Here is a 43,738-nt window from a genome sequence, read left to right as displayed (position 1 = left end):
GGTGGTGATGGCAACGGTGGTAACGGCAGCAACGGTGGTAATGGCGGCAATGGTGGTGCGGGTTCGTCGATCCTGGGTCTTGGCGGCAACGGTGGTGCTGGGGGTGCGGCCGGCAACGGTGGCGACGGCGCGACCGGCACCGCTGCCAATGTCAACGGCGGCGCGGGCGGCAATGGCGCGGCTCCGGGCACCGGCGGCAAGGGCGGCGTGGGTGCGAGCTTGTTCGGGGGCAGTGGCAGCGATGGCGCCCGCGGTGGCGGCGGCAACGGCGGCAACGGCGGAGCCGGTTATGACGCGGCCGCCGATGCCAATGCGTTGGCCGGTGCCAACGGCGGCAACGGTGGTCTAGGTGGCAACGGTGGGGCCTACGGCAACGGCGGCAACGGCGGTGCCGGCGGCAACGGCGTAACCGGCGCCAACGGCGTGAACGGTGCGCCTGGGGCCGCGTTGAACACCGATGCCGGTGCTGGTGGTCGCGGTGGCGACGGCGGTGCCGGCGGCAACGGCGGAACCCAGGCGGGTAACGGCGGGGCTGGTGGCGCCGGCGGTAACGGAGCTGGCGGCGGGACCGGTGGTAACGGCTACATCGCCAGTTACGGTGAGAACATCGCGGAAGACCTTGCCCGAGGTGGCAACGGTGGTGCGGGCGGTGCGGCGGGCAACGGTGGTGCCGGCGGCGACGCCTTGTCCAGCGCTGGGCACGGCGGAGACGGCGGGAGCGCAGGCACCGCAGGTAACGGCGGCAATGGCGGTATCGGTGGAGTCAAGAACAACGGCCTGACCAATATCGACAACTACGGATCGGCCGGTAGAGGCGGCGACGGTGGCGCCGGGGGTAACGGCGGCGCTGCCGGAGCCGGCGCCGGTGGCAACGGGGTGCTCGGTGAGGCAAGTGACGGCGGCAACGGCGGCGACGGCGGTGCGGCGTCTCCCTACATCGACAGGATTGATAACCCGCTGACCGATGACGAACATGTCCCCACGCCGGACGGGGTTCCGCATGGCGGCGGCCGCGGCGGTGACGGCGGTACCGGCGGCAGCGGCCTGCATGCCGGCAATGGTGGCGCCGGCGGTAACGGCGGGGCGGGCTTCAGCGGCGACGAGAGCTCGGCCGGCGCGGGCGGGGCCGGCGGTAACGGCGGCGCCGGTGGCGACGCTGTCTCGGTGGCCGACGGCGGCGATGGTATCGGCGGTAATGGCGGAGCTGGCGGCCACGGTGGTGCTGGCGGACAGGGCAACCTCGATGCCGGCGCAAACTTCGGGAAGGGAATCGTCTCTGGCGGCGCTGGCGGTAACGGTGGTACCGGGGGCGCCGGGGGCGCCGGAGCAGGAGCTGGCGGGCGCGACGGCAACGGCGGGGCCGGCGGTAACGGTGGTGCCGGTGGCGCCGGTATCGATGGCGGGACCACCTACAGCGACGGTTCGCTGAATTACCACGGCGGCGATGCCGGCAACGGCGGCAATGGCGGCGCCGGCGGCGATGGCTACAACTCCGGCAACGGGGGCAATGCCGGCGTAGGTGGTGCAGGGGGTAGCGGCGCCGACGGTTCCAACGCAGCCGGTGGCATCGCAGATGGTGGCCACGGCGGCAAGGGCGGTAACGGCGGCGACGCCGGCGTCGCCGGCACCGCGAACGGGGGCAGCACCGGCAGCGACGGTGCCGTGGCCGACGGCGGAGCAGGCGGTAACGGCGGCAACGGTGCCGGCAATGTCACCGGTGTGACCGGCGGCGGCGCCGGAGGTAACGGTGGCGCCGGCGGTATCGGTGGCGGCGGCACCCACACCGCCGGCAACGGAGGCGCTGGTGGCGTCGGCGGTGAGGGCGGCTCCGGACGGATCGGTGCTGACCCGAGCACCGGTTTGAGCGCCACCGGTACCGGCGGCGGTTACGGCGGCATCGGCGGGGCCGGTGGCGCCGGCGGTACCGCTAGGGCCGACGACGGCATCGGCGGCAACGGTGGTGCCGGCGGCACGGGCGGCAACGGTGGCGTCGCCGGTGCGGCGCAGCACACCGACGCCGGCCATGCCTATTCGCAGCATGCTCAGTTCGGGGGTGCCGGTGGCGCGGGTGGCGCCGGTGGTGCCGGGGGTGCTGGTGGGGTGAACGGCCACGTCGGCAATGGTGCTGACGGTGGCGCTGGCGGCAACGGTGGTGACGCCTTCACCGCGACGCCGACCGACTACAACGGCGGACTGGTCGACGTCGCCGGCGGTGCCGGCAACGGCGGCAACGGTGGCGCCGGTGGGGCCGGCTTCACCCCGGGTGATGGTGGTGCCGGTGGTAACGGTGGCAACGGCAACACCGTGACGGTCAATGCGCCGGGCGGTACCGGTGCTACCGGGATCACTGGTAGCGGTGCGATCGCGGGCGCCGGCGGTGATGGCGGTGCCGGTGGTGCCGCGATCGGTGGTGGCACCGGTGGCGCCGGTGGTGCGGGTGGCAACGGTGGTATCGCCGGCGGCGACAACGCCAACGTGGTGGCCGCGACCGGTGGTGCCGGTGGTGCTGGCGGTGCTGGGGGCGCCAGTGACAGCGGCACCGGCGGTGTCGGTGGTAACGGTGGCGCCGGCGGCGACAGTGAGACCACGGGCGGTGGTGCCGGTGGTGTCGGCGGTAGTGGCGGTACCGGTGGTGCGTCCGGGGCCACTTCCGGCGACAGTGGTGCTGTCGGTGGTGCGGCGAGTGGTGCCACGGGCGGTGCCGGCGGCACCGGCGGGGCCGGGGCCACTCCCTAGGAGCGGCGCCATATGACGAGTCGGTCAGGCCCCGCGCGAAGCGTGCGGGGCCTGACCGCGAATTAGCCGGGCAAGCTAGGACGTCACTGAGACATCGTGGGTACGCCCAGAGCTAGCACGACTGCCGGTGGTGCGGTGCCCGGCCCACTTGGTAGGAGTCGATCGGTGAAGCTCCGCGCCCGACCGGATCAGGCGCGGAGCTTCACCGTCCGCTGATGAGAGCCCTGAGACCGTCCGCCGCGACATTCGCACAACTCAGGCCAGCGGCATAGGTGGGGCTACTTCTACTCGCGCCAAGAACTGGCGTGCTGATTCGCCCACCGCCCAGAGAAAAAATACCAAACGAATGAAACCAGCGCAGTTACTGAACTTTCGGTAGACAATTGACGCGCGCGCAAGTACTGTGCTCTTCCTGAGGGCCCTATTAACAACGGCCTTCCACCGTTTCGGATTTATTGGAAGGTCAGGGTTTCGACATGGTCGTTCGGCGCGGCGTCACGGGCAGCGGCACTGTAGGCAGGGGCGGTTCGAGTCGGCGGAGCCGGCGGATCGTGGGTGCGTCCTCGGCTGTCGGAGCGTTTCTGGCTTTCGGGATGGCGCCGCTGGCGTCGGCGCCGGCAGCCAACGCCGACTTCGACGACTTCATTTCTGATCTGTTCGAGCCGAGTGCCTGGGGCAATTTGTCGAACGATTTCAACGGCTTGTTCACCGGTTCGGACTGGGGTGTCGGCGCGGCAGACGCCTCGGGCCTGGATCTGGCCGAGATGTGGGACGCCTACTTCTATATGCCGCTGCACGACAGTCTGCAGGACTGGATCAACTCTGACTTCGGCTCACAGGTCCCCGCCATGGCCACCGTTGCCACCGTCGGCACCAAGGCCGCCGGCACCACCGTCACCGCCGTTGCCGATACCCCCGGCATGACCGCCGTTACCGCCGGCAACGGTGGCAACGGTGGTAGCTCGGGTCAGGCGCAGGACTTCTTCGGCATGGGCGCCGTGGGCAACGGCGGCGACGGTGGTATCGGCGGTGCTGGCTGGACCGGCACCAACGGGGCGACCGGCAGTACGCCTGGGGCCAATGGTGGCAATGGGGTGGCCGGCACCAACGGTGGAAACGGTGGTGCCGGTGGTGCCGGTTCATCGATCCTGGGGATCGGCGGCAACGGTGGAGCCGGCGGTGTCGGTGGCAATGGCGGCAATGGCGGTGCCGGGGCGACGGGCGCCGCCGGCACGTTCGACAACAACGGTGACGGCAACGGCGGCGGCGGCGGTAACGGTGGTGACGGGGCGCTTGGTGGTAACGGCGGCAAGGGCGGGGCGGCCGGCGTGGGTGCGTCGTTGTTCGGTGGTAGCGGTACCGCGGGTGTCGGCGGTAACGCGGGCAATGGCGGGGCGGCCGGGCTGGCCGGTGACGGTGGGGCCGGCGCGGCCGGGACCGCTGCACATCTCGATGGCGGCAACGGCGGCCAGGGTGGCGACGCGGGCACCGGTGGCGCGGCGGGCAGCGCTGGCACCGGCTCGACCAACGGCCAGGCTGGCACGGCGGGCAGCTTGCCGACGGTTCCAACCGGCAACGGCGGCGCCGGTGGCAACGGCTACGACGCGTCGAGCGATGTCAATGCGGTGGCAGGCGCCTCTGGAGGCAACGGCGGTAACGGCGGCCACGGCGGGTCCTACGGCAACGGTGGCCATGGCGGGAACGGCGGTACCGGCGCGGCCGGAGCTGGCGGTGCCGACGGAGCTTTGAGCGGCAACACCGTCACGCAGAGCCCGACCGCCGGGCAGGCCGGCGGCAACGGCGGCAACGGCGGCGCCGGCGGCAACAGCGGTACCAATGCCGGCAACGCCGGCGCCGGCGGGGATGCCGGCAACGGCGCCGACGGCGGCACCGGCGGCCACGGCGTCCAGATCCCCATCAACCAGAACTTCGGGAACGTCAGTGGGCCGAATTCCAACGGCGCGCTCGGTGGGGCTGGCGGATCCGGCGGCAACGGTGGGGCCGGCGGCAAGGCACTGTGGGACGGCGGGAACGGCGGCAACGGCGGCAACGCCGGCACGGGCGGTAACGGCGGTACGGGCGGCCAAGCCGGCGACCACGACAACAACTTCGCGACTGTCGACGGGAGCGGTAACGGCGGCGCCGGTGGTGCCGGTGGCGACGGCGGCAACGGCGGTGTTGGAGGCACCGGCGGAGCCAACGCCGTAGACGGCACCCTGGGCAACGGCGGCAACGGCGGCAACGGCGGCGACGGCGGCAAGGTGTTCGACGGCGCCACCACCGGTCAAGACGCAAACCCGGTTAAGCCGCCGGCGCACGGCATCGGCGGTGACGGCGGTGTCGGTGGCAACGGCGGTACCGGCCATCACGCGGGTACCGGCGGCAACGGCGGCAACGGCGGTGGCGGCGGATCCGTTCCGCTCGATGAGGACGGCAACCCGATCGGCGGCGTCAACGGTGACGCCGGCGGAAACGGTGGCAACGGCGGTGCCGGTGGCGCCGGCACGTCAGTGCCCAACGGTGGTGACGGCAACGGCGGCGCCGGTGGCAACGGTGGCAACGGCGGACGCGGCCAGGACGGCGCCTCCTATGAGGCTTTGAGCGGCCTCAACCGAGCTACCGCGGCCCCCTTCGGTCCCCGCGACGCCAACGCCGGCGGCGCCGGCGGCAATGGTGGTGATGGCGGTGCCGGCGGTGCGGCCGCCGGTGGCGCGGCCGGGCAGCAGGGCAACGGCGGCAACGGTGGCGACGGCGGCACTGGTGGCGCCGGCGGCGACGGCGGTGTCACGTTCGGCAATGGCACAACGCTGACCAACGGCACCGACGGCGGCGCGGGCGGGGCCGGCGGTCTGGGCGGTTCCGGTCACAACGCGGGCAACGGCGGCAACGGTGGTGTGGGTGGCAACGGCGGCAACGGCGCTGACGGCACCGCCGCGCACCCGGACGGCTACAGCGGTGGCGACGGCGGCGACAACGGTGTCGGCGGAGCGGCTGGTACCGCGCACGGGGGTGCGGACGGTACCGCTGGTGACAGCAGCCCGGGCAGCGGCGGTAACGGTGGTAACGGCGGTAACGGTTACGACCCGTCCACCGATCCCAACGCGGTCGCCGGTGCCAACGGCGGAAACGGCGGCAACGCCGGCAACGGTGGCGATTACGGCAACGGCGGCAACGGCGGCAACGGCGGAAGCGGTAGCGCCGGCGCCAACGCCACGGCCCTCGGTGCCGACGGCCAGGCCGGTGGGGCCGGGGGCAACGGCGGCGCCGGCGGGTCCGGTGGGGCCCACGCAGGCAACGGCGGCAACGGCGGCAATGCGGGCAGCGGCGCCACCGGCGGCACCGGCGGCCGCGCCGCGGTGACCACGGGCGCATCCGGCCCCACCGTCGGCGGTGCCGGCGGTGCGGGCGGTGACGGCGGTACTGGTGGAGCGGCAGGGACCGCTACCGCCGGAACAGCGGGTCAGCTGGGTAATGGCGGTAATGGCGGTAACGGTGGTACCGGCGGCCAGTCCGATGACGGCATCCCGGCGTTCCCGAACAGCTTCAGCAGCGCGGGCGGCGTCGGCGGTGCTGGCGGCCAGGGCGGCACCGGCTATCAGGCCGGCGACGGTGGTGCGGGCGGTGCCGGCGGCGCGGCGTCGTCCACACCTGCCCTCAATGGCAACGGTGGACCCGTCCTTGGAGGCGCCGGCGGTCACGGCGGCAGCGGTGCGGACGCCATCGCCGGCGGGAACGGTCACGGCGGCGACGGCGGTGCCGGCGGTAACGGCGGTGCCCCGAACTACAACGCGGCCCCCGGCGGGTCGAGCACGGGCGGTGCCGGTGGTACCGGCGGCAATGGCGGCAGCGGTCTGGGCGCCTCCGGCGTCGGCGGCAATGGCGGGGCCGGAGGCAACGGCGGAGCACTGACGACCAGCACCGGATACAACACCCACGGCGGCGTCGGCGGCCAGGGCGGCGACGGCGGCGCGGGCGATCCCAGCGGCACCCTCGGCACCGGCGGCAGCGGGGGAGCCGGCGGCAACGGCGGAGATGGTGGCAACGGCGCGAACCTGGCGACGTCAGTCAACGTCATCCAATTGGGCAATGTCGTCAACGGTGGCAACGGTGGCGCCGCCGGTGCCGGCGGCACGGGCGGTGACGGCTTCAACGCCGGCGCCGGCGGCGATGCCGGAACGGCTGGGAACGGTGGAAACGGCGGCAATGTGGGCACCGCTTTCGAGAACCACGACGGCGGTAACGGCGGTAACGGCGGCCACGGCGGCAGCGGCGGCCTCGCCGGAACAAGCCACGGCGGTACCACCGGGACCGACGGCGCCGACTCGGACGGCGGTGACGGTGGTGACGGTGGCAACGGCTTCGGCGGCTCCGCCGGCGGCGACGGCGGTGATGGCGGCAACGCCACGGGCGAGGGCACGACTGGTGGTCACGGCGGCAACGGCGGCCACGGCAGTGTCGGCACAGGTAGTAGGTCCGGCGCCGGCGGTAACGGTGGTGCGGGCGGTGCCACCTCGGGTGTCGGCAGTACCGGCGGTGCCGGTGGTGACGGCGGTGCGGGCGGCGATGCCGGTCGGAGCGCACAACTCGGCGGTGCCGGCGGTAATGGAGGTGCTGGCGGTGCCGCCACTGGTACCGGTAGCACCGGCGGTGCGGGCGGTGCCGGCGGGCACGGGGGCAACCCGTTGGTCAATGTGACCATCGGCGGTAGAGGTGGCGCCGGTGGTGTCGGGGGCAGCGGCGACACCGGCGGCAACGGCGGCGAAGGCGGTGCCGGTGGCACCACTACTGATGACACCATCACCACCGACTTTGCCGGAGCCGGTGGTGCCGGCGGGGCCGGCGGTGCCGGTGACGCCGGGGATGGCGGCCACGGCGGTAACGGCGGCGATGGCGGCGACACTCGCGACAGCGCCGACTTCAAAGTCAGCGGTGCAGGTGGAGCCGGTGGTGCGGGCGGCAGCAGCAACTCCGGTGCCGGCGGCGACGGCGGTAACGGCGGTGCCGGCGGAACCGGACAGATCGGTGGTAAGGGCGGCGCCGGCGGCAGTGGTGGCACGGGAGGCACAAGCCAGACCGGTGCCGGCGGTAACGGCGGCAGCGGGGGCGACGGGGGTAACGGCAGCATCGGACCCAACGCGATCCAGCAGCCTGGTGGTTCCGGCGGCAACGGCGCTAACGGCGGGGCATCCGGGTCGACGGCCGGTGAAGCAGGCACATCCGGCAGCCCGCAGAACAACGGTGGCGGCGGCGCCGGTGGCGCCGGTGGCGCCGGCGCCCAGCCCACGCCATAGGAGTCGCTCGGTAACAAGGAGCGCAGCAGCCCCGCGCGGCATAGCCGTGCGGGGCTGCTGCATCGGCGCCAGGCGTCGCGGCTTGTGGGCAACATGGCCAGTACCGAACGGCTCCGCTTTGGAGTGCAGCCACGTTGGCGCGTATACGAACGTGGACGTGACTTCGACGCCCAGCCGTGCCTGGCAGAAATCCAACGCGCGCACCCACTAACGTGGACGCGGTGGATTACCAGAAGAAACTGATGCCCGTTTTCGGCGCCGTGCTGCTCGGCGCGCTGTTCACCGGCGGTTGCAGCAGCACGCCGGTACACACCGAACAGGCACCGGACGCCGCCGCGGCCACCGAGTTCGCCAAGACGCTTAGTGACAAGGTCACCATCGACGCGATGATGGCGCACCTGCAGAAGCTGCAGGACATCGCCAACGCCAACAACGACACCCGCGCCGTCGGCACTCCCGGCTACGACGCCAGCGTCGACTACGTGGCCAACACCTTGCGCGAGCACGGTTTCGACGTCGAGACCCCGGAATTCATCGCCCGGGTGTTCAAGGCCGAAAAGGGCTCGGTGCAGCTCGGCGACAAGACCGTGGAAGCTCGCGCCCTGCAGTACAGCCTCGGAACCCCGCCCGAGGGTGTGACCGGACCGCTGGTCGCCGCGCCGGCCGATGACAGCCCGGGCTGTAGCGCAGAGGATTACGAGGGCCTGGCCGTCAAGGACGCCGTCGTGCTGGTCGACCGCGGAACCTGCCCGTTCAAGGAGAAGATGGCCGTCGCCGTCGAGAAGGGCGCGGTGGCGATGGTGGTCGCCGACAGCATCGACGAGGAGAAGATGGGCGGCACGCTGGGCGAGGCCACCGAGGTCAAGATCCCGGTGGTGAGCGTGACCAAGGCCGACGGTGCGATGCTGCGCGCTGGGCACGGCACCATGACCGTCAAGCTCGACGCGCACACCGACGAGATCCCGGCGCGTAACGTGATCGCCCAGACCAAGACCGGATCGACCGAGAACGTGGTCATGCTCGGCGCCCACCTGGACAGCGTCCCCGAGGGGCCTGGCATCAACGACAACGGATCCGGGGTCGCCGCGGTGCTGGAAACTGCTCTGCAACTTGGTGACTCGCCGCAGGTGAACAATGCGGTGCGGTTCGGGTTCTGGGGCGCCGAAGAGCTCGGCCTGATCGGTTCGCGCAAATACGTCGAGTCGCTCGACATCGAGCAGCTCAAGAACATCGCGCTGTATCTGAACTTCGACATGCTCGGCTCGCCGAACCCCGGTTACTTCACCTACGACGGCGACCAGTCGCTGGACGCCGATAAGCGCGGACAGCCGGTGGTGCCGGAAGGCTCGGCCGGCATCGAGCGCACCCTGGTGGCCTATCTCAAGTCCGCCGGCAAGGAGGCGCGCGACACATCGTTCGACGGTCGTTCCGACTACGACGGATTCACGCAGGCCGGCATCCCGTCCGGCGGATTGTTCTCCGGTGCCGAGGTGAAGAAGTCGGCCGAGGAGGCCAAGCTGTGGGGCGGTGCCGCCGATGAGCCGTTCGACCCGAATTACCACCAAAAGGGCGACACCATCGACAACATCGACCGCGACGAATTGGCCGTCAACGGCCGAGGCGTCCCCTACGCCGTCGGGCTGTACTCCCAGGACCTCAGCGGCCGCAACGGTGTTCCGGTCCGGGACGACCGCACCCGCCACCTCGTCACCACCCCGTGATCCGTCCGGCGGGCGCCCTACTGCTGGCAACCGCCCTGTTGGCCGGCTGCTCGCCGGAGCCCGCCGGGCCGCCGCTGTCGAATCGGCTTGCCGGTCAGGTCACGCTCGACGCGATGCTGGTGCACCTGCAACGGTTGCAGGAGATCGCCGACGCGCACCAACATCACCGGGCCGATGGCACGCCGGGCTTCGACGCCAGCGTGGACTACGTGGTCAACGCGTTGCGGGACAAAGGTTTTGATGTCGAAACCCCCGAGCTCACCCGGCTGGACACCACGTCGCCGGGCAAACCGACGTTGACCGTCGGCGGTATCGGCTACCCCGTCGACCAGGCGTCGCTGCTGGTGCGCACCCCGGCTGGGGGAGTGAACGGGCCGGTGGTCCGCCCGACCCGGTCGACCGGTTGTGCGGCGGCCGACTATCCGGCCACGGCGCCCCGCGGCGGTATCGCCGTGGTCAGCGACGCCGGCTGCTCGGTGGTGGTCAAGCAGAACGTGGCCGCGCAGCGCGGTGCCGCCGCCCTGATCGTGGTCAGCCTGCCCAGCCGCAACGGCGCGCCAGCCGGCCTGTTCCCGCCGGACTACTACGACCAGCTGAGCCTGCCGGTGGCGGTGACCGGCCGCGACGGGGACCGCGCGCTGCGCGGCGCCACCGGCACGGTGCGGCTGGTGTTAGACGCCACCACCGTCAAAGTCACCTCCCGAAACATCCTGGCGCAGACCAAAACCGGCTCTCAGCATGACGTCGTGATGGTTGGTGCGCACTTGGATGGCGTGGCGGATGGGCCGGGGATCAACGACAACGGCACCGGGGTGGCCGCGGTGCTCGAGACCGCGCTACAGCTGGGACCGTCGCCCGCGGTGACCAACGCGGTGCGGTTCGCGTTCTGGGCGGGAGAAGAACAACAGCTCGGTGGCTCCACCGATTACGTCTTCCGGCTCGACCGCGAGGCACTCAACGACATCGCGGTCTATCTCGACTTCGACATGCTCGGCTCCTCGAATGCCGGCTTCTTCACCTACGACGGTGACCAGTCGGCGCTGCCGAGCCGCGACATCGCCCCGGCCGACGTGCCCGCCGGATCCGCCGGTGTGGAACGCACCCTGGCCGGCTACCTCAACCTGGCAGGTGTGCGGCCCGCCGACATGCCGTTGAGCAGCGACCACGACTACAGCCCGTTCGTGGTGGCCGGAGTTCCGATCGGCGGGATCACGACCGGGGCGTCCCAGCTCAAGACCACCGCCCAGGCCCGGCTGTGGGGCGGTACACCCGGGACCGCGTTCGATCCGAATTATCACCGTCCCGGCGACACCATCGACAACATCGATCGGCATGCGCTGGCGCTCACCGGATCCGCGGTCGCGTTCGCGGTGGCCACCTACGCGGAGTCCGCCGGGGGGCCCAACGGGGTTCCGCCCCGCGACGCGCGCCACCGGGTACCGTTGGCCCCGTAGCCGTTGCGGCCAGCCAAGTCCGGAGCGCAGCACCTTGCGCTGCGTTATTCACCCGGGTGTGTTAATAATGCTCTGAAAGTGACAGGCCCGGCCGGGAGTTGATTAAGGGGTGGTTATCACGCTTGGTGCCACGAACGACCCGGCCGGACGTACGGGTGCCCACATCAGGCGGCGCCCCAAAGACCGCAAAGCACAGATCACCCGTGCGGCGGCGGAAGCGTTCAGTGCGCAGGGCTACCACGCGACCAGCATGGAGGCGATCGCCTCACGAGTGGGGATCTCCGCGCCCGCGCTGTACCGGCACTACCCCAGCAAGTACGACATGTTCGCCGTCGTCGTCGGTGCGCTCGGCCAGCAGTTGCTTGACTGCACGGCCTTCCTCGACGACCTCTCCGACGCCGCGTTAGAGCAGGATCCGGCGGCGGTCATCGACCAGATCGTCGAGGGGCTGCTGGCTACGGCAATCCGCAACCGGGAGGCCGGCGGGTTGTACCGGTGGCAGGGCCGTTACCTGCAGCCCGACGACCAGGCCAAGCTGATGGCGCAGATGCGCACGGTCATTCGGCGCATCGAACGTCCGATCGGCGCGCTGCGCCCGGAGCTGAACTCCGCGGAACGCTGGACCTTGGCGTCGAGTCTGCTCAGTGTCGCCGGCAGCATCCTCGGCCACCGGCTGCGTCTGCCCGACGAAGAAGTCCAGCCCTTGCTTGTCGAGACCGCGCGGGCGGTGGTGGCCACCCGGCTGCCGCAACCGGAAGAGGTCGGGGTCAATCGCCTGGCGGTGTGGCGCCTCTTCACACCGGACGCCGGACCCTATGAGGCTCTGCTGCACGCGGCGATCCTGCTGTTCGGCAAGCAAGGCTACGCCGAGACCAGCGTCACCGAGATCGCCGAGGCCGTCGGCGTCCCGGCCTCCGGGGTGTACCGGTATTTCTCCAGCAAAGCCGATATCTTGACGACGGGTCTGCAGCGCGCCATGGACCGGATCGCCGGGGAGATGTCGGCGATCGCGAGTGTCTTCGCCGACCCGCGGGAGGCGCTGACCCGCCTGGTGGAGGCCTATGTGGCGACGGTGTTCGCCAATCCCGAGCTGGCGGCCGTGTACGACACCGAGCGGGTGAACCTCGCATCGCCCGAGCGGGAGCTGCTCCGGGACTCCGAGCGCGGTTTCATGGACACCTGGGCCAAGCCACTGATCATGGTGCGGCCGGGACTGGACAGCGACCACGCGCGGTTCCTGGTGCATGTGCTGGCGGTACTGCTGGATGACATGGGCCGGGTGGTCCGTGAACATGCGGCGAAGTACGGCGAGGACGCCGCCCCCGGCGGGCCGGGCTATGCCCAGGCCTGCCTGCGCAAACTGATGGAATCCATTTTGCTGGGGCCGGCTGACGGCTGAGGCCTATCACCGAGTCGTCGCGCGGCTCAAGCGATTTGGTAGTCCTCCAACGGAAACCGGGAGCCCTCGCGCACCGCGTTACGCACCGAGGTGGGCCGCAGCAGTGATGCTTCGCCGCTGTGGTTGAAGTAGTAGGAGCGTGAGGTGGCACAGTCGCCGGCGTAGAACACCGAGCGGTCCAGCCGCTTGGTCATCTCGTCGAGGAAGCGGGCGTTGGCGGCCTCGGTGACCTCGAAGGTCGTCGCGCCGCGGCGCTGCACTTCGCCGAACAGCCGGCCCATGTGGCGCATCTGGTATTCCATCGTGTTGAAGAACGACAGGCCGCAGAACGCATACGGGCTGGCCAGGCTCAAGAAATTCGGGAAGGCCGGAATCGACACCCCCTGGTAGGCCTGGAACCGGTTCTCCCGCCACCACTTACCCAGATTCCGCCCGTCGCGTCCGACGATCTCGATCGCCGGGAAGTTGGCCTCCCACAGATCGAATCCGGTGGCCAGCACCAGCGTGTCGATGTGGCTCTTGCGCCCGTCGACGGTGACGATCCCGTCCGGTTCGACCCGCTCGATCCCAGCCGTCTCCAGGTGCACGTGCGGCTTGGTGAAGGTGCGGTAGTAGTCGTTGGACCAGCTGGGCCGTTTACAACCGATGTCGTAGCTCGGGGTGAGTTTGGCGCGCAGCTCCTTGTCGCGGATCGAGATGAACCGGTGGATCTTGCACAGGTCCATCGCGGCGACCGAAAGCCGCCGGAAGTACGGGAAATTGAGCACCCCGACGAACGTCATGAATTCCAGCAGATTGTCGGTCACCCACCGCAGCGCCCGCTGAGCGAGCGGGACGCGCGCGAACAGCCGCTGCACGGCGGGGGAGAACCCGAAGTCCAGCTTGGGGGCCACCCAGATCGGCGTGCGCTGATACACCGTGAGGTCACCGACCGTCTTGGCCAGCTCCGGGATCAGCTGCACCGCGGTGGCGCCGGTGCCGATCAGCCCGACCCGGCGGCCGGCGAAGTCGTGCTGAGCGTCCCAGGCGGTGGTGTGCACCACCTTGCCGGCGAACCCGGCGATTCCAGGGATGTCCGGGGTGTGCGGCTGGGACAGGAACCCGGTCGCGGTGATCAGGTAACGAGCGCTCAGGGTTGCACCGTCGGCCAGGCTCACCTGCCAGCACTGGGCCTCCTCGTCCCAGCGGGCGCCCTCGACGGTGGTGTTGAATCGCATGTGGCGGCGCACGTCGTACTTGTCGGCGACGTGCTCGGCGTAGCGTTTGAGCTCCGCGCCGGTGGCGAACAGGCGCGACCAGTGCGGGTTGGGCTCGAACCAGTAGGAGTAGGTGGTCGACGGGATGTCGACGGCCAGGCCGGGATAGCGGTTGACGTGCCAGGTCCCGCCCAGATCGTCTTCGCGCTCCAGCAGGACGATGTTGTCATATCCGAGCTTCTTGAGCTCGATCGCCGCGCCCATCCCACCGAAGCCCGCACCCACGATGACGACGTCGAAGCGCTCCGTACTCATGAAAATCTACGGTACCTGACTCGCCAGTAACCAGCGAAGTTCACCGGAGGGTGTTCAGCCCAGTAGTCGCAGTGCGGCGTCGACCGCCAGGGCCGGCACGTCCAGGGTTTTGGAGGCGAGGTCGTGGCGGGCACCGGTGATCTCCACGACCTGGTGCGGCGCCGGGATCAACGCGGCGGCGGTGCGCAGCTCAGCGGGCGTGCCGAAGGGATCCGAGGTGCCGTGGGTGAACACCGTGGGCACGCCGATGTCGGGCAGGTGGTCGGTGCGGGTGCGCTCCGGCTTGCCGGGCGGATGCAGCGGGTAGGAGAACAACGCCAGCAGGTCGACCGGGGCGCCGCCGGCGGCCACCACCATCGAGGTCTGCCGGCCGCCGTAGGAGTGCCCGCCGGCGATCAGCGGACCATCGGCCAGCCCGCGGGCATACCCGATCGCCGAGGTGATGCCGTCCCGGTCGCCGGCCCCCGACCCCGACGGTGGTCCCTTCGGGCGCCGTCGGCGAAACGGCAGGTCGTAGCGGATCGCCAGAAAACCGCGCCGCGCCCACTCGTCGCACAGCCGGTGCAGCATCGGTGAATCCCGGTTGCCGCCGGCGCCGTGGGTAAGTAGCACGATGCCCTTCGGGGTGCCGGCGGGGTGGTGGCTGATTCCGGCGATGTCCTGGAGAGTCATCGCGTCAACCGGAACAGCGGCGAGACCGGACCGTGCCCGTGGCCCAGCGGGTACGCGGCGCGCAGGCACTCGGTCACCCAGCGTTTGGCGAAGGCCACCGCGTCGGGCACGGAGTACCCGTGCGCCAGCGCGCATGCGGTCGCTGCGGCCAGCGTGTCTCCCGCGCCGTGGTCGTCGGCGGTGGCCACGCGTGGCGCCGGAAACTCCCGAAAGCCGGTGCCGTCGTAGAGCAGATCGGGACTGTGCTGCGCCGACGGCAAGTGCCCGCCTTTGACCAGCACCCATCGTGGCCCCAGGGCATGCAGTGCCCGGGCGGCCGCCCGCTGCGATTCGGCATCGACGACCTCGACGCCGACCAGCAGCCGTACCTCGTGCAGGTTAGGAGTCACCAGGGTAGCCAGCGGAAACAGCTTGTCGCGCAGCGCGTCTAGAGCCGAATCGGCCAGCAGTGCATCACCGTGCATGGACGCTGACACCGGATCGACCACGAGTGGAACCGACAGATGGAGTGCTCGCCACGTCGCGGCCACGCCCGTGATGATCTGCGCCGAGGCCAGCATCCCGGTCTTGGCGGCCTGAATCCCGATGTCGGGCACCACCGCTTCGACCTGCGCGGCGACGATGTCAGGAGGCACCTCGTGAAAGCTCTTGACGCCCACCGTGTTCTGCACCGTCACCGCCGTGACCGCGACGCAGGCATGCACGCCGAGCAGCGCGCAGGTGCGCATGTCGGCCTGAATGCCCGCGCCGCCGCCGGAATCCGACCCCGCGATGGTCAGCACCCGCGCCGGTGTCGACCCGGGCGGGGTCAGCGGCAGGAACTCCACTAGGAGGAGATGGGCAGGTATACCCGGTTGCCGTGTTCGGCGAACTCGGCCGACTTCTCGTCCATGCCCTTGGCGATGGCGGCGTCGATCTCCTCCTGGGTTTGCAGCCCGTGCTCACTGGCGTAGTCGCGCACGTCCTGGCTGATCCGCATCGAGCAGAACTTCGGCCCGCACATCGAGCAGAAGTGCGCGGACTTGGCCGGCTCGGCCGGCAGGGTCTCGTCGTGGTATTCGCGTGCAGTGTCGGGATCCAGCGACAGCGCGAACTGGTCATACCAGCGAAACTCAAAGCGCGCCTTGGACAGTGCGTTGTCGCGGTCCTGGGCGTGGGGGTGCCCTTTGGCCAGGTCGGCGGCGTGTGCGGCGATCTTGTAGGCGATCACCCCGTCCTTGACGTCCTTGCGGTCCGGCAACCCCAGGTGCTCCTTGGGGGTCACGTAGCACAGCATGGCGGTGCCGGCCTGCGCGATGATCGCCGCGCCGATCGCCGAGGTGATGTGGTCGTAGGCCGGCGCGATGTCAGTGGCCAGCGGCCCGAGGGTGTAGAACGGCGCCTCGTCGCACAGCTCCTCCTCCAATCGCACGTTCTCGACGATCTTGTGCATCGGAACATGCCCCGGACCCTCGATCATCACTTGGGCGCCACGGGATTTGGCGATCTTGGTCAGCTCGCCCAGGGTGCGCAGCTCGGCGAACTGAGCCTCGTCATTGGCGTCGGCGATGGACCCGGGCCGCAGTCCGTCGCCGAGGGAGAACGTGACGTCATAGCTGGCCAGGATGTCGGCGAGCTCTTCGAAGTTCGTGTAGAGAAAGGATTCCTGATGCCGCGACAGGCACCACGCCGCCATGATCGAGCCGCCGCGGGACACGATGCCGGTGACCCGCTTGGCGGTCAGCGGCACATACCGCAGCAGCACCCCGGCGTGCACGGTCATGTAGTCCACACCCTGCTCGCACTGCTCGATCACGGTGTCGCGGTACAGCTCCCAGGTCAGCTTCGTCGGATCGCCGTTGACCTTCTCCAGTGCCTGGTAGATCGGCACCGTGCCGACCGGCACCGGGGAGTTGCGCAGGATCCACTCCCGGGTTTCGTGGATGTCCTTACCGGTGGACAGGTCCATGATGTTGTCGGCGCCCCAGCGGGTGGCCCACACCATCTTGTCGACCTCTTCGCCGATCGAGCTCGTCACCGCGGAGTTGCCGATGTTGGCGTTGATCTTCACCTTGAACGCCTTGCCGATGATCATCGGCTCCAGTTCCGGGTGGTTGTGGTTGGCCGGGATCACCGCGCGGCCGCGGGCGACCTCGTCGCGCACCAGCTCGGCGGGGAAACCTTCGCGGGCGGCGATGAACGCCATCTCGGCGGTGATCTCCCCGGCGCGGGCGCGCTGCAGCTGGGTGCCGCGGTCGCGCACCACGCCCGGGCGGGCCGGCAGGCCCCGGTGCAGGTCGATCACCGCGTTGGCATCGGTGTAGGGACCGGAGGTGTCGTAGAGGTCGAAGTGCTCGCCGTTGGTCAGATTGACCCGGCGGAACGGCACCTTCATCGCCACGCCGCCGGGGGCCTCGATCTCGCGATAGACCTTCTCGCTGTAGGGGATGGGCCCGGTGGTCACCTGCGGCTCGACGGCTACATCGGTCATGTTCTTCCTCTCCCTTGCCGGCATTACCCGGTCAGGTTCGTACGGTCGACGGCCCCGGCCGTCCTCTCAGCGCACTGGTTGCGCTCCCGCGGTGTGGATTTCTGCCCTGCAACTACTGCACTGCCACGCTATCGCAGCACGGCAGCCGATGTAAGGCGCTGACCTGGCTGCGCGCGGCGCAGATTAGGCATCCGATCCTTTGCATAGCTAATATATGTGCCTTGGCTTAGTGAAAGATGCGGGTGAGCTATGACAGCGCAGATCGAGAGGACGAATGTCGATCCCGGCGCGCTAGCCACCTCCCGTCGCCGGCTGCGCTACGACCGCGACCACCCGCGCTACAAGTGGATCGCGCTGTCCAACACCACCCTGGGCGTGCTGCTGGCCACCATCAACGGCTCGATCGTGCTGATCTCGTTGCCGGCGATCTTCCGCGGCATCGGCCTGAACCCGCTGGACCCGGCGAACGTCAGCTACCTGTTGTGGATGCTGATGGGCTACCTGCTGGTCTCGGCGGTGCTCGTGGTCTTCTTCGGCCGGCTCGGCGACATGTTCGGGCGGGTGCGCATCTACAACGCCGGTTTCGTGGTGTTCACGGTCGCGGCGATCGCGCTGTCGATCGACCCGTTCGACCTGGGGCCCGGCGCGCAGTGGCTGATCGGCTGGCGAGTGGTGCAAGGGGTCGGCGGGGCGATGCTGTTCGCCTCGTCGTCGGCGATCCTCACCGATGCCTTCCCGGCCAATCAGCGCGGCATGGCGCTGGGCGTCAACCAGGTGGCGGCGGTCGCCGGGTCCTTCGTCGGCCTGCTGCTCGGCGGGCTGCTCTCGGAATGGGACTGGCGGGCGGTGTTCTGGGCGGGGGTGCCGATCGGCGTGCTGGGCACCATCTGGTCGGTGCGCTCACTGCACGAACTCGGTGAACGGGCACCGGCCAAGTTGGACTGGGCAGGCACCGTGACGCTGGGACTCGGCCTGACCGTGCTGCTGACCGCGATCACCTACAGCATTCAGCCGCACGGGAATTCGCCGACCAGCTGGACCAGCCCTGCCGTTCTAGGCGCGTTGGGCCTCGGGGTAGCGCTGCTGGTGCTGTTCTGCGTCATCGAACTGCGAGTGGCCGCCCCACTGCTCGATGTGCGGTTGTTCCTGATCCCGGCATTCGGCATGGCCAACGTGGCGGGGCTGATGTCGGCGATCGGGCGCGGCGGGCTGCAGTTCATGCTGATCATCTGGCTGCAAGGCATCTGGTTGCCGTTGCACGGGTACAGCTTCGAATCCACCCCGCTGTGGTCGGGGATCTATCTGCTGCCGATGACGGCCGGGTTCCTGCTGGCCGGACCGGTGGCCGGGTCGCTGTCGGACCGCCATGGCGCCCGGCCGTTCGCCGTGGGCGGCATGGTGCTGATGGCGGCGACATTCGTGGCGTTGGTGCTGCTCCCGGTGGACTTCGACTACCGGGTGTTCGCGGCGCTGGTGTTCCTCAACGGGCTCGGCGGCGGCATCTTCACCGCCCCCAATAGCGCCGTGGTCATGTCGAGCGTGCCGGCCGATCAGCGCGGAGCCGCGTCGGGCGTGCGGGCCACGTTCTTCAACGCCGGCACCTCGCTGTCGATCGGGGTCTTCTTCTCACTGATGGTGATCGGCCTGGCCAACACGCTGCCCGCGGCGATGGGCGCCGGGCTGCAACAGCAGGGCGTGTCGGCCGCGGTGGCCGATGAGGTGGCCGGGACGCCGCCGGTGGGCAGCCTGTTCGCGGCATTTCTGGGCTACAACCCGATCGCCGAGCTGCTGGGGCCCTCCGGAGCGCTGGATCAGCCCGGCGTCAATGCCCAGGCGCTGACCGGGCACACCTTTTTCCCGCAGCTGATCTCCGGGCCGTTCCACACCGGGCTGGCGGTGGTGTTCGCCGCCGCGGCGGTGATGATGGTGCTCGGTGCGCTGAGCTCCTGGGTGGCTCCGGGGCGCTACGCGGCCGAGCCGGTGAACCTGTCCGACACCAGCCTGGGCAGCAACGTCGCGGAGCCCGATTCGGGCGCATCCGCGCACGTCAAGCCGGTCCGACACGCCCGGGAATCACAGAGTTGACCGCGGCTTGACCGTCATGCACTATGGAGCACGCAAGCACCTCGTTAGGTGAGGCGTCTGCACGGACACAGGCCACTGACCCCGAACGTCGAAAGACGCCCCGGGTCAGGACAGCTCCTCCCGGCTTAAGGGTTGAGCCCAAGTGGCTTCCGAAATATGGACACGCCGTGTAGTGCCGAAGCTCTGACGAGAGGGGTGCGGTCTCCCGACAGTCGTCGGAGCTGCCTCCCGAGCATGCGGTGGAACCGGTACGCCCAAGCGTGCCCGCGACCGAGAGGAGGTGAGGGACGAATGAGTTCCGGTGATAGTCCGAGCCGATATCTGACGTCTGTTCCGTCCCCATCCGAACGGTCGCATACCGCCTCCAGCTGAGCCCCAACCCCGGACTCCTCGCTGGGCGCGTAGCGCCGTTACGCGACTAGGAGGCCATCATGGTTGCAATCGCTTACAACGACATCCCGGCGCCGGCCCCGCGTGCCGCGAGCACGGCGAAGAAGCTGGACCCCCGACGGGCTGCGCCCGCCGCGCCTGCCTCGGACCCGGTCGTCGACATGACCACCCGGCTGCTCAGCGGCCCCCTGCACCAGATGTATGCCCTCCTGTGGCGGGTCGGGGTGCTCAGCGTCGACCACTGAGGTCTAGACGTCTTCGAGGGCTTCGCCGAGTTGCTCGAGTACCTCGCTGCGGTGGTTGTTGGCCAGAATGTGGCCGGCAGCCACCGCAACGGCAACCGGCCAGTCGATGATCTCGAAGGCCGCCAGCAGCGCCAGCCCCCCGTAGTAGGCCAGCTGCTCGGGACGGGGCACCGTCACCTTGCCGACCAGCGGCAACTCGACCGCGAAGGTCTCCGCTTCGCGGATATGGGCCACCGCTTCCCGTTGCGACGCGCCACGCCGCGGCTTGTCCGCCATCATGAGCCTCCTGGTGGCGACGGGTCGCCGGATGATCGGGTCGCGGCCGTTCCGCGACGAGAGCCGGTGTCCCCATTGTGCACAAGCCGCAGTCGCGGCGCGGGGTGGCCGTTGGACCTTGGGGTGCCGTCCGGCTGGCGCGGCCCCGGCACCATGAACTCGGTGGGCTTGTCCGCGATGTCCTGCCAACTGGACAGCAGCCGGGGCACCACCGCCGCACCGACGGTGGCCACCGTCGCCGTACCCAGCGCCTGGGCCCAGCCCACCGGGCCCAACGGGGTGCAGCCCAACAGCTGACTGACACCGGGAATGGAGATCAACGTCCCCATCACGCCGAGCGAGCCGACCGCGGTCAGCACCACCAGCGCGTCGTGGGAGTCCAGCAGTGTCTGGCCCAGCTGGGCGGCCACCAAGGACACCAGGGCGACGGTCGACGCCCGCTGCTGGCGGCCGGTGAACGACGCCAACGCCCATGCGCCGACCGCCGACGACGCGGTGGTCACCCCGCGCACCGCGACCGCGCGCCACAGCGCGTCCGGGTCCGGCCCGCGAGCGGCCGACGCTGCGGACTCGCTCAGCTCGCTGACCGCCAGCGCAGTGGCCGGCAGCGCATCGGTGAGCATGTTCACCAGCAGCAGCTGGCGGGCGTTCAACGGTGAGCGGCCGGTGATCGCACTGCCGATGATCGCGAACGCCACCTCACCGGCGTTGCCGCCCAACAGCACCGCCACCGCGGCCTGCACCCGCTGCCACAGTTCGCGGCCCTCGTCGAGTGCGTCCAGCAGCGCATGCACCCGACCGCCGACCAGCACCACATCCGCAGCGGTGCTTGCCGATTCGCTGCCGTGCGCCACGACGGCGAGGCCCACGGTGGCCGCCCGGATCGCGGCCGCGTCGTTGGCGCCGTCGCCGACCATCGCCGACACCTTGCCGGTGCGCTCCAGGGTCTGGACGACCTGAACCTTGTTCTCCGGCGACATCCGGGCGAATACCACCTTCTCGTTCACCGCTTGCTCTTGGCCCTTGCGGGACAACGCATCCCAGTCCGTGCCGCTGATCACCTGATCGGCGCTGACGGCCAGTCCCATCTCCCGGGCGATCGCGGTAGCGGTGACCGGGTGGTCACCGGTGATCAGCCGCACCGGGATCTTGCGGCGGTCCAGTTCGGCCAACAGATCGGCGGCTTCCGGGCGCGGTGTGTCGGCGATCCCCAGCAGGCCGACGAAAGTCAGTCCGGCACCGCAGAATTCGGCGATGTCCTCCGGATCCGGATCATCGCCGAGGACGGCGACCTGTTCGCGGGACAGCTCGCGCCGGGCGACGGCGATCACCCGCAGGCCCTGGCCGGCCATGTCGAGCACCGTTCGGCGGATCGCCGGGTCACCGCCGCAGGCGGGCACTACCACCTCCGGGGCACCCTTGACGCACAGCTCGGCGCCGTCGACCGACGCCGAATAACTGCGGCCAGAGCGGAATGGCAGGTGGGCGACCTCGCCGCGATCAGGGTCCACCACTTCGGCGGCCACCGCGGCCTCGACGATCGCGGCATCGGTAGCGTGCACCTGCCGCCCGTTGGTCGCCGGCGCGGCGTGCGCTGCGGACGTCAAAACCTGGTCGGCCGAGTAACCCGGTGCGGGTTTGACCTGGGTCACCCGCAGCCGGTTCTGGCTCAGCGTCCCGGTCTTGTCGAAGCACACCACGTCGACGCGACCGAGCGCCTCCACCGAACGGGGAACACGTACCAGCACACCGGATTTGGTCAATCGGCGAGCGGATGCCTGCTGGGCGAGCGTCGCCACCAGCGGCAGCCCCTCCGGGATCGCCGCGACGGCGATCGCGATGCCGGACGCCACCGACTGGCGCAGCCCGATCCGCCGGAGCATGCCCAGCCCGGTCACCAGCGTCCCGCCGGCCAGGCTGATCCGCCACGCCTTGCTGGTCAGCAGGCTCAACTGGTGTTGCAAGCCGACCGCGGACTGCTCACCGGCGACCAGGTCGGCGGCCCGGCGACTGTAGGTGTCGCCCCCGGCGGCGGTCACCAGCGCCAACGCCGTTCCGGTGATGACCGTGGTGCCGGCGTAGACCATGCACTCGCGTTCCGGCAGTTCCGCCCCCGGGGTGGCCTCGACCTGCTTGACCACAGACAGGGATTCGCCGGTCAGTGAGGACTCGTCGACCTCGAGGTCGTCGGCGTCGATCAGTCGCCCGTCGGCGGGCACCACCTCATGCGAGCGGACCTCGATCAGTTCACCGGGCCGCAGATCTTCGGCGTTCACGTCGCAGTAGGTGCGGTCGTCGGTTGTGGCGCCCAGGATCACCTTGCGGGCGGGTGCCACCTGCTCGTTGAGCAGGACATTGAGCCGTCGCTCGGCCACCAGTCGCTGGGCGGCCGCCAGGACGGCGTTGCCGCCGAGCACCGAACCCACCAGGACGGCGTCGACCGGCGAGCCCAGCACCGCGCTGGCCGCTGCCCCCAACGCCAGCACCGGCGTGATCGGGTCGGATAGTTCACTGCGCACGGCCTGGGCGAACTGCCACAACAGCCGGGGCGGTGCGGTGCGCTGCGCGCCGCGGCGGGCCAGATCGACGGCGGCCAGCGCGGCCGCCGCCGCCGGAGCGCGGCGGGTCTCGGCCGGGACCTCCAGGTCCGGCGGCGGAAGTACCGCCTGTACCTGCTCGACCGACATCGCGTGCCATTCGTGCACCGCCGCCGGCCGCGGCGTCGCGGCATCCACCGCACGCCGGGCCAGCCAGTAGCCGGACAGCGCGCCGGCCGCCGCGCCGGTGGTCACCGGGCCGGGCCCGCGACCTCGCACCCCGGGCAGCATCAGCAGCGCACCCAACGTCGAAGCGCCGGTGGCGATCTCGACACCGCGGCGGGCGGCGGAGCGAGCCGCCGGCAGCGCGTGCAGCACTCGCCACGCGGCAGCCAGGTCGGTCAGCAACACGTCGGCACACCACGGCGGGCGATCCCGTCCCGGCAGGATGCCCAGCGCCACGTCGGCGGCCGCCAATGCTTCGACCGCGGCCGTCGACAGCACCGCGACATCGTGACCATCGGCCTGATAGGCGCTGACCGCGGCGACCAGCGCCTCGTCCACCGAGGCCCCGTCCAGTGGTCGGATGTCGTCGAAGATCGGGCGCAGCTCGCCGAGCGCCTCGGTCTCGACCGAGACCACTTCCACGTCGGCATGCCGGGCCTCGGTCACCACCGCGGCGGCCAACGGCAGCAGCGCGGGCTGGAACGACGCCTCGACGCCGGCGCGCGGACCGATCCGATGCCAGCCCGGTGTGAGGCCAGGGTCGCTCAGCCGGGCTTGGGCCTGCGCCCACACGGCGCGCAGCTCGTCGTCGTCGGCGCCGCGCACCTGCATCACCCGCAGGTCGTCGCCGCACAGCACCCGCGGATCGATGATCACGGTGTCGATCCGGTCGAGCTCACGCAGGCTGCCCGGCCGCAGCACCACGGCGCCGTGCTGGTCGGCCAGACCGCGGCCCAGGGTCGCGGCGAAGGACTCGCGCGCGGCGCGGGTGCCCTTCGGCGCGGCCACCGCCGCGGCGGTACCGGCCAGGTCGGGGCTGCGGGTGGCGGCGCCGATCACCCCGGCCCCGACGGCCTGCGCCCAGGCGCTACGGGTCAGATGCCGTTCGACCGGACCCGGCGGACGCGGCGCCGGCCGGGGCGGGACGGTCACCGCAGGGTGGTCGGCGTAGTCGGCGAGCTCGGGTTCGCAGCGGCGCCAGGCCCGCGCCGCGGCGCGTTCCTCCCCGGCGCGCATCGCCTCCATCGACAGGTCCACCGCCAGCGCGGTGGGTGCCTGGTTGAGGGTGTGCACGCCGGCACCGGCCAGCGATAGCAGGGCGTCGGTGGCCTGCTTGCCGATGCTCTCCTCGAGCAGGCGGCGCAGCCGCGGCTGGTAGTCGACGACGATGACGCCGGCTTCCAGGCCCAGCGGCAGCCCCGGCAACCGCAGCAGCCGGCCGAGGGTCGCCAAGCCCAGACCGGCGACGTTGGCGCCGACCGTCAACGCGCGTAACGCCTGCGTCATGCCGTCCCCGGGCAGGCTCGCCGGCGGGCGGCCACGGTGCGCCAGCCGACGGTACCGGTTCTCGGTGTCGGCGACGACGCGGCACAGCTCGCGCAACGAGACCACGTCGGCGGCGGACGAGTCCAGGCCGACCACCAGGCGCGACAACGGGTGGTTCAACCGGACGGAGGTGACCCCGGGTAGCGCCCGCGCCGCACCGAGCACGGCGGTTGCCAGCTCGGCTCCGGTCGGTCCGTCCAGCCCGCGCACCTCCACCCAGGCCCGCTGCTCGCCGCGGAAGCACCGCCGGGACAGCGACCACCCGGTCTCGGCATTGGGCAAGACCGCGCCGGCTAACCCGGCCGCAGTCTGCACCGATGTGTCTACCAGCGCGGAGGTGAGTTGGACACCGAAGTTCGCTGCGCGCAGCGGAAGAGAGTGCCTGACGGCACGGCCTAAATCCACTCGGGCCCGATCAGTGGCGCGCGCGAGCGCTGCTGCCGCTGCGCGACTGCCGTGCGGTGGTCTTCTTCGGCTGCGGGCTGCGCCGCGGGGAACCCGCCGGCTTCCCGGACTTCACCGACTTCAACGGCCGTGCGGCCGCGGTCGGAGCCTTCGCCGGGGTTTTCGCCGGGGCCGCCGTCGGCGCTTTGCCGTCCTCGGACCGGCCGTTGAGTTGCTTGAGCACCAGCGCGGTGCCGCCCACCGCCACCAGCACCGGCCACTCGACCAACCCGGAGACGCCCAGGGCGCCCAGGGTCAGTGCGGCCGCGGGGGTGGAGTGGCTGCCGGTGCTCAGGCCGCGTTGCGCACCGCTGGCCGCACCCTTCAATCCGCCGATCACCCCGTTGAGCGCGGCCCCGCCGATCGCGCCGGCCGCCTCGGTGGTCATGGTCGCCGCGCGGGTTGCCGCCCCGGCCACCTTCCGTACCGTCCCTGCGACGGCGTTCATGGGTATTCCCTGCCCTTCAAATGAGCAAATTGGTTAACCCGATCCATCCTATGCGCTAATCGGCGAACACCGGGAAATCCACACAGAATTCATATAACCGCGGCCCGTCAGACCCGTTGAATGTCCACCAGCACCGGCGCGTGGTCGCTGGGCGCCTTGCCCTTGCGCTCTTCACGGACGATCTCGGCGTGCGTGACCCGAGTCGCCAGCGCGGGGGAGCCCAGGATGAAGTCGATGCGCATGCCCTGCTTCTTGGGGAACCGCAGCTGCGTGTAGTCCCAATAGGTATAGACGCCGGGGCCGGGGGTGAACGGCCGCACCACGTCGAGGTACTGCGCCTCGGTCAGTGCGCGGAACGCGCTGCGCTCCGGCTCTGAGACGTGCGTCGCACCGTCGAAGAACTCCATGCTCCACACATCGTCGTCCTGCGGGGCGATGTTCCAGTCGCCGACCAGCGCGATCGGCGCCGACGGGTCGTCGATAAGCCAGCTTTCAGCGGTATCACGCAGCGCGGCAAGCCATTCCAACTTGTACGTGTAATGCGGGTCGTTCAGTGCGCGACCGTTGGGCACATACAGGCTCCATACCCGCACCCCGCCGCAGGTGGCGCCCAGGGCCCGTGCCTCCACCGCCGGGTCGGCGTCCGGTTTGGCCCAGACCGGCTGCCCGGGGAACCCGACTTCGACGTCGTCGAGCCCGACCCGGGAGGCGATCGCCACCCCGTTCCACTGGTTGTGGCCGACATGTGCCACCTCGTAGCCCAGTTCGTGGAACGGCAGTGTGGGGAACTGCGCGTCAGTGCACTTGGTCTCCTGCATGGCCAGTACGTCGACCTGCGCGCGGGCCAGCCAGTCGGTCACCCGGTCCAGCCGGGTGCGGATGGAGTTGACATTCCAGGTTGCCAGTCGCAGTGCAGTCACCGAAGTCACCCTAGATGGGCGTCCAGGTAGCGGGTGCGGTGCTGGGCGGCGAACCCGATCGCCTCGAAGAAGCCGAAGGCGTCGGGATCGCCGGGCCCGCCGGTGGGCACCTGGGCGTAGCCGCGGGTGGCGCCGCGGTCGACGCCCCAGGCCTGCAGGGCGGCGCAGACCGCTCGCCCGTGGCCCTGGCGCCGCCGGCCCTCGACCACCCGCAACGCCGTTACGCCCAGCCAGCGGGTGCCGTCCGGGCCGGCGGTGACCGCACCCCGCCCGACCGCGATCCCGGGGATCGAAGCGAACACCACCTCGCCGTCGACCACCGCGGTCAGCACGCCGAGCGGCGGCGCCGCTTCGCCGTAGCAGGCCAGCCAGTCGGCGTCGGGTTCGGCGGCCAGCATCACAGCGCCGCCGCGCTCCCCGGTGGGCAGATCGCACACCAGGGTGCGGGTCTCATACCGCGTGGGAATGCCCTCGGGCAGTCGCAGCAGCCGTTCCGGTACCGCCAGGTACGGCGGCAACCCCCGCTGCGCGTACCAGTCGAGGATCGCCGGAACGGTGTTTCTGTGGGCGAACATGTCGAGGGGCACAGCGGAATTGGCTTGCAACCCAGCGCCCGGTGCGGCCCGCAGCAGCCAGCCCTCGAGCCACTGGTGTTCGCTGCCCGGCCAGGCCAGGGCGGCGGCGTGCTCGACGGAGCGGATCGCCGAGTTCTTCACCGGCCGATCGGTCAGCCGGCGCACATAGAGCACGTCGGCGTGCCGGCATTCGTGGACCACCCCGTCCGCGGAGCGGACCCGCACCAGCGGCCCGGTCGCCACCAGATGCCCCACCACATCGCCCATCGGCGGCTCGGAGCCGGGCGGGCGCAGATAGCGCAGGCTCACCCGGACGCCGATCTCAGGGAGTTCGGGTGGCGGGGACATCACCGGCTGGTCAGTGGCCGAACGGATCGGGCACGTCGCCGGGCATCCAGGACAGGCCCGGGACGCCCCAGCCGTTGGATTTCACCGTCCGCTTCGCCGCGCGGGCATGCCGGCCGACCAGCATGTCGAGGTAGAGCAGGCCGTCCAGGTGTCCGGTCTCGTGCTGCAGCATCCGGGCGAACAACCCGGTGCCCTCCAGCGTGACCGGCTTGCCGTCGGCGTCCAAGCCGGTGACCCGCGCCCATTCCGCCCGGCCGGTCGGAAACGATTCACCGGGCACCGACAGGCAGCCTTCGTCGTCGTTGTCCGGATCAGGCATCGTCTCGGGGCGCTCGGAGGTCTCCAGCACCGGGTTGACCACCACGCCGCGGCGCCGGGTGGTCGAGCGGCGGTCGTCGGCGCAGTCGTAGACGAAGACCCGCAGCCCCACGCCGATCTGGTTCGCGGCCAGGCCCACCCCGTTGGCGGCGTCCATGGTCTCGTACATGGTGTCGATCAGCTCACCCAGGTCGGCCGGCAGCGAGCCGTCTTCGGCGATGGGAACCAGACTGGTCGGGGTGTGCAGGACGGGATCGCCCACAATGCGGATGGGTACGACGGCCATGACCGAAAAGCTTAGGCGGGCGGTTCAGCGAGGCTCGACGGAGGAGAGGCCAAGCTGGAGCCGCCGGGTTCATTCGGCCATCGGTGCAGTGCAGCGGCCACGGCGACTCGCGGGACCGGCTCCCGGTTCAACACCGCCTGCCGTGATTGAATATTCGCTCAGGACACGCCGCCGATAAACGCAACGAACGGTTCAACCACAGAACTTTCCGGAAGGGTCCAGGAAACGATATGGACGGCGCTATGGCGCAAGCGAATCGCTCAGGGGACGATTCGGAACCCATCGACGGCCTGAGTCGCCGCGAGCGCGACATCTTGGCCTTCGAACGGGACTGGTGGAAGTACGCCGGCGCCAAGGAAGAAGCCATCAAGGAGCGGTTCGCACTGTCGGCGACCCGCTACTACCAGGTGCTCAATGCGCTCGTCGACCGGCCCGAGGCTCTGGCCGCCGACCCGATGCTGGTCAAGCGGCTGCGCAGGCTGCGGTCCAGTCGCCAGAAAGCGCGCGCGGCCCGGCGTCTCGGATTCGATATCACCTGAATCACCCGGAGCCCTTGATAGCTGGCCGTTTATCGGTTATGGCCTGCTCCTCGATACAGTAGGCGCAATGAACGAGCACGTTCCCGACTCCTCCCGACTCCCGCTGCGAGCCATGGTGATGGTGCTGCTGTTTTTGGGCACCGTGTTCCTGCTGGTCGGGTTCCAGGCACTCGGATCGTCGGGCAGCGAGGACGACAGCAGCCACTCGCCGACGTCGAAACCCATGACCACCACCTCGGCGGTCGCCAAGCCCGAGCAGCCCGCCCACAAGTCCGACGTGCGGGTCTACAACATCTCCGAGCAGGCCGGACTGGCCGGGCACACCGCGGACCGGCTGCGTGAAGCCGGCTGGAACGTGACCGACGTCGGGAACCTCGAGCTGCCCGAGGTCACCGAGACCACCGTCTACTTCAGCGACGCCCCCGGGGAACACGATTCGGCCACCGCCGTGGCCGGCATGCTGCACGCTGCCGTGGCGCCGCGCGTCCCCGACGTAGCCGAGCAGCCACCGGGCGTCATCGTGGTCGTCGCGGGTTAAGCTCCTCGCATGGTCACAGGTCACCGCAGAGCTCTTGCCGCCGCTGTCTTCGCCACTCCGGTCGTGATGCTGGCGGCGTGCAGCCCCCCCAACGAACAGCCGTCGGACGCGCCGGGCACCACCCCGGCCATCTGGACCGGATCGCCGGCGCCGTCCGGTGCGGCCACCGAACCGGGTGCCTCGGGCGGCTCGGACAACCTCGTCGCGCACCTGACCGCCCCCGACGGTGGCCAGGTCGCCACCGCGACGTTTGAGTTCAGCAAGGCCGGTGGCAAGGAATTCGTCACCGTCACGGTGCAGACCACCAGCCCCGGCGTGCTCACGCCCGGCTTCCACGGCATGCACATCCACGGCGTGGGTAAGTGCGAAGCCGACTCGGTGCCCCCGGGCGGCGGCGCACCCGGCGCCTTCCTGTCCGCCGGTGGGCACTTCCAGGCTCCCGGCCACAGCGAGCACCCGCAGAGCGGCGACCTGACCTCGCTGCAGGTGCGCTCCGACGGCAGCGCGCTGCTGGTGACCACCACCGACGCGTTCACCCGCGACGAGCTGCTGGCCGGGGAGAAGACGGCCCTGATCATCCACGCCGACGACGACAATTTCGCCAACATCCCGGCGGACCGCTACACCCAGGTCAACGGCACCCCCGGCCCGGACCAGACCACGCTGACCACCGGAGATGCCGGTAAGCGGGTTGCGTGTGGTGTTATCGGCACCGGATAGCCCGCCCCACAACAGGGCTTCTGCGAGGTCCGAAGCTCGGATCGAGTTCGCTCACTGCGCCCGGCCCACCCTCGGCGTGGAATGGGAGTTCGCGCTCGTCGACGCGGCAACCCGCGACCTGAGCAACGAAGCCCACGCGGTCCTGTCCGAGCTCGGCGAGAACCCGCGGGTCCACAAGGAACTGCTGCGCAACACCGTCGAACTCGTCACCGGTATCTGCGACAACACCGGCGAGGCGATGGAGGATCTGCGCTCGACGCTGGCGACCACCCGGCCCATCGTGCACGACCGGGGCATGGAACTGTTCGGCGCCGGCACCCACCCGTTCGCGCAGTGGTCGGCGCAGAAGCTGACCGACGCGCCGCGCTACGCCGAGCTGATCAAACGCACCCAGTGGTGGGGCCGGCAGATGCTGATCTGGGGCGTGCACGTCCACGTCGGAATCTCCTCGGCGCACAAGGTGATGCCGATCATCTCGTCGCTGCTGCTGTACTACCCGCACCTGTTGGCGCTGTCGGCGTCCTCGCCGTGGTGGGGTGGGGAGGACACCGGCTACGCCAGTAACCGGGCGATGATGTTCCAGCAGTTACCCACCGCGGGGCTGCCCTTCCAGTTCCAGACCTGGTCGGAGTTCGAGGGCTTCGTCTACGACCAGAAGAAGACCGGGATCATCGATCACATCAACGAGATCCGTTGGGACATCAGACCGTCACCGCACCTGGGCACCATCGAGGTGCGGGTCTGTGACGGGGTGTCCAATCTGCGCGAATTGGGCGCGCTGGTGGCGCTGACCCACTGCCTGATCGTGGACCTGGACCGGCGGCTGGACGCCGACCAGTCCCTGCCCACCATGCCACCGTGGCACGTGCAGGAGAACAAGTGGCGCGCGGCGCGCTACGGCCTGGACGCCGAGATCATCCTCGACGCCGACAGCAACGAGCGGTTGGTCACCGAGGACCTCGACGACCTGCTCAACCGGCTCGAACCGATGGCCGCGCGCCTGCACTGCGCCGACGAGCTGGCGGCCGTCGCCGACATCTACCACAAAGGCGCGTCCTATCAGCGCCAGCGCCGCGTCGCCGAGGAACACGACGGTGACCTGCGCGCGGTCGTCGACGCGCTGGTTGCCGAACTGGACATGTGATGGAACTGCCGATGTTCCCGCTGGAGTGGGTGCTGCTGCCCGGCGAGGAACTTTCGCTGCGGATCTTCGAGCTGCGTTACACGGTGCTGGTCGGTGATCTGATGCGCAGCGGCGACCCGCGCTTCGGGGTGGTGCTGATCGCCCGGGGACGCGAGGTGGGCGGCGGCGAGCAGCGCCACGATGTCGGGGCGATGACAGCCATTACGCACTGCACCGAACTCGGTGGCGGCCGATACGCCTTGCGCTGCCTGACCGGCGAGCGGATCCGGGTGCGCGAGTGGCTGCCCGACGATCCCTATCCGCGGGCGATCGTTGAGGTGTGGCCCGATGAGCCGGCAGAACCGGTGAGCGACAACCAGTTCCGTGAGCTCGAAGACCGCATCGTGATGCTGCACAAGCGGATGGCGATGGCCCGTCGCCGGTGGGTCATGCCGGGGCGCAACGCCATGCTGGGGGGCCGCCGGCTGCGGTCGCTGGACCCGGTGCAGCGGCTGTATTCGCTGGCCTGCCGGGTCCCGATGGGGGAGGCCGACCGCTACGCGGTGCTGGCGGCGCCCTCGCTGCCCGAACGGATGAGCGCGCTGCACGAGGCGATCGAGACGGTCTCGGCCCGCGTCGAATTCGATCTCCCTCGCTGATTCTGCGGTGAGGGCGACAAAGTGCGAGTAACTTCCGCCCGCACCGCAGAGTCAACGCTTATTTGAGCATGCTGCCCGCGTCGACGGTGAGCGGAAGCCCGGTCACGTAACGGGATTCGTCCGAGGCCAGGAACAGCACGGCATTGCTGATGTCCACCGGCTCCACCCATCCGATCGGCAGCACGTGCATGAGCTGGGCGACGACGGCCATGTCGTCGGGTCCGGGGTTCTCCAGGTCGGGGCGGAACAGCTTCATCGTTCCCTCGTTCATGAACAGCGGCGTGTTCACGTTGGTGGGGTGCACCGAGTTGACCCGGATGAAATGCTGGCCCAACTCGACGGCGAAGGTGCGCATCAGCCCGACCACGCCGTGCTTGGCCGCGATGTAGTGGCCGGTGTGCGGGTAGGCCTTGAGGCCGCCGACTGAGCTGGTCAAGACGATGGATCCGCCGTTTCCGCCGGAGATAAGGTGGGGAACACCAGCTTTGACCGTCTTCCAGACGCCGGACAGGTTGACGTCGATCATGTCCTGCCAGTCGGCCTCGCTGGTCTTGTCCAGGGTCTGGCCACCGTTGCCGATCCCGGCGTTGGCCACGATGATGTCCAGTCGGCCGAGCTGCTCGACACCGCTGTCGACCGCGGCCTTGAGCGCGTCGAAGTCACGCACGTCGACCTGTGCCGTCACGATCCGACGGTCCAATCCCTTGACCAGATCAGCGGTCTGCGCCAGGTCGTCGGGCGTCGGAGCCGGGATCTCCTCGTTGCTGCTGATCCGCGCGCAGACATCGACGGCGATGATGTCGGCACCTTCCTGCGCGAGTCGCACCGCGTGACTGCGGCCCTGACCGCGGGCCGCGCCGGTGATGAGCGCGACCTTTCCCACCACTCGTCCAGCCATGTTGCGCACCTCGTCTCGTTGTTGGTCGATCGATCAGCAAGGCTGGCACCAACGGGCCGGGTTGTCAACCGTGGGTTGCTAGTCGGCCGCAGCCGGCGGAGCCGCCAGCCGGCCCAGTTCGCGCTCGACGAGGGCGCGCAACTCATCGTGGCCACTGTTGACTCCGACGGCGTCTTCATTGCACAGGCTGCGGGCGGTCTGCGCGATCAGCATGGCGACGGCGACGGGCGGATACTTCTGCAGGTCGACGCCGTTGGTGCGCAATGCCACCGTGACGGCCGCGGTCTCGATGTCGCGGACCCGTTCGGCGTAGGCCTTGAGCTCGGTCCGGATCGCCTTGCGGTGGTTGGCCAGCGCCATGAACTCGGTGTTCAAGCTGGTCAAGCGGGCATCGCCGTTGATCTCCCACAGTGTCCGGAGCGGATCGTCGTCGGTGAGGGCGGCGCGCATCCGCTCTAGCGCGGCGTCGGCGCCGGCGCGCAGCACCTCGACGAACAGGTCGTCCATGGTGGGGAAGTAGTAGTAGACGAGGGCTTGCTTCACCCCGGCCTCGGCGGCTACCCGCCGCGAGGTTGCCGCGGCATAGCCCTCGTCGCGCATGAGCCGGGCTGTTGCTTCGATCAGCCGGCGGCGGGTGGCGCTATCGGTCGATCTGGCCTTGCGCGGCGGCGTCATTCAGGCGACCCTGGCGCTGCGATTGCTTGACCATCCGTCGCCGCACATGGTAGGCATGACGCATTCTAGCAATTTGATCGAGCGATCAGCGCGACGAGGTCGTGATACGAGCGAAAGGGCGCATCGCGTGGTGACGGATCTCGCGGCGGTGGACTACTTCTCCGACCCGGAGGTAACCCAGAATCCCTACCCCTATTACGAGTACCTGCGCGGATGCGGGCCGGTCTTCGCCGAGCCGCACCACGGCGTCGTGGCCGTCACCGGCTACGAAGAGGTGCACGCCGCGTTCAAAGACCACGACTCGTTCTCGGCGGTCAACGCCATCGGCGGTCCCTTCCCGCCGCTGCCGTTCGAGCCCGAGGGCGACGACATCACCGAGCAGATCGAGGCGCACCGGCACGAGTTCCCCATCTTCGAGCACGTCGTCGTCCAGGACCCGCCGGCGCACGAGCGGACCCGGGCGCTGCTGGGGCGCATCCTGACTCCGGTCCGGTTGAAAGAGAACGAGGACTTCATCTGGCGGCTGGCCGACCTGCAGCTCGACGAGTTCATCGCCGACGGCCGATGCGAATTCCTGATGGATTACGCCAAACCGTTTGCGACGCTGGCGATCGCGGACCTGCTCGGCGTGCCCGACGACGACCGCGCCGAGTTCCGCCGGGCGCTCGGTGCCGGTGAAGGCCCGGGCGCCCGGGTCGGCGCCCTGGACGGAGAGCCGGTCGGGCTCAACCCACTGGAGTACCTCGACGACAAGTTCAACGGCTACATCTCCGATCGGCGCAACAACCCCCGGGCCGACGTGCTGACCATGCTGGCCGAGGCCACCTACCCCGACGGGTCGATCCCGGAAGTGATGGACGTGGTGCGTCCGGCCACCTTCCTGTTCGGCGCGGGCCAGGAGACCGTCACCAAGCTGCTCGGGACCATGGTGCAGGTCCTCGGCGAGCAACCCGAGTTGCAGGAGCGGCTGCGCGAGAACCGCGACCTGATCCCGCGCTTCATCGAGGAATCGCTGCGGATCCAGAGCCCCACCAAGGTCGACTTCCGGCTGGCACGCAAGTCCACCACGTTGGCCGGGGTGCCGATCAAGGCGGGCACGGTGCTCATGCTCTGCCTGGGGGCGGCCAACCGGGATCCGCGAAAGTTCGAAAACCCAGACGAATTCAACATGGACCGCAAGAACGTTCGCGAGCACATCGCCTTCGGCCGCGGCATCCACACCTGTCCCGGCGCGCCGCTGGTACGTGTCGAAGGCCGGATCACCGCCAACCGCATGTTGGACCGCATGCGTGACATCAGGATCAGCGAAGCGCACCACGGCCCGGCCGGTGAGCGTCATTACGCCTATGAGCCGACCTTCCTGCTGCGCGGCCTCACAGCGCTGCATGTCGAGTTCGACCCGGTCGCCTAACAGATCCAGCGAGCCGAAAGGCGGGCAATGTCCCTGAATTCTGTGGTGGAAGAACTGCGCCGGCGTCCCGGCTCCGGTGAGGTGATCCCGATCATCGATCCGGCCACTGAGGAGCAGATCGGCGAGTTCAACGACGGCGGCGCCACCGCCATCGACGACGCGGTCGGGCGGGCCCGGGCCTCCTTCGACGCAGGGGTCTGGAGCGCGATGCCGGCCCGGGAACGCGCCAAGATCCTTTGGCGCGTCGCCGATCTGATCGATGAGCACGCCGAGGAACTCGCGCAGATCGACTCGCTCAACACCGGGATGCCCCTGGCGCAGGCGCAGATGATCGTGCCGACCTGTGCCGAGATCTTCCGCTACTACGCCGGCTGGTGCACCAAACTCAACGGTGATGCCTATCAGGTGCAGATGACCGGCGGCATCTCCGGCGCCTATGCCGACATGCACGCCTACACCCTCAAGGAACCCTACGGCGTGGTCGGGCTGATCTTCCCGTGGAACGGGCCGTTGTTCAACGCCTGCACCAAGCTGGCGCCGGCGCTGGCCGCCGGCTGCAGCACCGTGGCCAAACCCGCCGAGGAGACACCCCTTTCGGCGCTGGTTTTAGAGCGCCTGCTGGTCGAGGCGGGTGTTCCCGACGGTGTCGTCAATCTGGTCACCGGTTACGGGCACACCGCGGGCGCAGCACTGGTCGATCACCCCGGCGTCCAGAAGATCGCGTTCACCGGTTCCACCGAGGTCGGCAAGCGGATCGTGGCGGCATCGGCCGGAAACCTCAAGCGTGTCACCCTCGAGCTCGGCGGCAAATCTCCGGTGCTGATCTACGACGACGCCGACCTGAACACCGCGATCACCATGGCGGCCATGGGTATCTTCGTCCACTCCGGGCAGGGGTGCATCTGCGGATCCCGGATCTTCGTGCAGCGCGGCGTCTACGATCAGGTCGTCGAGGGTATCGCCTTGGTGGCCAACAACCTTCGGTTGGGCGGGCCCACGGATGAGGGTGCCATGATCGGGCCGCTGATCAGCGAGAGGCAGCTCGACCGGGTGATGGGATACATCGACGAGGGTAAGCGGGACAGCGTCGACGTCATCACCGGCGGGCACCGGCTGGACCGCCGCGGCTATTTCGTGCATCCGACCGTGCTGGCCAACGTTGATCCGGCAATGCGGCTCTACCAGCAAGAGATCTTCGGTCCGGTGGTCACCGTGCTGCCATTCGACGACGACGACGAAGCCGTCGCCCTGGCCAACGACTCCGACTACGGTCTGGCCGCCACCGCCTGGACCCGTGACCTCAGCCGCGCCCACCGGCTCGCCAAGCGGTTGGAGTCCGGAACCGTTTCGCTGAACTGCCAGTTGGTCTTTGATCACTCGGTGCCGTTCGGCGGGTACAAGCAGTCCGGCTGGGGGCATGAATGGGGCCGCGAGGGCGTCGAGAGCTTCCTGCAGACCAAGTCGGTGTACGCGCAGCTGTAGGGAGCCGTTCAGCTCATGCCGATGCGAATGTTCTTGATCTGCAGGAATTCGTGGAGTCCGTCGACTCCGCCGGTGCGTCCGAACCCGCTGTGCTTGTAGCCGCCGTAGGGACCTTGCGGCGCGATATCGCTGGAGGTGTTGACCCAGACCGACCCCGCTTCGAGCTGGCGAGCGACGCGGTGAGCGCGCTGAAGATCGCGGGTGTGCACGAATGCGTTCAGCCCGTAGCGGCTGTCGTTGGCGATGCGCACCGCATCGGCATCGTCGCCGAATCTGATGACGGACACGACCGGGCCGAACGTTTCGGTCTGGGCCAACTGTGAAGAGTTGTCAACGCCGCCGAAGACCGTCGGCTCGATGTAGTAGCCCGGTGCGAGCTCACCGCCGAGCCGCCGGCCGCCGGTAAGCAATTCCCCGCTGCCGTCGGCAACGGCACCGTCGATCACGCCCAGGACGCGATCGACCGCCGACTGGCTGATGACTGGGCCGAACGTCACTGTGGGGTCGAGCGGATCGCCGATGCGGGCATGGCCGATCACGGTGAGGAACTTCTCGAGGAAGGTGTCGTAGACCGATTCATGCACCAGTAATCTGCTGGCGCAGGCGCAGCTCTGACCCGACTGCATCAGCGGCCCCTGGTGTGCTGCCATGACCGCGGCGGCGTCCAGGTCGGCGTCGGCGAAGACGATATTGGCCGACTTGCCGCCGAGTTCGGTGACCACCGGGGTGAGATTGACCGCTGCGGCCTGTAGCACGTCGCGGGCAGTTGCCTCACCGCCGGTGAAATGGATCTTGCCGATGCCGGGGTGGCGTACCAACGCATCGCCGCCCTCGGCGGCCGCCGGTACCACGTTCACCAGACCGGGCGGAAGGCCCGCTTCCAGGCATAGCTCACCGAAGCGCAGTGCGGCGAGCGGTGCCAGCTCGGACGGTTTGAAAACTACGGCGTTGCCGGCCGCCAGCGCGGGTGCGACGCATGATCCGGCGACAACCAGTGCGCCATTCCACGGAGCGATAATGCCCACGACCCCGAATGGTTCGCGTTCGATCAGATTGACGTCGAACGAGCCGTTCACCGGAGTGCTGGACCCGTGCGGCTTGTCGACGTAGCCGGCGAAGTGGCGCAGGAATCGCTCCAACAGGATCGCGTTGCCGGCGAAAGAGATCGGCACCGCGTAGTCCTGCACATTCAGCGCAGCGAGTTCGTCGAGATGCTGGTGCACCACGTCGGCGAGGTCGATCAGCAGATCACGTCGCCGGTCGACGGTCAGCGCCATCCACTGCCGCTGAGCCTCTCTCGCAGCAGCCACCGCGCGGTCGATCTCATGGGCGCCGGCCAGTGTGACCGTGGCGTTCGGTTGCCCGGTAGCCGGATAGATATGCGCGTGCGTGACGGGCGCCGTCATGCAACGCCTTCCGCAGCCCACTCCTGGGTGACGCGCTGCTTCTGTTCCTCGACCACCTGGGCCAGCCGGGACGCTTTGGCCCAGCCATAGTAGGCCCCGAAATGCAGCACCAGCTCGTCCATTTCGCCGAACGTCACGTCGCGGCTCTTCAGCGCGGCGTAGACGTGGCTGAGGATCGGATACGGGGCGTCCTGGAACGCCACGCAGGCCACGGTCACCAGCCGCCGTTCCTTCATGCCCAGCCCGGGCCGCAGCCACATCTCGCCGAAGACGAAGTTCAAGATGCCCGCACCCGAGTACGGGTCGTCCCGCCCCGGCGCGTAGGGCAGACAGTTGACGTCCCGAAACGCCTGCTCGCCGACCCTCAGCCGGGCTTCGGGATCGCTGGGGGTGGTCAGTGGCAGCAGCGGAGTCGGCGGCGGCACCGGTTCTCCTCGTTCGGCGTGGATACGCTGCCACTGCGCGTCGACGATCATGTTGAACAGCGAGGCTTTCGGCCATCCTGAATACACCGCGAAATGCAGTACGGTCTCCCGCATTTCGTCGATCGTCAGATCTCCACCGACGAGCGCGGCGTAGACATGGGCGCGCAGCGGCTCCTCGGTGTCTGCCGCGGCGAGGCAGGGCAGCGCGATGAACCACCGGTCGCGCCGGCTCAAACCCGGACGCTGCCACACCTGCGCGAAGACGAAGTCGAATAGTGTTTCCGTTGTCGGGGTGCAGTGCGGTGCCGGGACGGTCATCAACTCGGCGAAGGCGCGTTCGCCGCGCCCCGCCTCACCGGAGGGTGACACCGGCGTCAACCTTGAATTCCAGGCCGGTCACATGCCGTGACTCGTCGGAGACCAAAAACAGCACCGCATTGCTGACGTCGCGAGCCTCGGTCATCACGATCGGTAAGGCGTTGGAGAAGATCGGTCCCAGGTCGGCGCGGGTCTCGTGCAGCAGCCCGTGCAGCGTGTCTGGCCGCATCCCGGTTTCGACCCCGGTCGGATGCACGGTGTTGACCCGGACATTCACTGCCGCAAGCTCGTTGGCCAGGGCACGGCTCATACCGACCACCCCGTGCTTGGACGCCGTGTAGGGCGTATGCAGCGGGCTGCCCTTCAGGCCCGCCACCGAACTGATGTTGATCAGGCTGCCGCCGCGCTCGACTAGATGCGGCAGCGCCGCCGAGCAGGTGTTCCACGCTCCGATCAGGTTGACGTCGATGACGGTGCGCCACTGCTCGGACGTGGTGGTGTCCCAGGTACCCGCGGTGAGCACCCCGGCGTTGGCTACCGAGGCGTCCAGGCCCCCCAAGCGGGTGACTCCGTCGTCGACCGCGGCGGCCAGCGCGGCGGCATCCCGCACGTCGACTACCTGGGTGACCGCCCGGCGTCCCTGTTCTTCGACCAACCGGGCGGTCTCGTACAGGTCATCGGTTGTGGCCAGCGGATATTCGATCTCCGGCAGCGAAGCGCAGATGTCGATCAGGATGAGATCGGCGCCTTCCTCGGCCAAGCGCACGGCGTGACTGCGGCCCATGCCCCGGGCGGCGCCGGTGATCAACACCCGCTTGCCGGCTACCCGCCCGCTCATAGCTTGTTGCAGAAGCCGGCGTCTACGGGGAAGGTGACCCCGGTGACGTATCGAGCAGCGTCGGAGACCAGGTAGGCGATCGCGGCGCTGATGTCCTCCGGCTCGAGCAATTCGACCGGCATCGGGTTCTGCAGATGTGGCCCGCCGTCGGGATAGTGCTCGAGAAACGACGTCATCGCTGGGTTGACCGCCATCATGGTGTTCACCGCGGTCGGGTGCACGGTGTTCACCCGGATACTGTGCGGGGCAAGCGCATTGGCCAGCGTGCGCATCAGCCCGACGATGCCGTGCTTGGATGCCGCATAACCCAGTCCGCCGCCCTGCAGGCCGCCGAATCCTTTCAGGCCGGCTGTCGAGCTGGTGAACACAATCGACCCGCCCCGGCCGCCGGCGATCAGGTGCGGGATGGCGGCCTTGGCGGTGTGGAACGCCCCGACCAGGTTGACGTCGATCACGTCGGTCCACATCTGCAGGTCTTCGGCGTCGGTCAACTCGCGAAAAGCCATCGCGGCGATACCGGCGTTGACGCAGACGATGTCGAGGCGACCGAAGTGGTCGACGCCGGCGTCCAGGCTCGCCTTCAGCGCGGCGAAATCGCGGACGTCGGCGACCGAGGCGAGCATCTTGCCGCCCTGGGCTTCCACCAGCGCGACGGTCTCGTCGAGCTCCTGCCGGCTTGCCATCGGGTAACCGTTGGAGGCGATGTCGGCGCAGATGTCCACCCCGATGATGTCGGCGCCGTCGGCTGCCAGCCGAAGCGCATGGCTGCGGCCCTGCCCGCGCGCCGCGCCGGTGATGAATGCGACTTTTCCGTCCAGAGAACCCATGCCGGTACAGTAACCTGGTTACTCGCCGAGGGGCAAGGGGGATCAATGGACAGTCCGGAGGATCGGATCCTGGGCATCGTCGTCGAGATTCTCGAAACGCAAGGCTACGACGCCGTTCAGCTCCGCGAGGTCGCCCGCCGGGCCCGGATGTCGCTGGCGACCATCTACAAGCGGTATGCCACCCGTGACGAGCTCATTCTCGCCGCGCTGGACGCCTGGATGGCAGAGCACCGCTATTCCGGCGTCGTCCCGCATTCACGGGAGCCCGGAGAACCGCTGTATGACGCGCTGATGAGGCTGTACCGCACCATCTTCGAGCCGTGGGAACGCCATCCGGCGATGCTGGCGGCTTACGTTCGGGCCCGCTCTGGGCCCGGCGGTGAGAAGTTGGTCCGCCGGGGACTTGACGTGGTCGGACCCGCGATGCGCGCGGCACTCGGCGACGTCGACGAAGGCTTCATCGCCGACTTGGATGTCATCATCTCGAACCTGGTGTACGGACTGTCCGCCCGCTTCGCCGCTGGCGAGATCGCCATCACCGACATCCTTCCCGGCCTGGACCGCGCGGTGTACTGGCTCACCACCGGATATGAAAGGGGCTCCGGCAGTTAACGTCTGGTCAACGCGAACACCTTGATCTCGCGTGCGGCCCGGTGTCGGTAGGTTTGGTAGTTGTTGACGTAGTCGACGAATCTCTGGTAGGCCCGGTCACGCTCTTCGCCGACAACCTCACTGGCGAGCACCGGAATCTCCTTGCCGCCCATGGTCACCCAGGCGTTCGGATCGGCGATGAGATTCAGCGCCCAAGCCGGGTGGTGCGCTTGACCGAAGTTGCTGCCCACCAGGTACAGCCGATCGCCCTCACGCATGTAAGCGGGCGGGGTCTGCCGACGCTGGCCGGACTTGCGGCCGGTCGTGGTGAGCAGCAGCAACGGCACCGCCATCGGCCCGAAGATGGTGAACCGACCGCCGCTGTGATCGAGCAGCCAGCGGTCCAGCGGAGTGCCTTGACGGATGAGCCAGGCGCCGGGTTTCGACCCCGCGACTGCGCCGATCACCCGCCGCGCCAGCGGTCCGGGGTCACGGCCCCACCGCACCTCGGGAAAGGGGTCGTCGGTCATGTCGCTGATTATCCAGCGTTTTCTGCGCCGTCGTGCTGTATCAGGTTTCCCAGCGGCTGCAACCGCCCCGTGCCGACCGGTGGCAGATCTTGCCGGATCGGATAGCGCCGGCGCTATCGAGCCGGCGCGGCCGGAGTTCCGCGTACAGCAACGTAGGCTTTGGCCATGCCGGACATCGGGTTCAGCGCGGTGGCACCGATCATTCCGGTGCGCGATCTCGATGCCGCCCTGGACCGCTACCGCCGGCTCGGCTTCACCACCCATCCCTACGACGGGCCGGCGCGGTACGGATTCGCCGAGCGCGGCCCGGTGTCGTTGCATCTGAGTGAGTGGGCGCAGCACGATCCGCTGCGCACCGCGGCCAGCGTGTACCTCTACGTCGACGACGCCGACGCGCTCTATGCGCAGTGGGCGGCAAGCGGAGTTCCGGGACGGTTCATCGAACCGGTCGACACCGCCTATCGGCTCCGCGAGTTCGCCTACGTCGATCCCGAGGGCACCTTGCATCGCGTCGGGTCACCGCTGCCGGCCACGATCGTCAGCGCCAGCCGCGACGTCGCCGCCCCGGCCCCGCGGATCTTCGAGTTGATCGCCGACCCGGCTCACCAGCCGCGCTGGGACGGCAACGACAACCTGGCCGAAGCGCCTGCCGGACAACGCGTGCACGCGGTCGGTGCGATGTTCACCATGGCGCTCACCTTGGGCGCCGTCCGGGAGAACCACGTGGTGGAGTTCGAGGAGGGACGCCGGATCGCCTGGCTGCCGGCCGAACCCGGAAAGCGGCCGCCGGGGCACCTGTGGCGATGGGAGCTCGAGCCGCTGGACGGGGCCCACACCCGCGTCACCCACACCTACGACTGGTCGCAGCTGACCGACCCGAACCGCAAGCAGCGGGCCCGTGCGACCACCGCGGACAGACTGGCGGCCTCGCTGAGCCGGCTCGCCGAGCTGGCCGAGCGCGGCTGACAGCCGGAAGCTAACGCGCCGCGGCGAAGGAGCGCAGCGCATCGATCTGCGCGGGCTCCAGTGAGGGCCGGACATTTTCCCGCGCCGCGGTGATATCGGCGTTGGTGACGTCGGCGGCGTCGATACAGCGGCGCATCGCGGTCAGGGCCGCCTCGCGCAGCAGCGCCACGCAGTCCGCGGCGCTGTAGCCGTCCAGGTCGGCGGCCAGCGCGTCGAGGTCGACGTCATCGTGCAGCGGTACGGACTTGCCGGCCACCCGCAGGATCTGCCGGCGGGCGTCGGCGTCGGGCGGTTCGACGAACACCAGCTTCTCAAGCCGGCCCGGTCGGGTCAGGGCCGGATCGATCAGCTCGGGGCGGTTGGTGGCGCCCACCACCACCACGTCGCGCAGCGGGTTGGCGCCGTCGAGCTCGGTGAGCAGCGCGGCCACCACCCGATCGGTCACCCCCGAATCGAAACTCTGGCCGCGCCGCGGTGCCAGGGCATCGATCTCGTCGAGGAACACCAGCGAGGGGGCGGAATCGCGGGCGCGCTGAAACAGATCCCGCACCGCTCGCTCGCTGCTGCCCACCCACTTGTCCATCAGCTCGGCACCCTTGACGGCATGCACGCTGACCCGTCCGGAGCCGGCCAGGGCGCGCACCACGAAGGTCTTGCCGCACCCCGGCGGACCGTAGAGCAGCACACCGTGCGGCGGGTCGACACCCAAACGGGTGAATGTGTCCGGATGCTGCAGCGGCCACAAAATCGCTTCGGTCAGTGCTTGTTTGGTGGCCGCCATGTCTCCGACGTCATCGAGGGTGACCGAGCCCACGGAGACCTCGGCGGCCGCCGAGCGGGACAGCGGACGGATCACGCTGAGCGCGCCGGCCAGATCCTGCTGGGTCAGCACCGGCTCCTCGCCGCTGCCGCTGGCCCGCGACGCCGCGCGCAGCGCCGCCTCGCGGACCAGAGCCGACAGATCGGTCGCGACGAAACCCGGTGTGCGCTCGGCGATCTCGTTCAGATCTAGGGTGGTATTGGGCACCGACTTGAGCAACCCGCCCAGCAATGCGGCGCGGGTCGCCCCGTCGGGCAGGCTCAGCCGCAACTCCCGGTCGCACAGCTCCGGGGCGCGCAGCCGGGTGTCGACCCGGTCCGGCAGCGCGGAGGTGGCGATGAACGCGACCCCGTCGGAGGCGACCGCGGTGCGCAGCTCGGCCAGGATCAAGGTGCTCACCGGCTCGGGCGGATCGGGCAGCAGCGCATCGATGTCGGTGATCAGCAGCACCCCGCCGCCGTCGCGCACGTCGGTGACCGCCGAGCGCACCGCCGCCAGCCGCTCGTCGGGGACTGTGGCCCCAATCTCGGGCCCGTCGAGCTCGACTACCCGCCGGCGTGCACACACCGCCCGCACCAGCGTGGACTTGCCGACCCCGGGTGGGCCGGACACCAGCACCCCGAGGTTGGTGCCGGCGTTGAGTGATTTGAGCAGGTGTGGTTCGTCCAAGGCCAGCTTGAGCCATTCGCTGAGCTTGTCGGCCTGTGCGGTGCAGCCCTTGAGGTCGTCGACGCTCAGCGGCGTGGCGGCGGGTGCGCTGGTCGGGTTGGTCGGCATGGTCGGCGCGGATGCCGTGCCGCTGCCCCAGGTCACCGACGAGTTGGGTTGCACGCTGACCGGCCCGGCCGGGTCGACGCCGGTGACGGTCAGCAGCTCCGAGGTCCAGCTGATCCCCACCGCGGAGGCCAGCGCGGTCGTCGCGGCGGACGTCGAGGTGCCCGGGCCCAGATCGCGTGGCAGTAGCGAGACCGCGTCGCCGACGGTGAGTACCTTGCCCAGCAACGCCTGACGCAGCGTGGCCGGCGACAGTGCCTGCGAAACCGAGGACCCGCTCAACGTCACCGCACGGGCACCGTAGACGGTGACGGCGGCCACCACCACGGCGGTCCCGTCGCGCAGTCCGGCGTTGGACAGCGTCACGTCGTCGAGCAGCACCACCCCGGCCGGGGAGTCCGGGGCGGCCAGCCCGGCCACCGCCGAGGTGGTGCGAGAACCGGTCAGCGACACCGCATCCCATTCCCGAATGCCGAGGGCGGCAATCGCTTCGGCGTGCATCCGCACCACGCCGCGGCGGG

At 69.5% G+C, this 43,738-nt stretch carries 34 protein-coding genes, 1 pseudogene and 2 riboswitches; of the genes and pseudogenes, 17 read left to right on the top strand and 18 right to left on the bottom strand.

All coding sequences use genetic code 11. The annotated features are described in order from the left end of the window. The 5 genes from A5694_RS24855 to A5694_RS00325 all read left to right on the top strand — a co-directional run. Positions 1-2,736: hypothetical protein (locus tag A5694_RS24855; RefSeq protein ID WP_207515886.1), on the top strand; the 2,736-nt coding region annotated here is incomplete at its 5' end. 551 nt (positions 2,737-3,287) lie between these two features. After that, on the top strand, positions 3,288-8,027 hold the full coding sequence (locus tag A5694_RS23830; RefSeq protein ID WP_064919869.1) for a hypothetical protein: 4,740 nt from the start codon (positions 3,288-3,290) through the stop codon (positions 8,025-8,027). A gap of 242 nt (positions 8,028-8,269) precedes the next feature. Further along, the gene (locus tag A5694_RS00335; RefSeq protein ID WP_109535539.1) at positions 8,270-9,748 is read left to right on the top strand and encodes a M28 family metallopeptidase; all 1,479 of its coding nucleotides are present in this window, start codon (positions 8,270-8,272) and stop codon (positions 9,746-9,748) included. Next, on the top strand, positions 9,745-11,202 hold the full coding sequence (locus tag A5694_RS00330) for a M28 family peptidase (RefSeq protein WP_064919868.1): 1,458 nt from the start codon (positions 9,745-9,747) through the stop codon (positions 11,200-11,202). Before A5694_RS00335 ends, A5694_RS00330 begins: the two co-directional genes overlap by 4 nt. A gap of 109 nt (positions 11,203-11,311) precedes the next feature. Further along, the gene (locus A5694_RS00325; protein WP_234787886.1) at positions 11,312-12,601 is read left to right on the top strand and encodes a TetR/AcrR family transcriptional regulator; all 1,290 of its coding nucleotides are present in this window, start codon (positions 11,312-11,314) and stop codon (positions 12,599-12,601) included. 26 nt (positions 12,602-12,627) lie between these two features. Here the strand turns inward: A5694_RS00325 and A5694_RS00320 are convergent, their stop codons facing one another. The 4 genes from A5694_RS00320 to thiC all read right to left on the bottom strand — a co-directional run bounded on the left by A5694_RS00320 (position 12,628) and on the right by thiC (position 17,254). Beyond that, positions 12,628-14,112 carry a flavin-containing monooxygenase gene (locus A5694_RS00320; protein WP_064919867.1) on the bottom strand — a complete coding sequence of 495 codons (1,485 nt, stop codon included), beginning with the start codon at positions 14,110-14,112 and terminating at the stop codon, positions 12,628-12,630. A gap of 54 nt (positions 14,113-14,166) precedes the next feature. After that, entirely contained in the window at positions 14,167-14,784 is a 618-nt protein-coding gene (locus A5694_RS00315; protein WP_064919866.1) for an alpha/beta hydrolase family protein, read from the bottom strand. Beyond that, on the bottom strand, positions 14,781-15,611 hold the full coding sequence (thiD, locus tag A5694_RS00310; protein ID WP_064919865.1) for a bifunctional hydroxymethylpyrimidine kinase/phosphomethylpyrimidine kinase: 831 nt from the start codon (positions 15,609-15,611) through the stop codon (positions 14,781-14,783). The genes A5694_RS00315 and thiD overlap by 4 nt, the downstream gene beginning before the upstream one ends. Further along, positions 15,611-17,254, bottom strand: a complete 1,644-nt coding sequence (thiC, locus tag A5694_RS00305; RefSeq protein ID WP_064919876.1) for a phosphomethylpyrimidine synthase ThiC — start codon at positions 17,252-17,254, stop codon at positions 15,611-15,613. Before thiC ends, thiD begins: the two co-directional genes overlap by 1 nt. Continuing rightward, positions 17,248-17,354, bottom strand: a riboswitch (TPP riboswitch). It overlaps the preceding gene by 7 nt. 149 nt (positions 17,355-17,503) lie before the next feature. On the opposite strand from thiC, the gene A5694_RS00300 reads away from it, so the two are divergent. Both A5694_RS00300 and A5694_RS00295 read left to right on the top strand, forming a co-directional pair. Beyond that, complete coding sequence (locus tag A5694_RS00300) at positions 17,504-19,339, top strand: MFS transporter (protein ID WP_082952431.1); 1,836 nt, start codon at positions 17,504-17,506, stop codon at positions 19,337-19,339. A gap of 33 nt (positions 19,340-19,372) precedes the next feature. Then, positions 19,373-19,541: riboswitch (M-box (ykoK) riboswitch) on the top strand. A gap of 229 nt (positions 19,542-19,770) precedes the next feature. Then, positions 19,771-19,974: an Rv1535 family protein gene (locus A5694_RS00295; protein ID WP_064919864.1), complete on the top strand. Its 204-nt coding sequence runs from the start codon at positions 19,771-19,773 to the stop codon at positions 19,972-19,974. 3 nt (positions 19,975-19,977) lie between these two features. Here the strand turns inward: A5694_RS00295 and A5694_RS00290 are convergent, their stop codons facing one another. From A5694_RS00290 to A5694_RS00265, 6 genes are all read right to left on the bottom strand, one after another. After that, positions 19,978-20,253 (bottom strand): hypothetical protein, encoded by a 276-nt coding sequence (locus A5694_RS00290; RefSeq protein WP_064919863.1) that lies wholly within the window; start codon positions 20,251-20,253, stop codon positions 19,978-19,980. Beyond that, positions 20,250-24,743: a cation-translocating P-type ATPase gene (locus tag A5694_RS00285; RefSeq protein ID WP_165605175.1), complete on the bottom strand. Its 4,494-nt coding sequence runs from the start codon at positions 24,741-24,743 to the stop codon at positions 20,250-20,252. The genes A5694_RS00290 and A5694_RS00285 overlap by 4 nt, the downstream gene beginning before the upstream one ends. A 10-nt stretch (positions 24,744-24,753) precedes the next feature. Further along, positions 24,754-25,230, bottom strand: a complete 477-nt coding sequence (locus A5694_RS00280; RefSeq protein WP_064919862.1) for a hypothetical protein — start codon at positions 25,228-25,230, stop codon at positions 24,754-24,756. Between the two features lie 107 nt (positions 25,231-25,337). After that, complete coding sequence (locus A5694_RS00275) at positions 25,338-26,141, bottom strand: exodeoxyribonuclease III (protein WP_064919874.1); 804 nt, start codon at positions 26,139-26,141, stop codon at positions 25,338-25,340. 14 nt (positions 26,142-26,155) lie between these two features. After that, a complete protein-coding gene (locus A5694_RS00270; protein ID WP_064919861.1) occupies positions 26,156-27,073 on the bottom strand; it encodes an N-acetylglutamate synthase, CG3035 family in 918 nt (305 codons plus the stop codon). A gap of 10 nt (positions 27,074-27,083) precedes the next feature. Continuing rightward, complete coding sequence (locus tag A5694_RS00265; protein ID WP_064919860.1) at positions 27,084-27,677, bottom strand: peptide deformylase; 594 nt, start codon at positions 27,675-27,677, stop codon at positions 27,084-27,086. A 230-nt stretch (positions 27,678-27,907) separates the two neighbouring features. Between A5694_RS00265 and A5694_RS00260 the strand changes: the two genes are divergently transcribed. The 5 genes from A5694_RS00260 (at position 27,908) to A5694_RS00240 (ending at position 31,256) form a co-directional block, all read left to right on the top strand. Continuing rightward, a complete protein-coding gene (locus tag A5694_RS00260; RefSeq protein ID WP_064919859.1) occupies positions 27,908-28,216 on the top strand; it encodes a DUF3263 domain-containing protein in 309 nt (102 codons plus the stop codon). Between the two features lie 67 nt (positions 28,217-28,283). Then, positions 28,284-28,754, top strand: coding sequence for a LytR C-terminal domain-containing protein (locus tag A5694_RS00255; protein ID WP_064919858.1), 471 nt, complete (start codon positions 28,284-28,286; stop codon positions 28,752-28,754). A gap of 9 nt (positions 28,755-28,763) precedes the next feature. Then, on the top strand, positions 28,764-29,474 hold the full coding sequence (gene sodC / locus A5694_RS00250) for a superoxide dismutase[Cu-Zn] (RefSeq protein ID WP_064919857.1): 711 nt from the start codon (positions 28,764-28,766) through the stop codon (positions 29,472-29,474). Beyond that, positions 29,431-30,618, top strand: coding sequence for a glutamate--cysteine ligase (locus A5694_RS00245; protein ID WP_234786529.1), 1,188 nt, complete (start codon positions 29,431-29,433; stop codon positions 30,616-30,618). Before sodC ends, A5694_RS00245 begins: the two co-directional genes overlap by 44 nt. Next, complete coding sequence (locus A5694_RS00240; protein ID WP_064919855.1) at positions 30,618-31,256, top strand: LON peptidase substrate-binding domain-containing protein; 639 nt, start codon at positions 30,618-30,620, stop codon at positions 31,254-31,256. The genes A5694_RS00245 and A5694_RS00240 overlap by 1 nt, the downstream gene beginning before the upstream one ends. Positions 31,257-31,314: 58 nt before the next feature. Here the strand turns inward: A5694_RS00240 and A5694_RS00235 are convergent, their stop codons facing one another. Together A5694_RS00235 and A5694_RS00230 are read right to left on the bottom strand one after the other, a co-directional pair. Then, a complete protein-coding gene (locus tag A5694_RS00235) occupies positions 31,315-32,154 on the bottom strand; it encodes a mycofactocin-coupled SDR family oxidoreductase (RefSeq protein WP_064919873.1) in 840 nt (279 codons plus the stop codon). A gap of 78 nt (positions 32,155-32,232) precedes the next feature. Next, positions 32,233-32,829 carry a TetR/AcrR family transcriptional regulator gene (locus A5694_RS00230; protein WP_064919854.1) on the bottom strand — a complete coding sequence of 199 codons (597 nt, stop codon included), beginning with the start codon at positions 32,827-32,829 and terminating at the stop codon, positions 32,233-32,235. Positions 32,830-32,959: 130 nt separating this feature from the next. On the opposite strand from A5694_RS00230, the gene A5694_RS00225 reads away from it, so the two are divergent. Together A5694_RS00225 and A5694_RS00220 are read left to right on the top strand one after the other, a co-directional pair. Further along, a complete protein-coding gene (locus tag A5694_RS00225) occupies positions 32,960-34,240 on the top strand; it encodes a cytochrome P450 (RefSeq protein WP_064919872.1) in 1,281 nt (426 codons plus the stop codon). Positions 34,241-34,267: 27 nt separating this feature from the next. Continuing rightward, complete coding sequence (locus A5694_RS00220) at positions 34,268-35,722, top strand: aldehyde dehydrogenase family protein (protein WP_064919853.1); 1,455 nt, start codon at positions 34,268-34,270, stop codon at positions 35,720-35,722. A gap of 8 nt (positions 35,723-35,730) precedes the next feature. Here the strand turns inward: A5694_RS00220 and A5694_RS00215 are convergent, their stop codons facing one another. The 4 genes from A5694_RS00215 to A5694_RS00200 are packed head-to-tail and all read right to left on the bottom strand — an operon-like array spanning position 35,731 to position 39,536. Next, the gene (locus A5694_RS00215; protein WP_064919852.1) at positions 35,731-37,128 is read right to left on the bottom strand and encodes an aldehyde dehydrogenase family protein; all 1,398 of its coding nucleotides are present in this window, start codon (positions 37,126-37,128) and stop codon (positions 35,731-35,733) included. Further along, a complete protein-coding gene (locus tag A5694_RS00210) occupies positions 37,125-37,871 on the bottom strand; it encodes a carboxymuconolactone decarboxylase family protein (protein ID WP_064919871.1) in 747 nt (248 codons plus the stop codon). The genes A5694_RS00215 and A5694_RS00210 overlap by 4 nt, the downstream gene beginning before the upstream one ends. A gap of 34 nt (positions 37,872-37,905) precedes the next feature. Then, a complete protein-coding gene (locus A5694_RS00205) occupies positions 37,906-38,709 on the bottom strand; it encodes a mycofactocin-coupled SDR family oxidoreductase (RefSeq protein WP_064919851.1) in 804 nt (267 codons plus the stop codon). Further along, positions 38,706-39,536: a mycofactocin-coupled SDR family oxidoreductase gene (locus tag A5694_RS00200; protein ID WP_064919850.1), complete on the bottom strand. Its 831-nt coding sequence runs from the start codon at positions 39,534-39,536 to the stop codon at positions 38,706-38,708. The genes A5694_RS00205 and A5694_RS00200 overlap by 4 nt, the downstream gene beginning before the upstream one ends. Positions 39,537-39,581: 45 nt before the next feature. On the opposite strand from A5694_RS00200, the gene A5694_RS00195 reads away from it, so the two are divergent. Beyond that, positions 39,582-40,148, top strand: coding sequence for a TetR/AcrR family transcriptional regulator (locus tag A5694_RS00195; RefSeq protein ID WP_064919849.1), 567 nt, complete (start codon positions 39,582-39,584; stop codon positions 40,146-40,148). Here the strand turns inward: A5694_RS00195 and A5694_RS00190 are convergent. Next, complete coding sequence (locus A5694_RS00190) at positions 40,145-40,657, bottom strand: nitroreductase/quinone reductase family protein (RefSeq protein WP_064919848.1); 513 nt, start codon at positions 40,655-40,657, stop codon at positions 40,145-40,147. The genes A5694_RS00195 and A5694_RS00190 overlap by 4 nt on opposite strands. A 165-nt stretch (positions 40,658-40,822) precedes the next feature. Between A5694_RS00190 and A5694_RS25125 the strand changes: the two are divergent. Next, positions 40,823-41,179 (top strand): annotated as a pseudogene (locus A5694_RS25125) (bleomycin resistance protein); the annotation flags it as partial. Continuing rightward, on the top strand, positions 41,180-41,623 hold the full coding sequence (locus tag A5694_RS24365) for an SRPBCC family protein (protein ID WP_064919870.1): 444 nt from the start codon (positions 41,180-41,182) through the stop codon (positions 41,621-41,623). Between the two features lie 10 nt (positions 41,624-41,633). On the opposite strand, the gene A5694_RS00180 is transcribed toward A5694_RS24365, so the two are convergent. Continuing rightward, positions 41,634-43,738, bottom strand: a 2,105-nt coding sequence (locus A5694_RS00180) for an AAA family ATPase (RefSeq protein ID WP_064919847.1), incomplete at its 5' end; no start/stop codon positions are given.

The organism is Mycolicibacter sinensis, from assembly GCF_001667945.1.
Lineage (GTDB): Bacteria > Actinomycetota > Actinomycetes > Mycobacteriales > Mycobacteriaceae > Mycobacterium > Mycobacterium sinense_B.
The sequence above is the reverse complement of the archived record's forward strand: the minus strand, read 5'-3'. Positions and strand labels throughout refer to the sequence as shown.

Coding starts and splice junctions, on each gene's coding strand:
- A5694_RS00335 (WP_109535539.1), top strand. CDS start 8,270: ATGCCCGTTTTCGGCGCCGTGCTGCTCGGCGCGCTGTTCACCGGCGGT.
- A5694_RS00320 (WP_064919867.1), bottom strand. CDS start 14,112: ATGAGTACGGAGCGCTTCGACGTCGTCATCGTGGGTGCGGGCTTCGGT.
- A5694_RS00315 (WP_064919866.1), bottom strand. CDS start 14,784: ATGACTCTCCAGGACATCGCCGGAATCAGCCACCACCCCGCCGGCACC.
- thiC (WP_064919876.1), bottom strand. CDS start 17,254: ATGACCGATGTAGCCGTCGAGCCGCAGGTGACCACCGGGCCCATCCCC.
- A5694_RS00300 (WP_082952431.1), top strand. CDS start 17,504: ATGACAGCGCAGATCGAGAGGACGAATGTCGATCCCGGCGCGCTAGCC.
- A5694_RS00295 (WP_064919864.1), top strand. CDS start 19,771: ATGGTTGCAATCGCTTACAACGACATCCCGGCGCCGGCCCCGCGTGCC.
- A5694_RS00290 (WP_064919863.1), bottom strand. CDS start 20,253: ATGATGGCGGACAAGCCGCGGCGTGGCGCGTCGCAACGGGAAGCGGTG.
- A5694_RS00280 (WP_064919862.1), bottom strand. CDS start 25,230: ATGAACGCCGTCGCAGGGACGGTACGGAAGGTGGCCGGGGCGGCAACC.
- A5694_RS00270 (WP_064919861.1), bottom strand. CDS start 27,073: ATGTCCCCGCCACCCGAACTCCCTGAGATCGGCGTCCGGGTGAGCCTG.
- A5694_RS00265 (WP_064919860.1), bottom strand. CDS start 27,677: ATGGCCGTCGTACCCATCCGCATTGTGGGCGATCCCGTCCTGCACACC.
- A5694_RS00260 (WP_064919859.1), top strand. CDS start 27,908: ATGGACGGCGCTATGGCGCAAGCGAATCGCTCAGGGGACGATTCGGAA.
- A5694_RS00255 (WP_064919858.1), top strand. CDS start 28,284: ATGAACGAGCACGTTCCCGACTCCTCCCGACTCCCGCTGCGAGCCATG.
- sodC (WP_064919857.1), top strand. CDS start 28,764: ATGGTCACAGGTCACCGCAGAGCTCTTGCCGCCGCTGTCTTCGCCACT.
- A5694_RS00245 (WP_234786529.1), top strand. CDS start 29,431: ATGCCGGTAAGCGGGTTGCGTGTGGTGTTATCGGCACCGGATAGCCCG.
- A5694_RS00240 (WP_064919855.1), top strand. CDS start 30,618: ATGGAACTGCCGATGTTCCCGCTGGAGTGGGTGCTGCTGCCCGGCGAG.
- A5694_RS00235 (WP_064919873.1), bottom strand. CDS start 32,154: ATGGCTGGACGAGTGGTGGGAAAGGTCGCGCTCATCACCGGCGCGGCC.
- A5694_RS00230 (WP_064919854.1), bottom strand. CDS start 32,829: ATGACGCCGCCGCGCAAGGCCAGATCGACCGATAGCGCCACCCGCCGC.
- A5694_RS00220 (WP_064919853.1), top strand. CDS start 34,268: ATGTCCCTGAATTCTGTGGTGGAAGAACTGCGCCGGCGTCCCGGCTCC.
- A5694_RS00215 (WP_064919852.1), bottom strand. CDS start 37,128: ATGACGGCGCCCGTCACGCACGCGCATATCTATCCGGCTACCGGGCAA.
- A5694_RS00210 (WP_064919871.1), bottom strand. CDS start 37,871: ATGACCGTCCCGGCACCGCACTGCACCCCGACAACGGAAACACTATTC.
- A5694_RS00205 (WP_064919851.1), bottom strand. CDS start 38,709: ATGAGCGGGCGGGTAGCCGGCAAGCGGGTGTTGATCACCGGCGCCGCC.
- A5694_RS00200 (WP_064919850.1), bottom strand. CDS start 39,536: ATGGGTTCTCTGGACGGAAAAGTCGCATTCATCACCGGCGCGGCGCGC.
- A5694_RS00195 (WP_064919849.1), top strand. CDS start 39,582: ATGGACAGTCCGGAGGATCGGATCCTGGGCATCGTCGTCGAGATTCTC.
- A5694_RS00190 (WP_064919848.1), bottom strand. CDS start 40,657: ATGACCGACGACCCCTTTCCCGAGGTGCGGTGGGGCCGTGACCCCGGA.